Source organism: Streptosporangium sp. NPDC049248, assembly GCF_040678965.1.
GTDB lineage: Bacteria > Actinomycetota > Actinomycetes > Streptosporangiales > Streptosporangiaceae > Streptosporangium > Streptosporangium fukuiense.
On record NZ_JBFAQY010000008.1, the window covers coordinates 170,901 to 226,338 of the forward strand.

Below are 55,438 nucleotides of genomic sequence, written 5' to 3' on the forward strand. Positions count from 1 at the left end.
TCGCGGTCGTCCTGCACATGTGGTCGGCGATCTCCCTGGCCCGGCGGGCCAGCAAGGCCCGCCCGGTCAAGTACGCGGCCAAGCGCAAGTCCAGGGCGAACGGCTACGCGGTGCACACCATGCGCTACGGCGGCGTCATCATCGTGCTGTTCGTGATCTACCACCTGCTGGACCTGACGTTCGGCACGGCCAACCCGGCCGGTGGCGGCGCCACCCCCTACGACCGCCTGGTCGAGGGCTTCGCGCTGTCGCGCTGGTGGGTCACCCTGTTCTACGTGCTCGCCCTCGTCATGGTCGGCCTGCACCTGCGCCACGGCCTGTGGAGCGCCTTCCAGACGCTCGGCCTGGCGAGCAGCCGTAGCTACCGCCCGCTGAAGGCCGTCGCCGCGGGCCTGTCGGCGCTGCTGGTCATCGGCTTCCTGGTGGTCCCGGTGGCGGTCGCGATCGGAGTGATCAAGTGAGCGAGAACGCGAACCCGGCGGGCCTGCCGCACGGAGAACAAGGAGCGAGGACCGCGATGAGCACGGGGTACACCGAAGGTGAGCCGATCCGTGACACCAAGGCTCCCGACGGCCCGATCGAGGAGCGCTGGGAGAAGCGCAAGTTCTCCGCGAAGCTGGTCAACCCGGCCAACAAGCGCAAGCTTCACGTCATCGTCGTGGGCACCGGTTTGGCGGGCGGCTCGGCCGCCGCGACCCTCGGCGAGCTCGGCTACAACGTCACCTCGTTCTGCTACCAGGACACGCCCCGCCGCGCGCACTCCATCGCGGCCCAGGGCGGTATCAACGCCGCCAAGAACTACCGCGGCGACGGCGACTCGATCTACCGGCTCTTCTACGACACGGTCAAGGGCGGCGACTTCCGCGCCCGCGAGTCCAACGTCTACCGGCTCGCCCAGGTCAGTGTGAACATCATCGACCAGGCCGTGGCCCAGGGGGTGCCGTTCGCCCGCGAGTACGGCGGTCTGCTCGACACCCGCTCCTTCGGCGGCGCGCAGGTCTCCCGTACCTTCTACGCCCGAGGCCAGACGGGCCAGCAGCTCCTGCTCGGCGCGTACCAGGCGCTGGAGCGCCAGATCGCGGCCGGCACCGTCAAGATGCACACCCGCCACGAGATGCTCGACCTGATCGTCTCCGACGGCCGGGCGCGCGGCGTCATCGTCCGTGACATGGTCACCGGCGAGATCGAGCGGCACGTCGCCGACGCGGTGGTGCTGGCCAGCGGCGGGTACGGCAACGTGTTCTTCCTGTCGACGAACGCCAAGGGCTGCAACACCACGGCGATCTGGCGGGCGCACCGGCGCGGCGCGATGTTCGCCAACCCCTGCTACACCCAGATCCACCCGACCTGCATCCCGGTCAGCGGCGACCACCAGTCGAAGCTGACCCTGATGTCGGAGTCGCTGCGCAACGACGGCCGCGTGTGGGTGCCGCTGAAGGCGGGCGACACCCGTCCGGCCTCGGCGATCCCCGAGGAGGAGCGCGACTACTACCTGGAGCGGATCTACCCGGCGTTCGGCAACCTGGTCCCGCGTGACATCGCCTCCCGCGCGGCCAAGAACGTCTGCGACGAGGGCCGCGGTGTCGGCCCCGGCGGCCTGGGCGTCTACCTCGACTTCGCCGACGCGATCCGCCGTCTGGGCCGCGAGGCGGTGGAGAAGAAGTACGGCAACCTCTTCGAGATGTACGAGCGCATCACCGGCGAGGACCCGTACTCCCAGCCGATGCGCATCTACCCGGCGGTCCACTACACGATGGGCGGCCTGTGGGTGGACTACGACCTGCAGTCCACGATCCCGGGCCTGTTCGTGATCGGCGAGGCCAACTTCTCCGACCACGGCGCCAACCGCCTCGGCGCGTCCGCGCTGATGCAGGGGCTGTCCGACGGCTACTTCGTGCTGCCGACCACGATCGGCGACTACCTGGCGAACGGCCCCTACGGTGAGGTCGACGAGGAGGACGTGACCGAGGCCGAGGCCGAGGTACGCCAGAAGATCGAAAAGCTGCTGACGAACAACGGCACCCGCACCGCCGACTCCTACCACCGTGAACTCGGCAAGATCATGTGGGAGTACTGCGGCATGGAACGTACCGAGGAGTCGCTCCGCAAGGCGCTGGAGCGGATCCCCGAGCTGCGCGAGGAGTTCTGGCAGAACGTGAAGGTGTCCGGCGAGGCCGACGAGCTGAACCAGGCGCTGGAGCGGGCCGGACGGGTCGGGGACTTCTTCGACCTGGCCGAGCTGATGTGCATCGACGCGCTGCACCGTACCGAGTCGTGCGGCGGCCACTTCCGCGCCGAGTCCCAGGACGCCGACGGCGAGGCCCTGCGCGACGACGAGAACTTCTCCTACGTCGCGGCCTGGGAGTACGGCGAGCAGGGTCCGATCCTGCACAAGGAAGACCTCGACTACGAGTACGTCAAGATGAGCCAGCGGAGCTACAAGTGAGTGCACCCGACGCGGTGAGCGGACCGGTTCGCGTGGAACGAGCGATCCGCGCAGCGAATGAGGAGAGGTAAGCGAACCGTGAGTATGAACCTCACTCTCAAGGTCTGGCGTCAGAAGGGCCCCAAGGACGAGGGCCGGATGGTCAACTACCGGGTCGAGGACGTGTCACCGGACATGTCCTTCCTGGAGATGCTCGACGTCCTCAACGAGCGGCTCATCCTGGAGGGCGACGACCCGATCGCCTTCGACCACGACTGTCGCGAGGGCATCTGCGGCATGTGCGGCATGGTCATCAACGGCGTGGCGCACGGCGAGCAGGTGGCCACCACCACCTGTCAGCTGCACATGCGCCACTTCGAGGACAACGCGGTCATCACCATCGAGCCGTGGCGTGCCGCGCCCTTCCCGGTGGTGAAGGACCTGGTCGTGGACCGCTCGGCGTTCGACCGGATCATCCAGGCGGGCGGCTTCATCTCCGTCCCGGCCGGCTCGGCCCCCGACGCGCACAGCGTCCCGGTGAAGAAGGTCGACGCCGACGCGGCGTTCGACGCGGCCACCTGTATCGGCTGTGGCGCCTGCGTCGCCGCCTGCCCGAACGGCTCGGCCTCGCTCTTCACCGCGGCCAAGATCACCCATCTGAGCCTGCTGCCGCAGGGCCAGCCCGAGCGCGACTCCCGTGCCGTCGCGATGGTCGAGCAGATGGACGCCGAGGGCTTCGGCGGCTGCACCAACACCGGCGAGTGCACGGCGGTCTGCCCCAAGGGCATCCCGCTGGACACCATCGCCCAGATGAACCACGACTACCTGCGGGCCGCCAAGTAGGCCAGGCGGTCGCCGGGCGTCCGGTCCCGTCCCACGGGGCCGGGTGCCCGATCGATCCTCCGGGCCTTCCCGGGTTCACCGAGCCGTACATCCGAGGTGATGTACGGCTCGCGCCGTCCCGGGATCCATCCGGCCGGTGGCGGCCGATGACCGTGTTCGGCCGGGAACGCGCTCAGGGCGACGACGCCCGAGGTTCGAACGTCCTTCGGATCAGTGCCGATCCGGCCGGCCGAGGTGGCGGGCGATCTCGCGGCGGACGTCGTCGGCGGTGAGGCCCGCCTGGGTGATGACCCGCATCCCGGGCCCCGTGCCGTCGCGGACCAGGCCGAGCAGCAGGTGTTCGGTACCGATGTGTTTGTTCTTCAGCCGCAGGGCCTCCCGCAGGGACAGCTCCAGGACCTTCTTGGCGCCGGGGGTGAAGGGAATGTGGCCCCGGGGCGCCTTGCGGTCGCGGGGGCGATCCAGAGCGCCGGGTCCGAAGGCGGCCTCGACCTTCTCCCGGATCGCGTCGAGGTCGATGCCGATGGTCTCCAGGGCCTCCGCGTCGAGGTCTCCGGCGCGGGGAGTGCGGCCGACCGCCTCGTCGGCTCGTTCGTGGGTGAGGCCGAGGCCGGTCAGCACCTGGGCGCCGACGCCGTCACCCTGGCGCAGCAGGGCGAGCAGCAGGTGCTCGGTGCCGATGTGACCGTGACGCAGGCGCCGTGCCTCCTCCTGGGCGAGGACCGTCACCCGCCGGGCCTTGTCGGTGAACCTTTCGAACATGGTTGGTCAGTCCTTCCGTCTCAGCAGACCTCGGCCGCCCGCGTACTTCTTGTGCACCGCCTGCCGGCTCACCTCAAGGCAGTGCGCGATCTCCTGCCAGGACCAGCCCTGGTCCCTGGCGTTCTCCACCTGGAGGGCCTCCAGCCGGTCGACCAGCGTCCGCAGCGCCCGCACGGCCCGCAGGCCGACGGCCGGATCGCGGCTACCGGCGTCGGATGCCAGTTGCGCCGTATCACTCATGTCTGTCAATTTAGGTTGACGCGCTCCATCTGTCAACCCTGATTGACGGCGACACGCCGGGGAGGCCGAAAACCGTTTGCCGGGCCAGGTCGAAGTTTGTGACCCTTGCTGTGAGATGCGCTCCTTACCAGCCGCCGACCCCGGCGTTCCCGATGCCCGCAGCCCGATCGGTTACCTGCTGTGGGTGGCCCGTATGCAGCGGGGCCCGCTGCTACTCGGCATCGGCTACGCCGTCCTGTGGTGGCTGGCGATGGCGCTCGTGCCGGCCGCGATGGGCAACGGCATCGACGCGATCACGGCCAAGGACCTGCCGGCCCTGGTCACCTGGGGCGCCGTGGTGCTCGCCCTGGGAATCACCCAGGCCGTCATGGGCATCCTGCGGCACCGGATGGCCGTCTACAACTGGCTGAGCGCCGCCTACCGGACCGTCCAGGTCACCGCGAGGCAGTCGACCCGGCTGGGCGCGACCCTGCCCAAGCGCATGTCCACCGGTGAGGTGGTCAGCGTCGGCAACTCCGACATCGCCCACATCGGCAACGCGATGGACATCCTGCTCCGCGGCAGCGGCGCCGTCGTCGCCATCGCCGTCGTGACCGTCATCCTGATCGGCGCCTCGCCGCAACTGGGACTGATGGTGCTGGTCGGGCTGCCCCTCGTGGCGGTCGCCGTCGCCCCCCTGCTCAAGCCGCTGCACCGCCGCCAGAACGACCACCGCGACCTGCAGGGCGACCTCGCCACCCGCGCCGCCGACATCGTCACGGGCCTGCGGGTGCTCCGCGGCATCGGCGGTGAGCGGGTCTTCGCCGACCGCTACGGCGCCGAGTCGCAGCGAGTGCGCCACGCCGGCGTGCGGGTGGCCTCCGTCGAGTCGATGCTGGAGGGCGCGCAGGTCCTGCTGCCCGGATTGCTGATCGCCGGGGTGACCTGGCTCGGTGCGACGTTCGCGATGCGCGGCGAGATCACCGCCGGCCAGCTCGTCGCCTTCTACGGCTACGCGGTCTTCCTGATCGCCCCGGTGCGCACCCTCACCGAGGCGGCCGACAAGCTGACCAAGGGGCACGTCGCCGCCCGCAGGGTGGTGCGCATCCTGGCGCTGAATCCCGAGGTGGAGGGCGGCACCGGCCGCTCGGAGGGGGGCCTGCTGCGCGACGTGACCTCCGGGGTCGCGGTGCGTCCCGGCGTGCTCACCGCCATCGCGGCGGCCGTCCCCGAGGAGGCCGTGACCATCGCCGACCGGCTCGGCCGCTACAGCGACGGCGACGTCGACTTCGGCGACGTGGCGCTCGACACCCTGCCGATCTCCGAGGTCCGCCGCCGTATCCTCGTCGCCGACAACGAGGCCCAGCTGTTCGCCGGGGTGCTCAGGGACGAACTGGACGTCACCGGCCGGGCCTCCGACGAGGAGATCAACTCGGCGTTGCAGGCCGCGTGCGCCACCGACATCGTCGAGGCGCTGCCCGGCGGTCTGGAGGGGCGCGTCGCCGAGGCCGGCCGGGAGTTCTCCGGCGGCCAGCAGCAGCGGCTCAGGCTCGCCAGGGCGCTGACCCTCGACCCGGAGGTGCTCATCCTCATCGAGCCCACCAGCGCGGTCGACGCGCACAGCGAGGCCCGCATCGCCGACCGGCTGGCCAAGGCCCGCGCGGGCAAGACCACGCTGGTCTGCACGACCAGCCCGCTGGTGCTCGACCGCACCGACCACGTCATCTACGTCGAGGGAGGCGTCGTGCGCGCCCAGGGCACGCACCGGGAGCTGCTGGCCGCCCACCCGGGCTACACCGCCGTCGTGACCAGGGGTGAGGAGTCATGAGCAGGCAGATCCTGCCCGTCGCCGACACCGCGCAGGTTCGGGCGTACGCCCGCAGGCTCACCCTGAAATATCCCGGAGAGCTCACCGTGGCGCTGGGGCTGCACGGCCTGGCCGCCGTCGCGGGCCTGGCGGTGCCGTGGCTGCTCGGCGGCCTCGTCCAGGGCGTCCAGGACGGCACCGGGATCGACGTCACCACGGTGTCGCTGGCCATCGGCGGCTTCCTGGTCGCCCAGGCGGTGCTGGTCAGGTTCGCCGTCTACGCCTCGGCCAGGCTCGGTGAGAAGGTCCTCGCCGAGCTGCGCGAGGAGTTCGTCGGGCGGGTGCTCGGCCTGCCGCTGTCCGTCGTCGAGCGGGCCGGATCCGGCGACCTGATCTCGCGGACCTCGCGGGACGTCGACTCGCTGTCGCGCACCGTACGGCACGCCGTGCCCGAGACGCTGATCGCGCTGGTCACCTGCCTGATCACCGTCGGCGCGCTGGTACTGGTCGGGCCGCTGCTCGCGCTGCCCTCGCTGCTGGCCGTCCCCATCCTGTGGATCTCCACCCGCTGGTATCTCAACCGGGCCAGGGAGGGCTACCTGCGGGAGAGCGCCGCGTACGCCGACATGACCGACGGGCTGGCCGAGACGGTCGGCGGCGCCCGTGCGGTGGAGGCCCTGGGCCTGCAGGAGCGGCGGCACCGCCGCACCGACACCGACATCGCCCGCTCGTGGGCGGCAGAGCGCTACACGCTGGGGCTGCGCACCGTGTGGTTCCCCTCGGTCGAGCTCGGCTACGTGATCCCGATCGTGGCGACGCTGGTCGTCGGCGGCCTGTTCCACATCCAGGGCTGGGTCTCGCTGGCCCAGGTCACCGCGGCCACGCTCTACGTCCAGCAGCTCATCGACCCGCTCGACCGGCTACTGATGTGGATCGACGAGCTCCAGGTCGGTGGCGCCTCCATGGCCCGGCTGCTCGGCGTCGCCGAGGTGCCCGACGACCGCGAGGCCACCTCCGCCGCTCCCGAGGGCAGCGAACTGGCGGCCGACGACGTCCGCTACGCCTACCGCGAGGGCCACGACGTGCTGCACGGCATCGACCTGCTGGTCAAGCCGGGCGAGCGGCTGGCCATGGTCGGGCCGTCGGGGGCGGGCAAGTCCACGCTGGGCCGCCTGCTCGCCGGCATCCACGGCCCCCGCACCGGATCGGTCACCGTGGGCGGCGTCTCCCTGGTCGAGCTACCCCTGAACGACCTGCGCGGCCAGGTCGCCCTGGTGACCCAGGAGCACCACGTCTTCCGGGGCACGGTGCGCGACAACGTGCTGATCGCCAGGCCCGACGCCGACGACGCGCGGGTCCGCGAGGTGCTGGAGGCCGTGGACGCCTGGGACTGGGTCGAGGCCCTGCCCGACGGGCTCGACACGGCGGTCGGCTCCGGCGGCGAGCACGTTCCCCCAGCCCAGGCCCAGCAGCTGGCCCTGGCCCGGCTGGTGCTGGCCGATCCGCACACCCTGGTCCTCGACGAGGCCACCTCGCTGATCGATCCCCGCGCGGCCCGCCGCCTGGAACGCTCGCTGGCCGCCGTACTCGAAGGCCGTACGGTGATCGCCATCGCCCACCGCCTCTACACGGCCCACGACGCCGACCGCGTCGCGGTCGTGGAGGACGGCCGCATCGGCGAACTCGGCTCCCACGAGGAACTGGTCGCCGCGGGGGGCTCCTACGCGGCCCTGTGGCGCAGCTGGCACGGCACCTCCGGTTGAGGACCGGCGCGGGTCAGCCTCGCCGGGCCGCGGCCTGTTTCGGCGGCTCGGCAGGGGCCGGGCGGCGGACGTACACCGGCGTGCCGGTCGGGGTCATGTCGAACAGCGGCTTGGCGTTGTGCAGCGGGACGCGGATGCAGCCGTGGGACGCGGGGTGGAGCGGGACCCTTTCCGAGCCGTGGAAGCCGATGCCCCCGTTGAAGTAGATGGTGTAGAACTGGTCGCCCAGCGGCCCGTGGGTCCAGCCGGTGGTCCGCCACCAGGCGCGGAAGTCCCCGGTGGGCGTGACGGCGACCCCGCAGTGGCCGTTCTTGCAGTAGTGCTTGTCGTTGCCGGTCGAGATATGGGAGACCAGCGCCGGCTTGCCGTCCTGCCAGGCCGTGAGCAACTGGCGACGCAGGTCGATCTCCACCCTGGTGGGAGCCCCGTAGGACACCAGCGGCCTGACCCGCGCCGGATGGGCGAGTGCCTTCCAGGTCGCCGGGTCGATCTCGTCGTCGGCGGGCAGCCCGTTGGCCTTCTGGAAGGCCCACACGGCCGCGCGCAGCGCGGGGTCGTACTCCTGGCCGGTGGATCCCGTGCGGAACCCCAGCCGGTCGAGACGTTTTTTGATCTCCTGGACCTGGGTTCCCCGGTCACCGGGGCGAAGGACGGGGAAACGCGACAGCGGGGTGTGCCCGGAACGGGGCGGGCGGTCGTCGGCGACGGCGGGTCCGGAGCGTCTCGGTGACGCGACGCCGGTGTTCGCGGTGCCGGTGTTCGCGATGCCCAACGGCAGGCACGAGGTGAGCGCGAGGGCCGTGTTCGAGATCAGCAGGCATTTGACGATTCTCTGCATTTCAGTGAGCCTCTTTGGTCTGTCGTCGCGACCGAGCAGGGTGACATACGGCGCCGGGCGACCTCGCCGTGTTCAGGCCGTCTCGCGTCGACTCCGGGAAGAAAGGAGAACGCTCAGCAGGAGTAGGAGTACGTGCGGTCCGCCACGGCCGCACGCACCAGGCCGACGGCCTCCTGGGCGCAGCCCCAGGAAAAGCTGAATCCGGCCCCGCCGTGTGCGAAGTTGTAGACGACCCGTCCTTCCCCGTCCCACTCAAGGCAGACGTTCTCCTTCCGGAACGGCCGCAGTCCGGCCCGTACCGGTTCATCGGGATCCAGCTCGAAACTTCGCAGCGCGGGCATGAAGGCCAGGCAGCGCTCATACATGTCCCGCACCGGGGCGTGATTCTCCAGGTTGATTCCGGTGTCCCACTCGTCTTTTTCCGCCAGCCCGCCGAGAACAAGGATCTGCGGACTGCGCGGCACGATGAAGACGATGTCCTGCTCGCCGTCGTTCGTCTCGTCGTGGGAGACGCAGTGGGCCTCGTCGATCCCGTCGTTGCGGACCCGCACCAGCGCACCGCGGAGTGGATACATGCCGACACCGCGGAGCTCGGCGGTGCCGAGCCCCGCGCAGCAGACGATCACCTCGGCGTCGAACCGGTCGAGGAGCTCGGCCTTCCTCTCGGTCAGCGACCCCTCGATCCGATGCCGTCCGACCCGCACCCCGTGCATTCTGACCTGCCGCATCAGCCACAGCATGTACCGGTCTGTGTCGATCATGGGCGCCAGGTGGGAGTAGGCGTCGACCACGCCGTAGCCGGGGCCGACGCCGTTCCGCTCGGCGAGCGATCGGTCGTGGACGAAACCGCGCACCTTCCCCGCGAGCTCCCGCATCTTGTGGAGATCGTGGGGGTTCTCCTCGACGGGGTGCTTGAAATAGAAGTTGGACCTTCGCATGGCCACCCCGGGGACTCCGGACCGGGCCAGCTCATCGAATATCCGGTACGAGGTGACGCACCAGCTCTTGGAGCGGGCGAGCGAGACCTGGTCGTGGTGGTAACCGCAGACCGCGGGCGGCCACTCCCACAGCGCGCCCGCGACGACCGAGACGATGTCGGGTGCGAACCTGTCCGCGATGACGGTGACCCGGAATCCCTCCCTGGCCAGACAGAGCGCGGTCGTCAACCCGCTCACACCGGCTCCGACGACGAGCACCTTCGCTGAATTCGCGCGCACCTGGGAACGCCTTCTTTCTGGATCCGTCCAGCTCGATCGATTTTCGGCGTGGCCGACCGAGGAAGGTCGTCACAACGAGCGCTGAAACTTCTCCAGGGTAAATCGAGGCACCGGTGAACCCCGGAATGGCGGCGAATCCGAGATGGGGGACGGATGGCCGCCGAGGAATGGAAAAAACGTACTGAACGGGGAAAAGCCATACCCGTCCCAAATCCCATGATGACGAGTGTTTGGCGGCGTGCCGGATTTTCATCGCCAATCAATGGATCGGCTCGGGAGAACAGCGGCACATTTTTGGCCGTTCCCCGGCGGGTGTGGCGGGCTGGATTGCCTACGTTGTCCTGGGGACTCGCCTATATATCCTCGGTGGGACTGTTGAGGGTAGCTGGCCGGTCGAGTCGTACTTGTTCCGGAACGTGGCGACCGGAGGAATTCAGCCGCGCGTCCGATGGGAAACGCCGTGCCGGTGAGCGGTTCTGTGCCGCACCGGCACGGCGTCGTATCTTCTGACGGGAACGGCCCCGGCTCAGGTCAGGGCTTTCTTCAGGAAGTCGACCTGGAGCAGGAGCAGGTTCTCCGCCACGACCTCCTGCGGGGTCATGTGGGTGACCCCGGACAGCGGCAGCACGTTGTGCGGGCGACCGGCGGCCAGCAGAGCCGAGGAGAGGCGGAGGGTGTGGGCGGCGACCACGTTGTCGTCGGCCAGGCCGTGGATCAGCAGGAGGGGGCGGTCCAGCTTCTCGGCGTCGGCGAACAGGGACGAGGAGTCGTAGTGCCCCTCGTCGGGCCGGCCGAGGTAGCGCTCGGTGTAGCAGGTGTCGTACAGGCGCCAGTCGGTCACCGGGGCTCCCGCGACGGCCGCGTGGAAGGTGTCGGGGCGGCGGAGCACGGCCAGGGCGGCCAGGTAGCCGCCGAAGGACCAGCCACGGATGCCGACCCGGGTCAGGTCCAGGTCGTCGGGGAACCGCGCGGCGGCGCCGTGCAGGGCGTCGATCTGGTCATCCAGGACCGGGCCGGCCAGGTCGTGCAGGACGGCCCGCTCGAACTCGGGGCCCCGCCCCGGGGTGCCGCGGCCGTCGGCCACGACCACCGCGAAGCCCTGGTCGGCGAACCACTGGCTGGTCAGGTGCGCCCCGGCCGCGGCCAGGACACGCTGGGCGTGCGGTCCGCCGTACGGGTCCATGAGGACCGGCAGTCTCGCGGAGCCCGGCACGTGCCCGGAGGGCAGCAGCACCGCGGTGGCCAGGTCGCGCTCGCCCGCCCTGATCAGGGAGACCCGCAGGTCCAGGCCGGGACGCTCGGCGTGCGAGGTGATGTGGCCGCGAGGCGTGCCGTTGTGCAGGACGCGGGTGACCGAACCCTCGCTCTCGAGGGTCTGACCGGTGATCACCAGGGTGCCGCCCGCGGTGTGGCCGCTGTAGACACCGCCCTCGGTCGGGCTGACGAGCGTGATCTGACCCCTCCGGTACGCCCATACCGCGATCTCGGTGGGTTCCCCGCTCGCCCGGAAGAGCACGGTCTCGCCGTCGATGTCGAGGATCTCGCGGACCTGGAGGGTGGGCGGTGTGACGGGGCCGTCGCCGACGATCAGGCGGTGGCCGCCCTCGGAGACGGCGGCCCAGACGAGGCTGCCGTCGGCCAGGTGGCCCGGAACGCCGGTGACGACGTCGACCCAGGCGGGGTCGGTGTCCTCGCGCACCAGGGTGGAGGCGCCGGTGGCCGGGTCGACGGCGAGCAGCCGCATGGTCCGCTGGTCGCGCGTCATGGTGACGATCGACAGGCCGTGGGCGTCCCAGGCGGCGTTGACCAGGTACTCGTCGTCGAAGGGCACGGGGACGCGGGCCCCGGTGAGGGTCAGCACGAAGAGTTCGACCCCGGCGTTGGCGGTTCCCGCGGAGGGGTAGCGCTGCTCGGCGGCGGGCCGGGCCGGGTTGGCCGGGTCGGCGATGTGCCACCGCTGGACCGGCGACTCGTCGGCCCGCTCGACCAGGATCGCGTCCCCCGACGGGGACCACCAGTAGCCCCGCATGCGGTCCATCTCCTCGGAGGCGATGAACTCGGCCAGGCCGTAGGTCACCTCCGGGGCCTCGGGGCGGGCCAGCGCGTGGTCGACCTCGTCCGCCAGGTCCTGGATGTGGAAGGCGCCGCCGGTCACGTAGCCGACGTGTTCTCCGGTGGGGGACATCCGGGGGTCGATCACCGGTCCGGGGGTCTGCAGATTCCTTACGTACCCGGTCTTCAGGTCGACGACGTAGAGGCCGCCGGAGAGCGCGAACGCGGCGGTGGCCACCGCGGCGTCGGTGCTGTATCCGACGATGCCGCCGGCCTGCTCTCTGCTCCGCTCGCGGCGCGCCCGCTCCTCGGGGGGCAGGTTCTCGTCGTCCGCGGCCAGGGCGCGCGGGTCGACGACGAGCCGTTCCGCGCCGCTGAGGACGTCGTACTCCCACAGGCAGGTCACCGGATCGGAGCCGCCCCTGGTCCGCAGGAAGACGATGCGATCACCGCTTGGAGCGATCGTGAAGCCGCGGGGCACTCCGAGGGTGAATCGGCGGGTTCTGGCGTGCAGGCGAGGAAAGCTCTCACTCATACGAGCCATCTTGCCAGTTCCGCGTCGGCTGTCCTGTTCTCCAGAAGTGGTGAATTCGGAGGTTCTGGGCGATCCCTGGCATCGATACCCTCAAACCTATGACTGACCGGCGCCTGATGCTCGTGCATGCCCATCCGGACGACGAGACGATCGGCAGCGGGGCCACCATGGCCAGGTACGCGGCCCAGGGCGCGCACGTCACACTGGTGACCTGCACCCTGGGGGAGGAGGGCGAGGTCATCCCGCCTGAGCTGGCCCACCTGACCGCCGATCGCGACGACACCCTGGGAGAGCACCGCGTCTCCGAGCTCGCCGCGGCCTGCGCCGCGCTCGGCGTCACCGACCACCGCTTCCTGGGCGGCCGGGGCCGCTGGCGCGACTCCGGCATGATGGGCGTCGTCTCCAACCACGCCGCGAACGCCTTCTGGCAGGCCGATCTGGACGAGGCGGCCGGGGAGCTCGTCAGGATCATCCGCGAGGTGCGGCCCCAGGTTCTCGTCACCTACGACGAGAACGGCTTCTACGGCCATCCCGACCACATCCAGGCCCACCGGGTCACCTGGCGGGCCTTTGAGCTGGCGGCGGACCCGGCGTACGGCGAGGACGGTCCGTGGCGCGTTTCGAAGTTCTACCACACCGCCATGCCCAGGTCGGTGATGATCAGGGGGGAGGAGGCGATGCGTGAGAACGGCACCCCCTTCCTCGTCGAGTCGGTCGCCGACCTGCCGTTCGGTTGCGCGGACGACGACGTCACCACCGAGATCGACGCCCGTGCCCACATCGAACGGAAGGTAGCCGCGATGCGGGCGCACGCCACCCAGATCAGCGTGAGCCCGCCCTGGTTCGCGCTGTCCAACGACGTCGGCCAGGAGTTGCTCGGGATCGAGCACTTCGTTCTCCGCTCCGGCGCGCGGGGTCCCGCGAGGCCGGGAGCGCCGATCGAGGTGGGAGGTCTCGGCGAGCCTTACGGCCGCGAGGACGACCTCTTCGCTGGGATCGACTAGCCTCGATGTTTGTGATGGAGCAGGTCCCCGCGACACGCGAACCCTCGGAGACGGTTGTCACCGTGGCGGTCAACGCGGTGCTCGTCATGCTCGGACTGCTGATGGGCGTCCTCGGCGGGTTCGAGCACTCCTGGTACATCAGGCCCGTCCCGGTCTCCGCCCTCGTCTGCGTCGCCCTGCTGTTCGCGATCACCTACGGAGCGGGCCGGATGACCCGCGGCAAGGCGGCGGCCCTGTCGTTCGCGATGGGCTGGGCGCTGATCACCATGATCTGGATCACCGGGCGGCCGGAGGGCGACCTGGTCATCGCCAACGACCTGTCCGGCTACGTCTACCTCTACGGGGGCCTCGCGGCGGTCGCGGTGGGGGTCCTGCTCGCGCCACCGGCCGCGCAGGGCGGCTCGTGGCCGCTCACCCAGCACGGGTACGGTCCCCGCCCGCAGCCCTCACCCGCCTCGCCGGGCCCGCAGGCACCACCCGGTCAGGGGCCGCCGGGACCGCAGCCCCCGCCCGGCACCTGAGGGCTCGCCCGGTCGGGTTCTGCCCGGACCCCGCGCGGTGGGGGCCGCTACCGTGAGCCGTCCGGATGACGGACAATCCCGGTATGCGGCGGCTGCATCGGGTACGACGGACTGTCAACTACATCAACCTGGCCACGCCTCTGGGGCTGCTGCTGGCGCGCCTCGGGCGGGCCAGGGTGGCCACCGGGCCCGACGGGCTGGTCCTGGCGTACGGCTACCGTTTCCGGTTCCCGATCGCCTCGGCGTTCACCGTGGGCAACGTGGTGCTGACCAAGCACGAGGAGGGCTTCCTCACCGGAGCCCTGCTCAGGCACGAGGACCGGCACGCCTCCCAGTACATGCTCTGCGTGGGCCTGCCGATGCTGCCGCTCTACGTCGTGGCGGTGGCGGTCTCCATGCTGATCTGCGGCGACCACGCCTCCTGGAACCTCTTCGAGCGACTGGCGAACCTGGAGGACGGCAACTACGCCCGCAGATCCCCGTGGTGGTTTCGTACTAAATCCCCTTAAAAGGGAATGAATCTCTCTGTGGGGGGATCAACAGGGGGTGAGCCGACGATGACAGAAGGGGACCGCCCATGTCGCAGACGTCCCACCCCGAAGCCGCCGCAGCAGAACCCATGGGCCCTGTCGAGCAGCCGCCCCGCCGTTCCGGGTGGTCGGCCCGGTTCGCCACACGGCCGGCGCGCGCGCTGAGACAGCTGGGCCGGGCCTCCAGGCGGATGGCCGTGGTCGAGGCGGCGGCCGGCTCCGCCACGCTCCCGGAACCCCCCACCCGGCCGGAGCCGCCGGTACGGCCGGCGCCCCGACCGGCGCCTCCGCCGGGCCGCCTGGCACCCGCGCCCCGGCGGTCGTGGCCGGGCGGCTTCAGGGACCGGCTGACCTCGCCGGTCCCGACCTTCCAGGAGCTGCTGGCGATCGCGTGGCACGGCAGGCTCCGCCCAGGGGTCGGGGACGCGGACCGCATCCCGGTCCACCGGGACGGGCTGCCCCGCCCGGCGGGGACCGACGCGGTCCTCACCTGGGTGGGCCACGCGACGTACGTGGTGCAGATCGGCGGGCTGACCATCCTCACCGACCCGGTCTGGGCCAGGAAGATCCCCGGCACCCGGCCCCGTCTGACCCCGCCCGGCGTCGCCTGGGCGGACCTGCCCCGGATCGACGCCGTGGTGATCAGCCACAACCACTACGACCACCTGGACGCGCCGACCGTGCGGCGGCTGCCGCGGAGCACGCCGGTCCTCGTCCCGGCCGGGCTCAGGTCCTGGTTCACCAGACGCGGGTTCCGCCACGTCACCGAGCTCGACTGGTGGGAGAGCACCTGGGTGGGCGGTGTCCGCTTCGACTTCGTACCCGCCCACCACTGGAGCCGCCGCACGGTCTGGGACACCTGCAGGACCCTCTGGGGCGGCTGGGTGATCGCCTCCGACGACCAGACGATCTACTTCGCCGGGGACACCGGTTACGGCGAGCGCTTCGCCCAGATCGGGGCACGCTATCCGGGCGGCATCGACCTGGCCCTGATGCCGGTGGGCGCGTTCGAGCCCCGCTGGTTCATGAAGGCCGCGCACGTCGATCCCGCGCAGGCCGTACGGGCCTGCCAGGACGTCGGGGCGCGCCGGATGGCGACCATGCACTGGGGCACGTTCGTACTGTCCGGAGAGTCGCTCCTCGCGCCGGTGGAGGAGGCCAGGGCGGCCTGGGCGGAGGCGGGACGGGACCGCGCCGACCTGTGGGACCTCGCCGTCGGCGAGTCCCGCGTGCTGACCACCTGACGACCCGCGACCCTGCGTCCCGGCGGGCGGGCGCCTCCCGGCGCCCGCCCCGGGTCATCAGGGGCTGAGCGTCAGGACGTCGGTGGCCGCCTTCTTGATCGACTCCTCGCGGGCGAGCATGGGGACGGTCTTCCCGCTCGCCCAGAGCGGCGCCTGGTCCCAGTAGTTGTCGTGGAACGCGTGGCCGGAGGCGCCGGTCAGGTTGATCCACTGGGATTCGTCCAGGTTCCCCAGGTCGACCACCATTCGCATGGACGGCAGCCAGCCCACCGTGTAGTCGGACTGGACGTCCCAGCCGGCGGCGTTGACCGCGTCGTCGCTGCCGGCCACCGGGAACGGGCCCCGGTTGAACAGCCACTCGATCGGGCCGATCCCCGAGGTTCCGAAGGTCTGGTGGACGAGTTTCAGCGAGTGCAGGTCTCCCCAGCGCCAGTCCTTGGCGTCCGGGCCGAGCCGGACGTTCAGCTCGTCGTAGGCCCGGGCCATCGCCCGTCGCAGCATGTCGTCCCGGGTCTCGGTACGCGGGGTGCCGCTGTCGTCCCAGAACGCGTCGTTCGGCTTGTCGAGCATGACCCGGACGACCTCGAACCAGCGGTCGCCGCCGCCGGGCCAGGCCCCCTCGGGCAGGTCGTCGTTGAAGGTCTCGATGAGCAGGTGCCGCCAGACGGCGTTGAAGTACATCGCGGGGGCCGAGTCCTCGCCCTGCGAGCGGTCCCACTTCTGCAGCAGCTCGCGGGCGCCCTCGGCGGGGCCGGCTATCTCGACGTCCATCAGCTTGGGCACCAGGAAGTCGGCGAAGCCGTTGTCGCTGTCCTGTTGCAGCGCGCTCATCGTCGCCACGTCCACCTTGCCGTCCTTCACCGCGTCGCGGAGGCGGTCCAGGATGCGCTGGGAGCGGTATCCGTACGCCCAGTCCTTGGTGAGGTTGTACGGATAGCGGGTGGGGTCGATGACCGCGTTGTTGGCGGTCACGATGTAGCCCTCCGGCGGGTTGTAGACGCTGGGCAGCTCGTTGAAGGGGATCGTCGACTGCCAGGCGTACTCGCCGGTCCAGCCCGGCACCGGCCAGGTGCCGTCGCCGCGGCTCCGCACCGGGATCCGCCCGGGGGCCTGGTACCCGATATTGCCCGCGGTGTCGGCGTAGATCAGGTTCTGCGCGGGCACCTCGAACCTGCTCGCCGCCGCCCGGAACTGCTCCCAGTCCTGCGCGGTGTTCAGCTCGAAGATCGCGTCAGCGGTCCTGCCCGGTTCCAGGGCCGTCCACTTGAGCGCGACCGCGTCGGCCTTCTCCTCGAAGACCGCGTCCATACCGGGCAGCGTGTCCTCCGTGCTCTGCAGGACGTCGGAGATGATCGGCCCGTGCATGGTGTCGCGCACCTTGAGCTGTACGTCGGCGCCTCCGGCCACCTTGATCGTCTCAGTCCTGGTGGTCAGCGGCTTCCAGTCGCCCATGAACAGGTACGAATCATCCTTGATCCGTTCCAGGTAGAGGTCGGCGACGTCCGGGCCGAGGTTGGTGAAGCCCCAGGAGATCCTGTCGTTGTGGCCGATGATCACGCCGGGCACGCCGGAGAAGCTGAACCCGGTGAGGTCGAAGGGGCACTCGGGACTCTTGGCGCGGCAGTGCAGTCCGGTCTGGTACCAGACCGAGGGCATGCTCGCGGACAGGTGGGGGTCGTTGGAGAGCAGAGGTTTGCCCGACTTGGTGTGCTTGCCGCCGACCACCCACGAGTTCGAGCCGATGCCGCTGCCGCCCGCCGGGTCGCCCATCAGGCTCGGCACCGCGCGGATGGCCGCCGCCGCCCGGACCAGTGCCCCGGTGGCCGGTGTCCCCGGCGGCTCCGCGACGCTCTTCTTCGGCTCCTCGTCCTGGTCGAACCCGCGTTCGCCGACCGAGCCCCGGGTGACGATCGGCTGGTGGGTGTCGTACGGGTAGGAGGGCCAGAGCTGCTCCACCCGCCCGCGGGGCAGCCTGCTCGCCGCGAGGGCCCGGCCGATCTCGTCGGTCATGTTGGAGCGCAGGTCCCAGGCCATGGCCTTGAGCCAGGCCAGTGAGTCGACCGGGGTCCACGGCTCGGGACTGTAGCCGGGGCTGGTCGCCCGCAGCAGCACGTACTCCAGGCTCCGGGCGGCGAAGCCGTCGTGCCGCTCCATCCAGGCGTTCACCCCGTCGGCGTAGACGTCCAGGTAGCGCCGGGTCTGCTCGCCGAGCAGGGAGAGCTCCTTCTCCGCCACCTTTCGCCAGCCCATGGTCCGGATGACCTTGTCCTCGGTCAGCGTCGCCGGGCCGAACATCTCCGACAGCCGGCCGGCGGTCACGTGGCGGCGGAAGTCCATCTCGAAGAAGCGGTCCTGCGCGTGCACGTAGCCCTGGGCGAGGAACAGGTCGTCGGGGGAGTCGGCATAGATATGCGGGATACCCGTTTTGTCGCGATATACAGTGACTTTCCCGGTGAGGCCACGCACCTTGAGCTCGCCTTCGAGCTGGGGGAAGGACGCCCGTACGCTCCACACGCCGGCCCCGGCGAACAGCAGACCGAGCACCACGAGGACGGAAAGTACACGGGCCAGCCACTTGAGCGGACGGGGCATCCAGGCGTATGGGCGGAACCTCACAAAGACCTCCTAGGCGACATGCTCCAGCAAGTGTGGCACCACCCCGGAGGTCCCGGCATTGTGATCATTAGCGAAGATGCGGGTATGACACTTTCCACGGCCGATCTGGTCGACGCCCACGGCGCCGCGGTCGCGAGCTGCCTGACCCAGTTCCGCTCCTACGGCCTGCGCACCCGATTCGCGGGCCCGATCGCGACGGTCCGCTGTCTGGAGGACAACGCCCTCGTCAAGCGGGTCCTGGCCACCCCCGGTGCGGGCCGGGTGCTGGTGGTGGACGGTGCGGGCTCGCTGCGCACCGCGCTGATGGGCGACCTCATCGCCGCCTCGGCCGTCTCCTCCGGCTGGTCAGGCGTGGTCGTCAACGGCGCCGTCCGCGACACCGTCGCCCTCGCCGGCCTGGACCTGGGTATCAAGGCCCTCGGGTCGAACCCGGCCAAGAGCGCCAAGGAGGGCACCGGCGAGCTCGACGTCCCCGTCACCTTCGGCGAGGTCGTCTTCACCCCCGGCGCCTGGCTCTACAGCGACGAGGACGGCATCCTGGTCAGCCCCGTCGAGCTCTCCTGACGTGCCGTTCCCGGTCGCTGAGGAGTCCCGGCCCGAAGTGCCGCCCCGCGGCCAGGACCGGGAGCGACCGGGGGAGAAGGCGGTCCCGGTCCCCTGGCGGCAGGTCAGATCGGGCCGATTCCCCAGTGGTGGACGGCGCGCTCTCCGGGAGCGAGCCGGATGACGTCCTCACCGCTGCGGAAGGCGTTCGGCGGGCAGCTCATCGGCTCCACGGCCAGTCCCCGGCGGCGGTGCTCCTCGGGAAGGGTGTCACCGGTGTAGAGCTGGAGCCACTCGATCCCCTCGCCCGCCCACAGCTGGACCCCGCGGGTCCCGTCCGCGGCGCTCAGCCGCACCCGTACCAGCCCGTCGGCGCCGCGCTCCAGGTCGGTGAACGCGGTGTCGAGCACCGTCCGGCCGATCGGGCGGGCGGTCCTGAAGTCGTACTCGGTCTCCTTGACGTCCCGGCGGTCGGTGGGGATCTTCCGGTCGTCCACCGCGAGCCACTGGGCGGCGGGGAGCTCCAGGATCGCGTCGTCGAGGGTGCCCAGGGTCAGGTAGGGATGGGCCCCGAAGCCGTACGGCGCGTCGGTGGTGCCGACGTTCTCCGCGGCCACCTCGACCTCCAGGCCGGACGCGCCCAGCGCGTACCGGAGGTGGAGATCCAGGATGTGCGGATAGCCGAGCTGGGGGAAGAGCCGCAGCCCCAGCAGGATCGAGGCGTCGTCACGGGAGAGGACGCGCCAGGGGAAGGACCGGGAGAAGCCGTGGATCGCGTTGCCGGTCTGCGGCTCGCTCAGCGCGAGTTGCCTTTCCGTACCGTCGAACGTGTAGCGGCCGTCCTCGATCCTGTTCGGCCAGGGGAGCAGCGGCAGCCCCGCGCCGCCGATCGGGGGCAGGTCCTCGGGGAAGTCGACGACGAGCGGCCGGCCGTCCAGGGTGAGGCTCCGCAGGCCGGCCCCGACCTCGGTGATGACCGCCTGGAAACCGCCGGCCGCGATGGTGTACTGAGTCCCGGTGGGCGCGATGTTTGTCACCTGGTAATTCAACACCCATGAGACAGGTCTGTGGCGGGTCGTGTCAGTGGCTGTTCCCGATGCGGGCCGCTCCGTGGCCAGGTCAGAGGCAGGGTCTCTGACCTGGACCGCGCCAAGGGCCGGTCAGGGGATGTCAGGACCAGATCTGGCCCTCCGGGGTGTCGGCGACCTGTAGGCCGAGGGCGGCCAGCTCGTCGCGGAGGCGGTCGGAGACGGCCCAGTCCTGGGCGTCGCGGGCTCGGGCACGCTGTTCGAGAAGCTCCGCGGCACCCCCGGGCAGGCTCCTCGACCTGCCGATGTCGAGGGAGAGGTCCAGGGCGAGGATCTGGTCGAGGTGCAGGAACGCCTCGAAGCGGGAGCCGGGGGCGACCGAGCCGTCGCGCTCCAGCTCGCGCAGCAGCCGGAGCGCCAGCGGGGTGTCGAGATCGTCGTCGAAGGCCGCCTCGATCCGGGAGACCTGATCGGCGGGCATCGGCCCGCTCGGCGACTCCGACCACCGGGCCACCTGGCTCCGCCAGCGCCGCAGGGTCCGGTCGGCGGCCCGCAGGGTGTCCCAGGTGAGGTTCATCTGCTGGCGGTGGCGGTGCTCCAGCAGTGCCAGCCGCACGGCCAGCGGGTCCAGGCCCGCGTCCGCCACGTCCTTGAGCAGGACCACGTTGCCGGTGGACTTCGACATCTTGCGCCCGTCGAAGAGCAGGTGCTCGCCGTGGACCCAGTGCCGCACCACCTCGTGTCCGGCGGTGGCGTCGGACTGGGCGCGCTCGTCCTCGTGGTGCGGGAAACGCAGGTCGATCCCGCCGGTGTGCACGTCGATGCGCTCACCGAGGAAGCGCAGCGACATGGCCGAGCACTCGATGTGCCAGCCGGGGAAGCCCCGGCCCCACGGTGTCTCCCAGGTCAGCTCCCGGTCCGAGGGCTTCCACAGCGCCCAGTCGGCGTGGAAGCGCTTGCGCGGATCGACACCCTCGACCCGGTGGCCCGGCCTCAGCTGGTCGAGCCGGTTGCCGGAGATCTCGCCGTATGTCGGGAAGGAGGCCGCGTCGAAGAAGACCGACCCGCCGGGCACCGCGTACGCGTGCCCCTTCTCGATCAGCTTGGCGATCATCTCGATCATCAGGTCGATCGTCTCGCTCGCCCGGGGCGAGTGCTCGGGCGGCCGGATGTTCAGCGCGGCCGTGTCGGCGAGGAAGGCGTCCTCGTAGAACCGCGAGATCTCCAGGGCGCTGCGCCCCTCGGCCCTCGCCTGGGCGAGCACCTTGTCCTCGCCGACAGGATCGGTCTCGGCGTCGTCGACCAGGTGACCGACGTCGGTGATGTTGCGGCAGACCACCACCCGGACCCGCTGCCGCTCGCTGACCCGCCTGATCAGGTCGGACAGCAGGTACGACCGGAGATTGCCCACGTGGGCCGACCTGTAGACGGTCGGCCCGCAGGTGTACATCCGCAGTGAGCGGCTCCCTTCGGGGACGATCCGCTCAACCCGCCGATTCCGCGTGTCATACAGGCGCAACATACGCCGAGCCTACGCAATCACCCACCATTTTCCAGGAAGGCGAGGATCTCGCGGTCTCCTCGGTCGCGCAGGCGGGCGATCACCTCCTCGCGGGTGCAGCCGTCCGAGAGGCCGATGCGGGCGCCGATCAGGCGGATGCCCTCGGCCTCCGAGGCCACCGGCGCCGTGTAGCCGATCAGGTGCAGCGCCCGGTTCAGGGCGGGCAGTGCCGGTGAGGCGGCGGGCAGGTAGCGGGTCAGCAGTTCGCCGCCGTCGGAGACGGTCAGGAAGATGTGGTCACCCTCGGAGGCGTTGGTGGCGATCAGGACGGGGCGGATGGAGCCCATGGTCGGCTGGTTGTGCCAGCTGATCACCACGTCGCCGGAGGGGGTGGAGGCGGTCAGCTGGCCGCCGGGGGCCATGCCGAGATGCGCGGCGAAGCCGGTCGGCAGCGGGGAGCCTGAGCCGCGCAGATGCTCGGCGTTGACGTCCACCCGGTGCCACCAGCGCCCGTCGCGGCTGCGGAAGCAGCGCCGGGTCTCCGAGACGTCGCGGCGCGGCTGGTAGTCGGACTGCTCGGCTCCGGCCACCCGGATCCACCCGCGCTGCGTGCGCTCGAAGCCGGGGCCGCCGGCGTACGCGCGGACCGAACTCTCGCTCACGTCGTAGCGCCCGGTGAGGTTGGTGACGATCGTGTTGACGGACGCCTCGCCGTTGGAGCGTTCGATCTCCCTGACGATCATTTCCCGGATGCCCAGGTACTGCTCGCCACCCCAGCGCGACAGCCCGTACTTGTTCCGGTCGACCCGCAGGAACCGGTCGTCGGCGGTGAGCTGGTTGCGGATGCCGACGAGGCTGTAGTCCTCGCCGATGCGTTCCTGGATCTCCTCGGGCGTCAGCGGGTTGCCGGCCACCGCGAGCACCGCCTCGGCCTTGTCGTTGACGCTGCGCGGCCAGGGCACCACGTGGTTCTCCAGCACCCGCAGCTGGGGCACCGCGATGAGCCAGCGTTCGGCCACGTCCTCGCGGATGCCGAGCTGGCTGACCAGCGTGACGGCCTCGTCCAGCGGGCGCGGCCCGTCGGTGAACAGCTGCCTGGTCTTCTCCCTGAGCTCGTCCGCGCCGCCCGCGACCAGCCAGCCGTCCACCTGCTCGTAGCCGCTCAGCAGCGTCCTCACGAACCGCCAGGAGGGGATGCCCAGCGTGGCCAGGTCGGTGCGGTGCCAGGGCACCGCCGCGGCCAGGTCGTCGGCGGGCACGGCGGAGCCCAGCCGGCCCCGCAACCAGGACACGTGGCCGATCAGCGGGGCCGCGTCGTCCTTGGCGAGCCAGGTCTCGACATGGTCGCGCAGGTCACGCTCGATCTGCCGGATGCGCTCCCTGGTGACGGAGAATCGCTGGGCCAGGTCGTCGAGCGTGGCCCGCTGGGAGGCGTAGAGCCGGTCCCTGGCGATGGCCCGCTGTCGCTCGTCCAGCGTGGCGAAGACCTCGTCGATCAGCTCGGGCAGCGGCCGGTCGGGCCTTGCGGGGCGGGTCTGGGCGATGCTCTCCTCGGTGACCGGTTCGAGCAGCCGCTCCAGCACCCCGGTGAACAGCTTGTGCACCGTCTCACGGCCGAGCCCCTCGGGCGTGCGCACGCTTGAGGCGGGGTCGGCGAACCTGAGCAGGGGGAGGACGTCGCCGAGCATCAGGTGACCCCAGCATGCCAGGGCGAGGTCGGTCAGGCGTCCGGCTACCTCGGACGTCCCGATGGTGGAGCAGGCCCTGTCGAGCGGAAGCGCCTGCCACCACGCCTCTGGGAGGCGCGGATCGGTTGCGATCGGCGCTACCTGGCCGGGAGAGGTCCAGCGCAAAGGTGGCGCGATGTCGCTCAGGCTGAGGTTCATTGAGGTCCAACCGGCAAAGGGGATTACATCCGCAATTCAGACTATGTGGTCAGTTGGGAAGGAAGGGACTTGCCCGTCCGGAATGGGATACGTAAAGGAGTTCTCGTGCCCGGGTGCAGGCGACATAGAGCAGGCCGCGCTCCCGCTGGAGATCGTGGGCCCTGGCTGCCGGATCCTCGCCGACGGGGGTCAGCGAGTCGGGGTCGGGCACGATTCCCTCGCCCACGCCGATCACCGCGACCCGTCGGAACTCGAGTCCCTTCATGCCGTGCAGCGTCGTCACTCGCACCCCCAGCTCGCGCAGAGCGGTCCGCGCGTCACGCACGAGGCCGGCGGTCCTGGCGGCCACCGCTATCTCCTCGGGCGTCACGCCCTCATCCACCCACTGTCCCACCTGTGCCACCAGCCCCGTCAGCTCATCCTGCGGTGAATCGTAGGCTCGGACCATCGGCCTGGCCCCGTGCCGGGTGCTCCGGAAGCCGTAAAGCTCCTGCACACCGTTGACGAGCCCGTCGGCGGGACCGCCCCCGCGCAGCCGGACCCCCCAGGACAGGATCTCCTGCGGGAGCCGGTGCGACACCTGCAGGCGCTGCTGGATCGCGTCGATCCCGACGGCGCTGAGCGTCACCCTGGTGTCGAAGATGCGCTGGTGCGGGTCGCCCACGATGAACAGGTCGTCGCGGGCGTGCGGCACCGCCGCCCGCAGCAGCCGCCACTGCGCGGGGTGCAGGTCCTGCGCCTCGTCCACCACGATGTGCCGGTACGGCTCCCGCATGGGCTCCGTCTCCTCCAGCAGGTCTCCCGTGGTCTGGCCGAGCAGCACCGACGCCTCGGAGGCCAGCTGCAGCAGGGTCCGCTTGCCGCGTTCCCGCAGCCGTCCGGTGACGTGCCCGATCGCGTCCCAGACGGCGCCGCGCTCCTCGGCCGACAGCTCGACGCCGCGGCCCGAGCGGGGGGTGGCCAGGTACTCCTCCAGGGTTCGCAGGTTCTGCGCCAGCACCACCTGCTCCCACTCGCGCAGCAGGAACGCCGGGCTGTGGCCGGTCGCGGTCTCCTCCCAGAGCGCCGTCAGCTCGGCGGCGCCGACCAGCGAGGGCGGACGGCCCTCGGCCTCCGCGACGATGCGATGGGCCAGCCGGTCCACGTTGCCGACCTCGATCCGCTTGCGGATCGTCTCGTCCTCGATCAGCAGGTCGAGCCTGGCCGCGAGTTCGGCGCTCAGCCCCTGGGAGAAGGTGACGAGCAGGATCTGGCCGCTCGCGCGCCTGGCCAGGTGGGCCGCCCTGTGCAGGGCGACCAGCGTCTTGCCGGTGCCCGCGCCACCGGTGACCAGCGTCGGCTGCTGGTAGGACTCCCAGTACGCCAGCCGGTGCTGCGGCGGCCGCAGGAACACGCACCAGCCGGGCGCGTCGAGCACGCGGTTCAGCTCGCGCGGGTGGTCCGTGAAGACGGCCCGGTCCGGGCTGCGCAGCAGCGCGGCGCCGAAGTCCTCGGGGTTGATCGGCTCGGGTCCCGCGGCGACGGCGCGGCAGTTCTCCAGTTCCCGCCAGGCTCCGGCCATCGATTCGCCCCTGGCGAGCGCCGCCAGCGGCTCGTACTGCGTGGGGGGCAGCAGCGGTTCGAGCGCCTCCAGGGTGAGCTGGTCGGTGATCTGCCTGATCAGCGGCAGGAACCGGCCGTCCACCCCCAGTTCGGCCAGGTCGCTGTCACAGATCTCGGAGAACAGCCGCGTCGCGGACGCCTCGGCCGCCCTGCGCACCGCGGGCCGCACCTGGTCCAGCGCCTCGGCGTCCCACATCTCGACCACGCCCAGCGCGGTGTTGACGCCGAACCGGTAGCGCTGGGCGTACGCCCACGCCTCCGCGTCCGGCAGCACGGTCAGCAGCCAGTAGACGTCCCGCTGCTTGACCACGACGCCCCGGTACCGGTCGGCCAGCCTCAGGGTGGCGACCCGGGGATCCCTGGCCCCCCTGACCCGCTCGGGGTGCGGAGCACCCGCCACGTTCTGCAGGAACCTGCGCGCCGAGACCACGACGTCCCGGCGCACCGGCTGGGCCAGGGCGCCGAGTTCGACGGGGAAGTCCGGGGAGATGGCGAGGCGGGGCATGAGCTAGGCCAACAGTGACAGGAGATCGCGGTCCCCGCGTTCTCGCAGCCGGATGAGAAGGTCGGGTATGCCCACGGGGCCCGTCATGCCGACCCGGGTGGCGATGACCCGCCCGGCCTGTTCCGGGGTGCCGCCCGAGGCGGTGTAGCCGACGAGTCTCAGCGCCTGGGCCGTCGCCTCCCCCTCGCCCCCGGCGGAGGGCAGGTGCCTGGCCCGCAGGACGCCCTCGTCGGAGAGGGTGAGGAACAGGTGACTGCCCTCCTTGGCCCCCACGTCCTCCAGGAGCGTTCTGAGCGACTCGAGTACGGGCCTGTCATGCCAGCTGAGGACCAGATCGCCGACCGCGCTGCTGACCGTGCGGCCCTCACCGGGTGACATCCCGAGGTAGGCGGCGAACCCGCTGGGCAACGGGCACTCGGCGCCCCGCAGGTGGTCGGAGGTGACGTCGATCCGGAGCCACCAGCGGCCGTCGGGCTGGCGGAAGCAGCGCCTGGTCAGCGAGACGTCCTTCAGCGGGCGGAAGGGGGCCTTCGCCGGCTCCCCGTTCTCCCGAGGCGCGCCGGGCGGCTTCTCCGCGATCAGGGCCGGGGCGCCGCTCGGGCGATGGGGAGGCCGTTCGCCCGCGCCGAGGATGCGGAGCTGCGGAACGTTCTCCAGCCACTCCTTGGACACCTCGGGGTGGATGCCCAGCGAGGAGACCATGTCGAGGGCCTTGTTGATGGTCAGCGGCGGCTGGGCGTCGCTGAGCATGTCGCGGGTGCGATGGCGGAGTTCGGTGATGTCGCCCTCCACCAGCCACTCGTCGACCAGGTGGTAACCGGGGAGTGTGGCCAGCACGAACTGCCAGGCCGGGATGTCGAGAGAGTGCAGCTCCAGGGTGTGCCACTCGGCGGCGTTGATCAGCCGCTCCTTGGGCGCCGCCCTGCCGAGCACCCTTCTCATCTCCTCCAGGTGCTCCCGGTACGGGGCGGCCTCGTCGGAGGCGATCCACTCCCCGAGTTCCCGGCGCAGGTCGACCTCGATGCCGAAGATGACCTCCGGCCGTACCGCGAAGAGCTTGGCCAGCGCCTCGGCGCTCGCCGGGGTGTCGCTGAACAGCCTGTTCTGCGCCACCGCCCAGCGCTTGTCCTCCGCGTTGGCGAAGACACCGTCCACCAGTGCGTGCAGGCTCTCCGCGGGCTGCCCGGCCCGCGGGCTCCGCGCGGCCTCCTCCGGCTCGGAGGCGCTCGCCGCATCCGGGGCGGCGGCGGGTACGGGGTCGTCGCCGGTCTCGGCGATCGCCCCGACCGGGGCGGCGGCCGCCTCGGCCTCGGGCACGCTCTCGGCGGAGGACTCCCGGACCTCTTCGGACACGGCGCCGGGCGCGGCGGCCTGAGCCTCCGGCTCGGTCACGGGCGGATCGTTCCTCGCCGGAGCCGGCTGGAAGAGCGACCCGGGGACGGCGGCGGGCTCAGCCTCAGCCTCAGCCTCCGCCGCACGACGTGCCTCGGGCACCGGCAGGGCTTCCGGCACGGAGCTCTCCGCGCTCTCGGCAGCGCTTTCGGCAGTGGGCCCCGAAGCGGGCTCCGAAGCGGGTTCGGCGGCGGGTTCCGCGGGGGACTCCGCCACGACGCCCGGCCCGGTCTCCGGCGCGGGGTCGGCTCCAGACTCATTCGGTATGGCATCGGACTCGTCCGGGGCCGGTTCGCTCCGCGCGCCGGGCGCCTGGACCGGAGCCACCGGAACCGGAGCCGCCTGGACGGAAGCGGCCGGAGACATCGGAGCCGAAGTCGCCGGGAGCGGGGTCGCCAGGCGTGCGAAGACCGCGGTGAAGAGGGCGTGCAGCAGCGGGACCGGCTGGATGAACGGCTGGTCGCGCAGGTCGTGGCCGGTCAGCGCGAGGAGGCCCGGCCAGGATCCCGCGCGGTCGAGGGCTATGGCCGTACAGGGCTCGTCGGCCTCGTCCGGGTCCAGGACGTGCAGTGCGGGCAGCACGTCGCCCACGGTAGCGGCAGGCCAGTGGTTCAGGGCGAGCACGGTGAGGATCTCCGCCAGCCGCTCAGGAGGCAGCACGGCGAGCACGCGGGCCATCGGCAGGCTCCGCCACCAGGCGTCCGGCAGATCCGGCTGGTCGCGCAGAAGTGGGACCGTGGCCGCGTCGCTCCAGCGTAGCGGCGGCACGAGGTCACTCAGACAGAAGTTCATCCGTTCCCTTCACCAGCCCCTTAAGCCGCCCGAGACACTCCGTGTGGCCGGGGAACGAGACTCATGGAACAGACCATAGTCTGGCAAATCGCTACGGCGCATCGGGTCGGTTCAGCGGCGTACAGCCGCGAACCGCAGTCGCACGTAGTCGGCCATCCAGCCGGTCTCCCGCCGGAGGGCGGGGGCGGCCAGCTCGTTCACCCGGTGCAGCAGCGAGTCGACCATCTCCACCGGCACTTCCTGGAGCAGCGAACCGGCGAACATCCGCACCCAGTCGGCCGCCCCGTTGGGGCACTCGTCGAGCGGGGTCGGCCGATCGAAGTATTCCAGTAAGCGGACCGTGAAGCCGCCCTTCTCCAGCCTTGTGGCGTATTCGGCGGGGGTGGGGAAGTACCACGGCAGGCCGGGCTCACGGAGCCCGTACTCCCGCCAGGCGGTGGACAGCGCCGCCGTCAGCGCGGCGCAGTTGCCCGCGCCGCCCATCTCGGCCACGAACCGTCCGCCGGGTGCGAGGGCCTCGCGGACACTGGTGATCACCGCGTCCGGCTCCTGGCCCATCCAGTGCAGGGCCGCGTTGGAGAAGACCGCGTCGTAGGGCTGGGCCACCGTGAAGTCGCGGCCGTCGGCGACTATGAAGTCCAGCCCCGGGTACTGCGCCAGGGCTTTTTCGATCATCGCCTGCGATCCGTCGATCCCCAGGACGTGCGCGCCCCTGGAGGTGATCTCGGCGGTCAGCGTCCCCGTGCCGCAGCCGAGATCCACGATGCGCTCGCCCGGCTGCGGGTCGAGTAGCTCGACCAGGGGGGCGCCATGTGCTGAAACGTACCCAAAGCTGCTGTCATAGGCGCGAGCATTCCACCTCGTCAAGCTAGGCGCGTCGTATCGCAAGACGATCAGCTCACATTCTGAGACGCCAGGGTCTCTTATCGGTACTCTCCAGACACTTTAGAGCCTCTGGGAAGTCACGACATATCAGTCTCATCAGCCCCACCCTCATCTCACCTTTCTGGCCCACTCGCGCTGAAGGTAGGCTCTGGCCCTGTCGATCTCCGAGACGGTGAGGATCACGGGTTTGCCGCTGGTGGCGGGGAGCTTGGCCGCGAGTTCGTCGTCCAGGGTGCCGCGCATCTGGAGGGCCTCCATCCTGACCGGGCGGGCGTAGCCCTTCAGGAAGAGGTTCTGGCCCCTGTCCGAGAACAGGAACTCCTGCCAGAGCCGGGCGGCGGCGGGGTGCGGGGCCTGCTTGTTGATGGCCTGGACGTAGTACGAGCCGAGCACGGCGTCGCCGGGAATCGCGACCTTCCAGTCCTTGCCGCCGGCCGCCCGCTCGGCGTTGTGGTAGTCCCAGTCGACGATGACCGAGGCCGCCTTGGGGGTCGCCGCGAGGTTGCCCGCGCCCTTGAGGCGGTGGAAGAACTCGACGCCCCGCTCCGCCCTCGCCTCGCCGCCCCTGAGCGAGACGGCCATCACCCCGTTGAAGGCCGCCGAGACCTCCCGGGGGTCGCCGGGCAGCGAGACGCTGTGACCGGGCTTCAGCAGGTCGGAGAAGGAGGCGGGGGCCGCGACCTTGCTCGGGTCGTAGCCGATGGACATGTAGCCGCCGTACCCGGCGTACCAGGTGCCCCGGTGATCCTTGAGATGGTCGGGGATGTCCTGCCAGCCCTGGACCCGGTACGGGGCGAAGAGGTCGGACTTGGACACGGCGACGTCCACGCTCAGGTCGAACACGTCGGGTTTGAGCGCGGGAATGGCCGCGATCTCCCTGGCGCTGTTCGCGTCGGGCTCCAACTGGTCGACCTTGATCCCGTACTCCTCGGCGAAGGTGTCGATGATCTCGCCGTAGTTCACCCAGTCGCGCGGTAGCGCGATCACCGTGAGGGTCCCCTCCTTCTTGGCCGCCTCGACGAGGCGTTCCATCGTGGAGAAGCCCTCCTTCATGGAGGCGGCCTGGGTGTTGACCGGCGGAAGTTGGATGTTCTGAGGAGCCGGGGCGCCACATCCGGCGATCGTGGCCGTGAGGATCACGGCGGCTGCGGCGCTGGTACGTACGGTCACGGAGAGAATGCTCTCCGCTGTCGTTCCTCCGGTCGAGCAGGCGCGGCCCTTCCCACCGGACGGTTTATACGTGTCTTGGCGAGCGGCTTACCCGAACGCCCCGGCGGGCGCCTCACGCGCGCGGGGGACGCGACTCCTGGACCACCTTCGCCGCGGCGAGTGTCTCCTCGCCGATCTCGACCAGCGTGCCGTCCCGTTTGCGCACGCCGAGCACGCCGTCCCGCCAGAACTCCAACTCGCCCACCGCGTCCCGGAATCCCTCGGGAACCCGTCTCCGCGTGGTGACTCTTTTGCCCACGTCAGAGGGGGTTATGGTGATATTCAGGTGAGCACCGAAACCAAGGGCCATCGACTTTTGCCCCCTCCCGTTTCAGACACGTGGCGGGCCCGGCAATACTAGGGCTAAGCAACCCGCGGTCGAAGTCGTGCCTAGGTGCGTAAAGAAGAAGGAGCCCGAGGTGACCTACGTCATCGCGCAGCCTTGCGTGGACGTCCTGGACAAGGCATGCATCGAGGAGTGCCCTGTCGATTGCATCTACGAGGGGGGACGGATGCTCTACATCCACCCCGACGAATGCGTCGACTGCGGCGCGTGCGAACCCGTCTGTCCGGTGGAGGCCATCTTCTACGAGGACGACCTTCCCGAGCAGTGGAAGGAATTCTACAAGGCGAACGTGGACTTCTTCGAGGACCTGGGGTCGCCCGGCGGCGCCTCCAAGGTCGGCAAGATCGAGAAGGACCACCCGGTCGTCGAGGCTCTGCCCCCGCAGGCCGAGAGCCACTAGGTCCTGTCCGGCGGATCTTGCCGTGGCGAGGATCGGCCGGCCGCCGCCTCGCGGAGCGAAGGAGGTCGCCGCGGCGTGCCGCGGCGACCGACGACGACACGGCGAGGTGCCGTCTGACCGGCCGCGGTGGGTGAAAGATCCAAAGGACGGGGTCCGGTGCCGGAGGGGTGCGAGATCGCTCCTCCGGTGCGTGCCACCGGCAGATCCGACAGAGCGAGAGACGACGGCTGAATCAAGTGAGCGCCACTTCCAACCGGTCAGAGAACCCGAACGTGTCCGCGAGGCTCCGATGATCGGCCTGCCGGACTTTCCGTGGGACCGGCTCACGCCGCTGAAGGAACTGGCGGCGTCGCACCCCGACGGGATCGTCGACCTTTCGGTGGGCACCCCCGTCGATCCGGTGCCCGCCATCGTGCGCCAGGCGCTCGCGGACGCCTCGGACAGCCCCGGATACCCGCAGACCTACGGTTCCGAGCGCCTTCGCTCGGCCGCGGCCGGATGGCTGCGGCGCAGGCACGGAGTGGTCCTCGACCAGGCGAACGTGCTGCCGCTGATCGGTTCCAAGGAACTGGTGGCCTGGCTGCCGACACTGCTCGGCGTCGGGCCGGGACAACGAGTGATCTTCCCCGAGCTGGCCTACCCCACCTACGACGTGGGAGCCCGCCTCGCGGGCGCCGAGCCGTACGCCGCCGACGGGCTGCTCGCGCTCGGGCCCGAGCGGGTGCCGCTGGTCTGGGTCAACTCCCCGTCCAATCCGACGGGTAGGGTCCTGCCCGCCGAGCACCTGCGCAAGGTCGTCTCGTGGGCGCGCGAGCACGGCGCGGTCGTGGCCTCCGACGAGTGCTACATCGAGCTGGGCTGGGAGGAGCAGCCGGTCTCGATCCTGCACCCGGACGTCTGCGGCGGCTCGCACGAGGGCCTGCTGGCGGTGCACTCGCTGTCCAAGCGCTCCAACCTGGCCGGCTACCGCGCCGGGTTCGTCGCCGGCGACCCCGCGCTGATCAAGCGGCTGCTGGAGATACGCAAGCACGCCGGCATGATGATGCCCGCGCCGGTCCAGGCGGCGATGGCCGTCGCCCTGGACGACGACGAGCACGCCGAGGAGCAACGGGCCCGCTACGCCGCCCGCCGCGCGGCGCTCCGGCCCGCCCTGGAGGCGGCCGGCTGGAAGATCGAGCACTCCACGGCGGGTCTGTACCTGTGGGCGTCCAACGGGACGGGCTGCTGGGAGCAGGTTCGCGCGCTGGCCGACAACGGGATCCTGGTCGCTCCGGGCGACTTCTACGGGACCGCGGGCGAGAGGCACATCAGGGTCGCCGTGACGGCCGGTGACGAACGCATCAGTGCGGCTGTGCGCCGCCTCCAGTAGGATCGCGCGGCATGACCCCCGAGGTCGCCGTGATACTCGGTCTGAGTGTGGTCACCCTTGTCCTGTTGCTCGGCGCGTTCTTCGCGACGACGCGTCAGGACAGGGGGGCCGACGACCCCGAGCCTCCCGGCGAGACACCCCTCTCCTCCTCGGTTGGGGCCGCGCAGCCGCCCCAACCGGCCATGGGCCATGTCGGCATCGACTATCCCGACCCCCGTACGATCAAGGTCGGCGACACGATCGAATGCCAGGGGGTGCGCAGCCGCGTTCTCGGCGCCCTGTACCTGTCGTGGCAGGGCACCCAGTGGACCGAGTACCTCCTCGACGACGGCACCCGCCGCTACCAGTGGCTCTCGATCCAGATGCACGACGGCCTGGCGACCGGCGAGCCGCCGCACCTGGAGGTGCTGCTGTGGACGCAGGTGCCCACCGAGGGCATGATCCCCGCCAAGACCACCCTGAGCGTCGAGGGGGTCGACTTCCTTCCCATCGACCGTGGCACCGCGGCCTTCCGCGGTGAGGGCGTCACCTCGATGCCCGAGCGGGGCCTGCTCGACTTCGCCGACTACCGGGCGGCCGACGGCCGCCTGCTCAGCTTCGAACGCCTGCAGGGCCGGCGCTGGAGAGCCTCGCACGCCCAGCACCTGGCCCCCGGCACGATCAGGATCGAGAAGAAGGGCTGAGACCCAGGGGGCGGGCTCGACCTCCAGGGCGGCGGGCTGAGGAAGCACCCGCCGGTGGGTCCGCGACCTCGTGTATCACAACGCTGATGGCCAGGGCCGGTCGACGCGGGGCTGGTCAAGCGCGTTACCGCGCCTCAAGCCCCCTCCTTCAGGAAGGGGTCGTTGACTGCGATATCTCGACCTTCCCCGCGGGCACCTTGGGGTCGGCCCGCCAGCCGTCGTGGCCGTTCGCGGAGACCCACGACTGGCCGTCGTAGCGGATCCTGGTCAGCCCGAACTCCTTGGCGTGGGCGATCGACCAGCCGGCCACCAGCCAGCCGCGCCTGCGCGACGGGGCCTCGAACGCGGCCCCGAGTGCCCTGGTGAGCTCGCGCTTCGCCGCACCCGTGTCGGGGCTCGGGCTCTTGCCCGAGGGACCCGAGGGAACGGGGAACCAGCAGTGCACGGCCCTGGGGACGCGTCCGGTGAACGCCGCGGCGAGGATCTTCCCGTCCTCCTCGTGCTGGGCGTACGCCGACCCGTCGGCCGAGCGCTGCACCGCCTGGGCCGCCTCGTGGAGCGGCAGCTTCCGGTATCCCTTCACCTTCACCAGCGCGGCGAAGAACTTCTCCGAGGCGTAGACGGGATCGATGAGCTGGCTGGGCTTTCCCCACCCCTGGGAGGGCCGCTGCTGGAACACGCCGACCGAGTCGCGGTCGCCGCCCCTCAGGTTCTCCAGCTTCGACTCCTGGATGGCGGTGGCGTAGGCGATCACGGCGGCCCGCTCGGGCAGCTTCCTGCGGGCCGCCACGGCCGCGATGGACGCCGCCACCTGGGCCTGCGCGATGTCCAGGTCCAGCGAGCCCTCCGGAGTCGTGATCCTGCACCCCTCGCCGAGGTCGACGAACGGTTTCGCCCGTTTGAGCAGGGTGAACAGACCCGCGGTGATGGCCACCACGAGCACGACCACGATCGCGATGATCGCGATAACCCCTTTTGAGAAGCGCCCTCGCACGGTCAAGAACCTACCGGTCCCCGCGATTGCTCAGCCTGTGATAACGCTGTGAACACTAGGCTCCAGGCCATGATCCAGAGCGATGCCAGCCCGTTGCCCGCGGCCGTCGACGAGCTGTGGCGGCGCCGGGCCGAGCTGAGCCCCGCGGACACCGAGGCCCGCGCCGTCGTGGTGAGCGCGGTGGACATGCTCGACGGCGGAAAGGCCCGGGTGGCGGAGGTCTCCCCCAGCGGCGAGGTGGTCGTGGACGAGCGCGCCCGGCGGGCCGTCAAGCTCGCCTTCCGGGTGCTCGGCATGGCCAGGTCCCAGGTGGGTGACTTCCATCACCATGATCGCCTTCCGCTGAAGACCTCCGTCGACGGGGTACGCGTCGTGCCGGGGGCGATCGCCCGCTGGGGCGCCTACCTGGCGCGAGGCGTGGTGCTGATGCCCTCGTTCGTCGACATCGGCGCCCACCTGGACGAGGGCAGCACCGTGGACACCTGGGTCTCGGTCGGTTCGTGCGCCCAGATCGGCAAGAACGTCCACCTGGCCGGCGGGGCCGGCGTCGGAGCGGCGGGCGGCCAGGACGGCGAGGAGGGCTCCGGCGCCGGGGGAGAGCCGCCGGGGACCGCACCCGCGGTCGTCGAGGACGGCGCGCTGATCGGCCACCGTGCGGTGATCGCCGAGGGGGCCCGGGTGGGCCGGGGCGCCGTGGTCGGCGCCGGGACGATCCTGTCGGGCTCGACCCCTGTGATCGATGTGCGGACGGGGGAGGAACTCGGCCGCGGCCGCGTCCCGGACTGGTGTGTGGTGGCAGGGGGGACCCGGCGGCGCGAGTTTCCCGGTGGCACCTTCGGCCTGCGCTGCGTACTGGTGCTAGAGCGCCTGGAGGAGGGCCGCAGGCCCGGCGAGGTCGAACTCGACCGGATGCTGCACGGACACGGATAGGCGGCCTGCTCGACAGGGGGGCGCCCGGCCCCACGCCGGACTCGACCGGATGCCGTACGGACGCGGACGGGGCGGCGGGGGCGGGCTCGTCCGGTTCCCGCGCGGGCACTAGGGTCGCGGGCATGAGTACGCGTCTGGATCTCACCCAGGATGTCGGGGAGCTCACCGCCCGGATCGTGGACGTCGAGTCGGTCAGCGGTGACGAGAAGGCACTGGCCGACGCCGTGGAGGAGGCCCTCCGGCTTCTCCCGCATCTGACGGTCGAGCGCGACGGCGAGTCGGTCGTGGCCCGTACCCGGCTGGGCCGCGGTGAGCGGGTGGTGATCGCCGGGCACCTGGACACCGTCCCCGTCGCCGGCAACCTGCCCAGCCGGGTCGAGGGCGACCTGCTCTACGGCTGCGGCACCTCGGACATGAAGTCCGGCGTCGCGGTCGCCCTGAAGCTGGCAGCGGCCCTCCCGGAACCCAGCAGGGACGTGACCTACGTCTTCTACGACTGCGAGGAGATCGAGGCCGAGCGCAACGGCCTGCTCAGGCTCAGCCGCAGGCACCCCGACTGGCTCGCGGGGGACTTCGCGGTGCTCATGGAACCCACCGACGGCGCGATCGAGGGCGGCTGCCAGGGCACGCTCAGGGCCCAGATCGTCACCCGGGGCAAGCGGGCGCACAGCGCCAGGTCCTGGTTCGGGGTCAACGCGATCCACGCCGCCCAGCCGGTGCTCGCGATCCTGAACGCCTACGAGGCGAGGCTGCCCGTCGTCGACGGGCTGGAGTACCACGAGGGCCTGAACGCGGTGGGCATCGGCGGTGGCGTCGCGGGCAACGTGATCCCGGACGAGTGCGTGGTGACGGTGAACTACCGTTTCGCCCCCGACCTGTCGCTGGAGGAGGCGCAGGCCCACGTGAGCGAGGTGTTCGAGGGGTACGAGGTCCGCTTCACCGACGGCGCGGCCGCCGCGCGGCCCGGCCTGACCCATCCGGTGGCGGCGGCCTTCGTCGACGCCGTGGGCGGAACGCCGAGGGCCAAGCTCGGCTGGACCGACGTCTCGCTCTTCGCCGGTCTCGGGGTGCCCGCCGTCAACTACGGCCCCGGAGACCCGAATATGGCGCACCAGCAGGGGGAGTTCGTCTCACTGAAGAAGATCGCCGACTGCGAGCGCGGAATGCTCGGCTGGCTGTCGTGAAAGGCCGGGCCCACCCGGCCGGGCGTGCCGTTCACGGTGGGGTGGGGCATCCGGCGAGTGTGATCCACTCCACCCTGACGTGGGCGGTTACCCCGTGAGGGGCCGGAGCGATGTGCGGCGCAAATGAAAGTGGCTTTCCTCGCCGGCCATTTGGCGGGGAAAGCCACTTTCAGTCCCGAGCAGCACCCTCGGCAGTTAGACGCGCTCCCGTCAAAATTCGGTTCCATGTTTTCATGGAGATTTTTCAAGATTTTTCCGGGGCGGCACTACGGTGTCCCGCATGAGGAAAACACGTCCTGAACGCCGCCAGGGAGCCGCGGTGGTCCGCGGTGACCTCGTCTCCGACTCCACCTACGATCAGCGGCTTCTCGACAGGAGAGGGCCGGCCGACTGGCTGCACATGGACCCCTGGCGGGTGATGCGGATCCAGGCCGAGTTCGTGGAGGGCTTCGGCCAGCTCGCCGAGCTGCCCCAGGCGGTGACCGTGTTCGGATCCGCGCGTACCCCCGCGGGCAGCCCCGAGTACGAGATGGGGATCGAGCTGGGCAAGAGGCTCTCCGAGGCGGGCTACGCCGTGATCACCGGTGGCGGCCCCGGCTGCATGGAGGCCGCCAACAAGGGGGCGGCGGAGTCCGGCGGTGTCTCGGTCGGCCTGGGCATCGAGCTGCCCTTCGAGCAGAGCATGAACGAGTACGTCGACCTCGGCATCGAGTTCCGCTACTTCTTCGTGCGCAAGACCATGTTCGTGAAGTACTCCTGCGGCTTCATCACGCTGCCCGGCGGGTTCGGCACCCTGGACGAGCTGTTCGAGGCGCTCACCCTGGTCCAGACGGGGAAGGTCACCTCCTTCCCCGTGGTGCTGATGGGCACCGAGTTCTGGGGCGACCTGATCGGCTGGATCAGGAACACCCTCGCGCGGACCGGCAAGATCTCCGCCCGGGACGCGGATCTCATCCACGTCACCGACGACGTGGACGAGGCGGTCCGGATCATCGTGGAGGCCGACCGCACCAGGGCCGACCGCACCAGGGACGGGCGGAGAAGCCCATGACCCCGGTCGGCGAAGCCGAATAAGGTCGGGGCGTGTTCATATGTGTATTCCTCGCGTCTAGTCAGAGAATCGACAAGAAGTACCAGGAGCTGGCCGAGGAGGTCGGCGCGGAGCTCGCCAGGCGCGGGCACGACCTGGTGAGCGGAGGGGCCAGGGTCTCCTGCATGGGCGCGATCGCCCGAGCGGCCCGTGCGGGGGGCGCCCGCACCGTGGGCGTGATCCCCCAGTCACTGGTGGACATCGAGCTCGCGGACGAGCACGCCGACGAGTTGGTGATCACCGGCGACATGCGCGAGCGCAAGGGGGTCATGGACGCCCGCTCCGACGCCTTCCTGGTGTTGCCGGGCGGCATCGGAACGCTGGAGGAGCTGTTCGAGATCTGGACGTCCCGCACGCTGGGCCTGCACGACAAGCCCCTGGTGGTCCTCGACCCGTGGGGCATCTACCGGCCGCTGCGGGACCTGGTCGAGGGCATGCAGGAGGCGGGCTTCACCCGGCCGAACGTCTTCGACGCCATCTCCTGGACCGCCACGGTCGACGAGGCGTTCCGGCTGCTGGAGAAGTCGACCAGGCACCTGGAACCGAGTGCCGAGGAACTAGGCGAGGCCACGGCGGGTTAGCGCGGGTGGACGTCGCCCGGCGAGGGAGTCGGTCATCTCGACCGCGAGCCGCACCTGTTCCCGGCGATCCGTACGGAACACGCGGGCACCCGCCCAGGCGCAGATCGAGGCCGCGGTGAGTTCCGCGGCCTCGGCGTCCCTCTCGTCTCCGGCCTTCCCGGCCTGCCCGCCGGCGGCCAGCCTGGCGGGGGTGACGACCACGGTGTGCCCGGCGCGGACGAGCTCCTCGACCTCCCCGATCGAGTGGGCCTCGACCCAGCCGGGTTCGCCAGGATCGCCGGGGCCGAGCACGAGGGGGACCGTCCCGGTCCGCCCGCTCGGAGAGGCCGGGGCCCGGTCGTCGCCCGCCTCGGCGGAGGCGGGCGGGAGGCTGCTCTCTTCAGGGAGCGGAGGAGTCACGACCCGATCCTAGGTCAGCGGAGTTGTGGCACGATTCGTATGTGCTGGTCGTATTAGCCCTCGCTGCCGTAGCCGTCGTCGCCAGTGTCACGGTGGTCGCCATGGGCCGAGGGGGTGAGCTGAGCGAGTTCGCCCCCGACGTGCCTCCGCTGGACCTGCCCAAGGGCGGCCAGCTCGGTGCCGTCGACTTCATGGCGCTCCAGCTCCCGGTGAGCCTCGTCGGCTATCACACCCAGAGCGTGGACGAGGCGCTGAACCGGGTCGCCGGAGCCCTGAGCGAGCGTGACACCAGGATCGCCGTGCTGGAGCAGCGGGTGGCCGAGCTGCTCGCCGGCCGGCTCCAGGCCCGCCACGAGCTCAAAGGCGGCCTGCCCGCCACCCTGCGCGAGCTTGAGGCGCCGTACGAGCTCTCCGGCCACGGCAGGCCCGCGGCGGACAAGGAGCGTGCCGACGGCTCGTCCGCCGTTTCGCTCACCGAGCGCGAGGTGCCGCCCCGGCTTCCCGACCCGGCCGAGCCCGTGCCGGACCTCGTGCCGGACCTCGTGCACGACGAGGGGGATTCCGGCGGGTCACCGGCCGTTCCACGGGGCGGGCACGGGCCGCAGGAGGCCGGCGGGCCCTCCGTGGCGGATGGGAGTTCCGTGGCGGAGGAGCCGCCTGGCGCGTCGCGGGTCTCCTCGCCGTCCGAGCCGTCCCGGGTGCCGGACTCCTCGTCCCCTTCCGGGGTTTCGCCGGAGCCGTCCTCCGACGCCGTCGGCGTCCACCTCGGTGAGCGGCCGGGGACGGACAAGAAGGAGGAGTCCCGTTGACCGAGACCTCGCGACCCGTGGTGCCCGCGGCACCCGTGGAGCTCGTGCGCTGCGGGTGGGTGAGCGCGGCCCCCGACTACATCGCCTACCACGACGAGGAGTGGGGCCGCCCGGTCACCGGCGACGACCGGGTGTTCGAGCGGATCACGCTGGAGGCGTTCCAGTCCGGCCTGTCCTGGATCACCATCCTGCGCAAGCGGGAGAACTTCCGTGCCGCCTTCGAGGGGTTCTCCATCCCGGCCGTGGCCGCCTTCGGCGAGCAGGACGTCGAACGCCTGCTCGCCGACGCGGGCATCGTCAGGAACCGGGCCAAGATCGAGGCGACGATCGCCAACGCGAGGGCCGCGCTCGGCATCGGCCTGTCCGACCTTGTCTGGAGTCACGCGGACCCCGGCTCGCCGGTCCCGAAGACCCCGGCGGACCTGCCCGCCCAGACCCCCGGCTCCAAGGCGCTGGCCAAGGAGCTCAAGTCACACGGTTTCCGTTTCGTCGGCCCGACCACCGCCTACGCGCTGATGCAGGCCATCGGCCTCGTCAACGACCACCTGGCCGACTGCTGGACACGCCGGGCCTGACGGTCTCCCTCCCGCGGGCGAGGGGGAGCCGTGCGCGGACGCCCCGCCGCCCGCGCGGCAGGGAGCGGGTACGCGGCGGCCGGGCCGGGTTCCCGGCGGAAACCGCCGGCAGGCCGTCAGCGGCCCTGGAAGACCGGGCGCTCCTTGGCGAGGAAGGCGCGGGTCGCGTTCAGGTGGTCGTCGGTCCCGGCGCAGGCGTCCTGGAGGTCGGCTTCCAGCTCCAGGGCCTCGGCCAGCGAACTGGTCGAGGCGAACCGCAGGGCGCGCTTGGTGGCCGTGTAGGCGCTCGTGGGCCCCTGTGCCAGCCGTACTGCCAGTGCGTGGGCGGCGGTGTCCAGTTCGTCGGCGGGGACGACCTGGGAGACGATCCCGAGTTCGAGCGCGCGGGCCGAGCCGACGGGCTCGCCGAGCAGTAGCAGCTCCGCAGCGCGGCCCGCTCCGACCAGGCGCTGCAGGGTCCAGGAGGCACCCGAGTCCGGGGCCAGGGCGATGCCGGAGAAGGCCATCGCGAATCTGGCCTTCTCCGAGGCGATTCGCAGGTCGCAGGCGAAGGCCAGTGCGGCGCCCGCGCCCGCGGCGACGCCGTTCACCGCCGCGACGACCGGCTTGTCCATCTCGGTGATCGTGCGGACGATCGGGTTGTACTGCGTACGTACCGTGTTGTCCAGGCCCCGGCCGGCCTCCAGGTTCGCGGCGTGCTCGCCCAGGTCCTGGCCGGCACAGAACGCCCGCCCCGTCCCGGTCAGCAGCACCGCCCGCACGGCACGCTCCTGCGACGCCGCGGTCACCGCCTCAAGCAGGGCGGTCTTCGCCCGGGAGGTCAGCGAGTTCATCGCCTCCGGCCGGTTGATGACGATGGTGGCGACGGCGTCGTCGACGGAGTAGAGAACGTCGTTCAACAAGGGCTCCTTCGGGCTTCTCGGCTCCGCGTGCTACGGCTCGCCGAGGTGGCGGTCGACGAAGGCGGCGGCGGCTGGGAGCAGCCGTCCGGCCTCGTGTTCGAAGTAGATTCTGGCCTGCTCCCCCGGCCAGCCTTCCGGCAGGAGCTCGGCCGGGAGCCCGGGGTCGTGGAACAGGAAGTTGCGCCAGCCGTGCAGCAGCCTGCTGCGGACGGCGAACACCCGGGCGTCGCTCGCGTCGCCGGGCAGCTCGCCGATCAGGTCCGTCGCCTGGGCCAGCCATCTCCGGTAGGCGGCGCCGATGCCGTCCAGGTCCCATGTCCTGGCGGCCAGTGCCGCGGGGTCGCCGTCGAGCACCGCGTCGAACCGTTCGGCGCCGACGCCCTCGCGGCTGAGGATCGCCTCCAGCTCGGAGGAGGGCCGGAGCCCGATCCAGGTGGTCTCGGACAGGGGCGCGTACCCGATGAAGGAGAGCTCGGCCCGGAGGCGCTCCCTTCTGGACCGCTCGCGCACGGGCTCCAGCACCAGGATGTGCCATCGGCCGTCCCAGGTGATCGTCCCAACTCGGTAAATTCTCAGCGCGGCTTCGTCGAGGCGGTGCACGCACTTGGGGGTGACCTCGTAGCCGGGGCCTCCGGGCAACCGGGCGGGCGCCAGCCAGCCTTGCCGTACCATCCGCGAGATGGCGGTGCGCACGGCCGGAGCGGCGATGTCCAGCGGGGCGAGCAGGCGGACGAGGGCGGCCACGGACGCATGGCCGCCTCGGGATCCGAGGTGGTCCCCGTACAGATCGAAGAGCGCGGCGCGGGCGTTCACGAGGACAAGTTTGGCCGTCCGGGGGGTCTCGGACAACGGTCTTGATCGCCGGATGAGCCGACGCTGAGACTGATCGTTCCCATTCTCCGTGCGGAGGCGGGATAATAGGACATCACAGAAGACGTGAATGCGTCGGCCACCCTCGGGTCAGTCGGAGATCCGGAGCCCGAAGCAGGAAGGGATACACGCATGGCGGCTATGAAGCCGAGGACCGGTGATGGTCCGCTGGAGGTCGTCAAGGAAGGCAGGGGGATCGTCATGCGGGTTCCTCTGGAGGGGGGCGGCCGTCTCGTCGTTGAGCTCTCCGCGGACGAGGCAAGTGCTCTTGGTGAGGAACTGAAGAAGATCGTCGGTTGATACCGATCTAAGACAAAGTGGCGGAGCCGGGCCCTATTTGAGCTTGCTCGGGGAGCATGACACCTGCGATGGCCCGCGCGACCGACGATGAACACGGCCCTGGCCGTCGGACCGCCTTGCGGCGGCTCGCGCCAGGGCCGCGGTGTTCTCCCCGGCTTCTCTCTCCTGCCGGGCCTGACGACTGGAGTCATCCATGCCCATCTCCCCCTGTCTGCTCCTACCCCGCGTGCCCTATGCCCAAGGGCTGATCGTCGGGGAGGACGCCGAGTTGCTCGCCGTCCCCTTCGCCGAGGATCTCGCGCCCGAGATCGAGTTGCCGGTGCCCGTGGCCGCGTTGCTCGCCCACTACCAGGCCAAGGGCGAGGCGGGTGAGATCGTCGAGGTCCCCGTCGCGAACGGCGACGCCGTGGGCCGGGTGCTCCTCTACGGAGTCGGGGACGGGTCGGCGACGGCCCTGCGCAAGGCCGGTGCGGCGGTGGCGCGGCGCGGTAAGGGCAAGGACGCCGTCAGGATCGTGCTGCCCGGCGGGCCGGTGGCGGCCTTCGTGGAGGGCGCGCTGCTGGCCACGTACACCTTCAGGGTCGGCGAGGCGAAGTCCCCCGTGACGACGCTCGAATTCGTCGGAGACGAGGTCGAGGCGGAGGTCGCAGGCGCGGAGGTGATCGCCGGGGCCGTCGCGCTCGCCAGGGACCTGGCCAACACCCCGTCCTCGGTGAAGTCACCGGCCTGGCTCGCCGAGCGCGCCGCCGAGCAGGGCGTCGCCGTGCGGGTGTGGGACGAGCGGGAGCTGCGCGCCGGCGGCTTCGGCGGCATCCTCGCCGTCGGGAAGGGGTCGGTGAACCCGCCCCGGCTGATCCAGCTCTCCTACCGGCCCGAGGGCGCGACGCGCCACGTGGTCCTGGTCGGCAAGGGCATCACGTACGACACCGGCGGCCTGTCGCTCAAGCCGACCGCCGGCATGGTGTTCATGAAGACCGACATGGCCGGCGGAGCGGTGGTCATCGCGGTCCTGGGCGCGCTGGCCTCGCTCGGCGTGCCGATCCGGGTCACCGGCCTGGTCGCCGCCGCCGAGAACTCCTTCTCCGGTTCGGCCCAGCGCCCCTCGGACGTGATCACACAGTACGGCGGCCGGACCGTGGAGGTGCTCAACACCGACGCCGAGGGCCGCCTGGTGCTGGCCGACGCGCTGGCCTACGCCGACGCGGAGCTGGACCCGGACGTCGTGGTCGACGTCGCCACGCTGACCGGGGCGATCAGTGTGGCCCTGGGCAAGAATCTCGGCGCGGTCTTCACCTCCGAGGACGCGCTGGCCGGCGCGCTGGTCGAGGCGGGGGAGGCCAGTGGGGAGCGGCTCTGGCGGATGCCGCTGATCGAGGACTACCTTCCCGCGCTCGACTCGTCGGTGGCCGACCTGACCAACATCGAGGCCGGATCGACCTACGGCGCGGGTTCCGTCACCGCGGCGCTGTTCCTGCGCGAGTTCACCGGCGGGCGGCCCTGGGCACACCTGGACATCGCCGGCGTCGGCCGTAGCGGCGCGGACGAGGGGCTCTTCAGCAAGGGAGCCACCGGATACGGCGTGCGCCTGCTGCTCGAATGGCTGGCGGGGCTCCAGGAGCGGTGATCGCGCGGCGGGCGGGACGGTGTCGTCGTCCCGCCCCCGGCCGGGTGGCGGCCGTCAGTCGGAGAGCTTGACGGCCGCCAGGATGCCGTCTCCGAGAGGCATCATCAGCGGGCGGAGCCGCTCGTCGGAGCGGACGAGCTTGCCGAGCTCCCTGATGGAGACCGTGTCGGGGTCCCGCTGTACGGGGTCGGCCACCCGGTTGCCCCAGAGGGCGTTGTCGAAGACGACGATGCCGCCGATCCGGAGCAACCGGACGGACTCGGCCAGGTAGTCGGCGTACTCGTGCATGGCGCCGTCGCAGAAGACCAGGTCGTAGCCGCCGTCGGACAGCCGGGGGAGCACGTCGAGGGCGCGGCCGGTGATCAGGCGGGTCCGGCCCCCGGAGAATCCGGCCTGGGCGAAGCTCTGCCTGGCCAGTCGCTGGTGCTCCGGTTCCACGTCCACGCTGGTGAGCGTGCCGTCCTGGCGCATGCCGCGGAGCAGCCACAGGCCTGACACCCCGCAGCCGGTGCCGATCTCCACGACGGCACGGGCGTTGATGGCGGTGGCGAGGAAGCAGAGAGCGGCGCCGCCGCCGGGCCGGATCGGGGGCGCTCCCACCTCGGCTCCGCGCATGCGCGCGGCCAGCAGGATGTCGTCCTCCCTGTGGAAGTCATCGGCATAGGCCAGAGTGGCCTCCAACGGACTTGTCGGCGTCTCTGCCATCGGCCTCTCCTCCCGCTTTCTCCGTACACAGTCATATAGGCGCTGGGTCGCAGCCTAAGGGAGGCAGGCCCGATCGGGAACTCATGTCGTCCCCGGTGCGTTGCACGGTTTAAGCGGCCTTTGCCGGTCCTGAAGGTAGTCAGTGCGCACGAAGGGACGAAACCAGGCACTATGGCGATAGCGGTGGTCCCGGAGAGAGGAGTGCTGGTGGACGAGCCTGACCACCAGGCAGAAGCTCCAGTGTCTGATTGGACGCCTCCTACCTGGGAGGAGGTGGTCCGGGCGCACTCGGCACGAGTGTATCGGCTGGCCTATCGGCTGACCGGCAACGTGCACGATGCGGAAGATCTCACACAGGAGGTCTTCGTCCGGGTCTTCAGGTCCTTGTCGAACTACACGCCAGGCACTTTCGAGGGCTGGCTGCACCGCATCACCACCAACCTGTTCCTCGACATGGCGCGGCGCAAGCAGCGCATCAGGTTCGAGGGGCTCGCCGACGACGCCGCCGAGCGGCTGCGCGGGCGCGAGCCTTCTCCCGCACAGGTGTACGACGACACCCATCTGGAGCCCGACATCCAGGCGGCACTCGACGCGCTCGCGCCCGAGTTCCGCGCGGCCGTCGTTCTGTGTGACATCGAGGGGCTGTCCTACGAGGAGATCGCGGCGACGCTGGGTGTGAAGCTCGGCACGGTTCGGAGCCGGATCCACCGTGGACGGGCGCAGTTGCGTGAGGCGCTTGAGCATCGCGCGCCGCGGAACGATCTATTCCCCCCGAGCGTTACTCACGGGGAGGAATTCGCATGAGAAATCACAGTCATGACGAATGTCACGACGAGCCACTTGGCAAGGAGTGCGCATGAGTCATCTAGGAGAGCGTGTTTCCGCACTGGTGGACGGTGAGCTGAATCACCACGAGCGCGACCGGGCCCTGTCGCATCTGGCCTTCTGCGCCGACTGCCGGGCCGAGGTCGACGCCGTGCGAGCGCTGAAGAGCCGGTTGCGGTCCCTCGACGGGCCCGCGATGCCGACCGACCTGACGATGTCCCTGCTGCGGATGGCGGAGCCCGGCGGCCCGTTGCCCCCGCGTGAGCGCCCCTTTCCGGCCTCGCGCACCTTCGGCGGAGCACCTATTCCGAGCATGTACAGCGTCGCTCCCCCGGACAACCGTCCCAGGAGCCGGGCCCAAGGACCTCGCCGCACCCGGAGAGCGGGTTACGTCGCGGTGGGTGTCGCCTCGGCGGCCGTGGCGATCGGCACACTGTTCGTGGTAGGCGGGGCCGACCCCAATCCGCGTGTCGTGCCGCCGGTCGACATGTTCGCCAACCAGCACAGGAACACGGCACCCTACGGCGGATCGGCGACGCCCACCTTCTCACCCACTCCGTGATCCGGCTGCCCGCCACGATCATCCTGGTGGCTGTCATGTTGCTGGGGCTGGTGACGGGCGGTACGGCACACGCGGTCAGGACCTCGCACGCCATACCGCCGGACGAGGCGGAGAACGAGGACACCGGCCTGCACCTGCTCCGTGAGGCGGCGGTCGCGGGCCGGGCCCGTGGATACTCAGGCACCCAGTACGTCACGGTATGGGGGGCCTCCGGCTCCACCTCCGCGGTGCTGGAGGTGCGCAACGTCCCCGGAAAGGGGATGACGGTGCATGCCGAGCCCTCGGGCTCCGTGCGGAGCGCCGATCCAGGCACCCCCGCCGGGGGCATGTCCAGCCCGTCGGAGACGATGCTCGAGGTGCTGGCCCGGAACTACCGGGTGGTGGCCGCCGGGGAGGGGCACGCCTGCGGGCGCCCCGCCCGTCTGGTGAACGTGCTGCGCGGGGACGGCACGGTCGCCGCCCGCTACTGGATCGACAAGGCCGCCGGGCCGGTGCTGCGCCGCGAGCTCATGGACGCGAGGGGCCGGGTCGTCAACGTCGGAGCCTTCGTCGATCTGGCCCTCGACCCGGTGGCCAAGGGGGCGGTGCCCACGGTGCCGCCGCTGGCCACCGGGGGCCTCGACCTCGTGGAGATGCCCCGCCTGCTGGCCGCGGGCTGGCGTATTCCCCGTGCCCTGCCGGGCCGCCTGGAGTTGTTCGCCGCGCGAAGAGCCCCCGCTGGATACTTATATTTGGGGTATTCAGATGGGTTATCAGTTGTGTCGGTTTTTGTGCAGCCCGGAGTGCTTGATGAGGATCATCTCCAGGGTTGGCATGCGGAACGGCGCAGCGGGCATACGATCTGGATTCGAGGCCCGGTTGGGCAGGAGATGATCTGGGCGAGTGGGGGGCATGTCTATACAGTCTTCGCGGACGCGCCGGCCGACATGGTCGACACGGCTGTCGCGGCCCTACCGCACGAGCATGTTCCGGATCTCTGGACGAGGCTCGGCCGAGGTGCGAGTCGCCTGCTCTCGTGGGTCAATCCCTTCGGTTGACGCGTGTTTTACACATCTCGTATGCCACTCGGGGGAAGATTGCCGGGTTGACCCGGTGAGTGGGCATCTGCGAGGCAAGGAGTAGTGAGTATTCGATGACCGACGAGGCCCGTACCGGCCACGGGGCGCACGATGCTGCGGGGCGTACGCCGTCGGACTTCACCGACGGTGGTCACGGCGCTCCGGAGTCCCGCCACGCAGACTCCTCCGGCCCCGAGTTCTCGCGCCCCGAGTTCCTGCCCGCCGGAGAGGGGGCGCCGTCCCAGGCCGAGCAGCCGGACAACGACGGCTGGAGCCAGTTGGGCGCCCCGCCAGGTCGTGGCCGGTGGGGTGGCCGGCAGGGGCAACCCGAGCTGTTCCGTCACGACGACGGGGAGCCGCCGGCGGGCGAGGGCGTCCAGGGACAGGGCTACGCGGAGAGCTGGGGCGACCCCTCCGGCCGGCCCAGGTACGACACGGCGGTCTTCGCCGCCCACCAGGCTCCGCCGCCACCGCCGCCCACCCAGGCGTTCGGCCTGGGGCCCGGCTGGGCGCCGCCTCCCGGCGGCCCGGGGCTGGCGGGGAGCTTCGGCGGCCCGGCGTCCGCGGCGGTCCGCGGGCCGCGCACGGCCACGCTGGTCGTCCTCGCCGTGGTGATCGCGTTGCTCGCCTCGCTGCTCGGCAGCGTCGGCACCTATCTCCTCACCAAGCCGACCGGCTCGGGACGCGACCCCTCCTACAGCCTGGGGAACGCGCCGACCGGTTCCAACGCCCGGCCCCCGGACTCGGTGGCGGGCGTGGCCTCGAAGGTGCTGCCCAGCGTGGTCTCGCTGGCGGTCGAGGGCGGGACGAGTTCCAACACCGGTTCCGGCTTCCTGATCAAGGGCGGCTATGTGGTGACCAACAACCACGTGGTCGCCGGCGCCGATCCGAGCGGCCGGATCCAGATCCAGTTCAACAACCGCAAGTCCACCTCCGCCGTCGTCGTCGGCCGCGACCCCGAGTCCGACCTGGCAGTGGTCAAGCCGGCGGAGACCTTCGGCGCCCCGGAGATCACCCTCGGCAACTCCGACAACGTGGTCGTGGGCGACCCGGTCATCGCCATCGGCTCCCCGCTGGGCCTGACCGGCACCGTCACCTCCGGCATCGTCAGCTCGCTCAACCGCCCCGTTCAGGCGGGTGAGGAGAACAACTCCGAGACCACCTGGCTCAGCGCGGTCCAGACCGACGCGGCCATCAACCCGGGCAACTCCGGGGGACCGCTGGTCAACGGCAACGGCGAGGTGATCGGCGTCAACTCGGCGATCGCCACTCTCGGCAGGTCGGTCGGCGGCCAGAGCGGCAGCATCGGCCTCGGTTTCGCCATCCCGGTGAACCACGCCCGCCGCGTCGCCCAGGAGCTGATCACCACGGGCAAGGCCAAGAAGTCGCGGATCGGTGTCGCCATCGACCCGACCTACCAGGGCGTCGGGGTGCGCATCGCGACCGAGGCCAAGCAGGGTGGCCAGCCGATCGAGCCGAACGGCCCCGCCGCCCAGGCGGGCCTCAAGCCGGGCGACGTCATCCTGGAGGTCGACGGCATCGTGCTGCAGGACGGCAACGAGCTGATCGCGCTGGTCCGCAACAGGGCTCCCGGTGAGAAACTCTCGGTCAAGTACCAGCGCGGCGGTCAGGAGAACACCGCGACCGTGACCGTCGGCACCGCGCCGGACCAGCCCGCACCCGAGCCGTCCTGAGCCGCCGGGCGGGGGCGCGTGCTCACGCTCGGCGGTATTAGTCTGGAACCTCTCCGGTATGTGGCCGGAGAGGTGCCCATGGCCTCTTCCCGGTAGGAGATCACCGTGTTCGGACTCGGCTGGCCTGAGATCGTGGCGCTGGTGGTCATCGCCCTCCTGGTGTTCGGTCCGGAGAAACTGCCCCAGGCCGCCGCCCAGGCGGGCAAGACGTTGCGCAACCTGCGCAGGATGGCCAACAACGCGAGAGACGACCTGCGGACCGGGCTGGGGCCGGAGTTCGCCGACTTCGACCCGTCCGACCTGAATCCGAAGAACTTCGTCCGCAAGCACCTCACCGCTGATCTTGAGGACGACTGGAACTCCACCCCGGCCACCGCCACCGCCGAACCCGCCTCCTCCTACCCGGCGGGCGGCGAGCTGGGTTACGGCGAGATCCCTCCGTACGACTCCGAGGCGACCTGAGTCCCTCCCGGGACGGACGACGGCGGCGCCCCCCACAGGGGGACGCCGCCGTCGTCGTGTCGGAGCGGGTGCCGTTCAGCCGCGCCGGGTGGGCGAGATGCCGAGCTGGAGGCCCTTGAGGCTGGTCGACTTCTTGCTGAGGGAGCCGGCGATGCGGATCAGCTCGGCCGCGGCCGGGGCGTCCGGGTCGGTCAGCACGAGCGGCTTGCCCTCGTCGCCGCCCTCGCGCAGGCGCATGTCGATCGGCACCTGGCCGAGGAGCGGCACGCGGGCGCCGAGGGTGCGGGTGAGCGCGTCGGCCACGGTCTGGCCGCCGCCCTCGCCGAAGACCGAGACCCGCTCGTCGCAGTGCGGGCAGGGCAGCCACGACATGTTCTCGATGACACCGGCGATCTGCTGGTGGGTCTGGACGGCGATCGATCCGGCCCGCTCGGCGACCTCGGCGGCGGCCTGCTGCGGGGTGGTCACCACCAGGAGCTCCGCGGAGGGCATCCGCTGCGCCACGGAGATCGCGATGTCACCGGTGCCCGGGGGCAGGTCCATCAGCAGCACGTCCAGGTCGCCCCAGTAGACGTCGGCGAGGAACTGGTGCAGGGCCCGGTCGAGCATGGGACCGCGCCACACGACGGGGGTGTTGCCCTCCGGCTTGAACATGCCGACCGAGATGACCTTGATGTCATGCGCCACCGGCGGCATGATCATGTCCTCGACCTTGGTGGGGCGCTCGGAGGTGCCCAGCATGCGAGGGATGCTGTGGCCGTAGATGTCGGCGTCGACGACGCCGACCTTGAGACCGCTCGCGGCCATCGCGGCGGCCAGGTTGACGGTGACCGACGACTTGCCGACACCGCCCTTGCCGGAGGCGACGGCGAAGACCCGGGTCAGCGAGCCGGGCTGGGCGAAGGGGATCTCCTTCTCGGGGCCCTTGTTGCCGCGCAGCTTGCTCTGCAGCGCCTTGCGCTGCTCGGGGCTCATGACGTCCATCTCGACGGAGACGCCGGTCACTCCGTCGATCTTGGAGACCGCGGCGGTGACGTCTCGGGTGATGGTGTCCTTCATGGGGCAGCCGGACACGGTGAGGAAGATCGCGACACGTACCGCCCCCTGGGGGGAGATGTCGACGCTCTTGACCATTTCCAGCTCGGTGATCGGCCGACGGATCTCAGGGTCGTTGACGGTCGCGAGAGCGGCCATCACCAGTTCCGGGGTAGGTGCCATCGAAGTGTCGGCAGCGCGGCGTCACCCGGGGGTGACGGAGGATGCCGTCCCTCCTTGTCTGTTATCGATGAGGCGTCTCAAGGGCAGGAGTTGCCCGTCGCGGCGCTCGTATGGCTTGGCGAGAGGCCCGATCCCGTCAGGGAACGGTCGGCGTCGTGAGTCCAATGGTATGAACCACGGAACGTCGGCAGGAATTCCGGCTCCGGTTCTGGTCGCCGGATTCGGACAATTCGCTGTGTAGATGCGCGTGCAACGTTCTAAGGTTACTGGGTGACCCTCACGGCGGGCGAGTCCACGGAGAGCTTCAGCTCGGAGGAGCTGATGCTCTGGCGCATGCTCCAGCGAGCACAGGTCCGCATCGCCCGAGTGCTGGAAGCCGACCTGCTGGTCGAGCACGATCTGTCCCTGGCCTCCTACGAGGTCCTCCTGCAGCTCTTCGAGGCGCCCGAGCGGCGGCTGAGGATGAACGACCTGGCGGACCGGGTGCTGCTCTCGCGCAGCGGCCTGACCCGGCTCATCGACCGCCTCCAGCGTGACGGCCTGGTCGAGCGCGAGGCGTGCACCAGTGACGCGCGCGGCCTGTTCGCGGTGCTCACCGACGCGGGCGCCGCGCTCCTGGCCGAGGCCGGCCCCACCTATCTGCGCGGTGTCCGCGCCCAGTTCCTGGACATGCTCGACGCCGACGAGCTGCGCCGGTGCGCGGTCATGCTGAACAAGCTCCTGCCCGTCTCCGGCACCGAACCCTGCTGAGGTCCCGCGGCGGGTAGCCGCCGCACCCGGCCGCCCCCCGCTTCCGCCTGCCCGGGCCCGTGCCGGGCACTCCTGACCGGACGGCCGGACAGGGCTGTCGAGCGCCATGTCACATACCAGCCCCAGGGTGATGTCGAACACATAAAGGATCTTGCGGACTATACGGACAAAGATTGATATTGCGGATGTTTCCCTAGTTGTTCTGGAGGCTCCGCTTGCCGAAGTTACGGGCAGCCCTCATCGTCCTCGCGGTTCTCGCGACGGGCGTCACCCCAGCCCACGCGGCCACCCGGCCATCCCTCACCGTCGAGCAGGGGCGGACCCAGCCGGTCTTCTCCTACGCCGACGCCGTCCGCGAGCACGTCTACGTCGAGTCGAGTGTCGACAGCGACTCCGATGGGAGGCCGGACCGGGTCCGTGTCGACATCATCAGGCCGAAGGAATCGGGCCCCGGGCTCAAGGTACCGGTGATCATCGATGAGAGTCCGTACTACGACAACTCCGGCCGGGGCAACGAGGCCGAGCGGAAGGTCTACGACGCCGCCGGGAACGTAGTGAAATTCCCGCTGTTCTACGACAACTACTTCGTGCCGCGCGGTTACGCCGTCCTGAATGTCGACATGATCGGCACCACCAGGTCCGACGGCTGTCCCGACGTCGGCGGGCAGGCCGACGTGCTGGGCGGCAAGGCCGTGATCGACTGGCTGAACGGCCGCGCCACCGCCTACCGTCCCGACGGCACGCCCGCGGTCGCGGACTGGACCACCGGCAAGGCCGCGATGATCGGCAAGTCGTACGACGGCACGCTGGCCAACGCCGTGGCGGCGACCGGCGTGCGGGGGCTGGAGACCATCGTGCCGATCTCGGCGATCAGCTCCTGGTACAGGTACCAGCGCTCCAACGGGGTGGTCTACAACTACGACTACATGTCGTGGCTGGGGAACTACGTCGACACCGACCCCGAGGCCAAGTGCGCCGCGGTGCGGGCGCGGCTGGACGCCGAGGACGGCGACGACACCGGCGACTACAACGGCTTCTGGGCCGAGCGCGACTACATCGCGGGCTCGATGGCCGATGTCTCCAAGGTGCGTGCCAGCGTCTTCGCCGTGCACACGGTCAACGACCTCAACGTCAGGCCCGACAACTTCTCCAAGTGGTGGCAGGCGCTGGCCGGCCGGAACGTGCCCCGCAAGATCTGGGTCGGGCAGTACCAGCACGTCGACCCCTTCGACTTCGAGGGCCGTCGTGACCTCTGGGTCGACACGTTGCACCGCTGGTTCGACCACTGGCTGCTCGGCGTGCAGAACGGCGTCATGCGCGAGCCCCGCGCCGACGTGCAGACCAGCCTCGACCGCTGGATCACCCAGCGCGACTGGCCCGCCCCGCTCTCCCTGAAGGTTCCCTTCCGCCCCGCGGCCGACGGCTCGTTCGGCCTGGTCCCGGCCAGGAGAGGGCAGACCGCCACGTTCACCGACATCCGCCAGTCCGAGGACGCGATGGTGGCCGACGTCGGCACCGTCAAGCCGGGGCGGGTGGCCTTCACCACCGGCGAGCTGCCGCTGGATCTGCGGCTGTCCGGCACGCCCGTGGTGGACCTGCGCGTCGCGCTCGACAAGCCCACCTCGAACCTGACCGCGCTCCTCGTCGACTTCGGCGAGGACACCCGGATCGACTGGCGGCGGGGTCAGGGCATCACCACGGTCGCCGAGGAGAGTTGCCACGGCGAGAGCACGGCCTCCGACGACGCCTGTTACCGGCAGGTCGTCACCAACCGGGCCACCCGGCCACTGGAGATCGTCGCCCGTGGCTGGATCGACGTGCAGAACCGCGACTCGCTCAGCGAGCCCTCGCCGCTGCCCCCGGGCACGTACGGCAAGGTCAGCTGGGAGACGCTGCCGCAGGAGTACGTCTTCAAGAAGGGACACAGGCTGGCCCTCGTGATCGCCGGCACCGACTCGACCTACAGCGCCGAGCGGGCCACCGGCGCGAACGTCACCGTCGACCTGGCGGAGAGCAAGGTCGTGATCCCGCTGGTGGTCAGCACCCTCGGCGGCGCCGACGTGCCGAAGGACACGTCCAGGTGGCAGGGGCCGGCACGACTGGACCTGCCGGTGCCGGAGAACCGGTTCTTCTAGACCGCGGAGGTTCGCGCGGGCCGCGCGCCGGGGACACCCGGCGCGCGGCCCGTCTTTCACGCCTCCGTGGACGTTCGCGGCTCCTGGAGATCCTCCTGGAGCCGCTGCAGTTCCGAGCGGATGTAGTCGCGGGTGGCCACCTCGCCGACCGCCATGCGCAGCGCGGCGACCTCCCGGGCGAGGTACTCCAGATCGGCCTGGTTCCGTTCCGCGGCCCTGCGGTCGTGCTCGTTCTGGACCCGGTCACGGTCGGCCTGCCGGTTCTGGGCGAGCAGGATCAGCGGCGCCGCGTACGAGGCCTGCAGGGACAGGATCAGTGTCAGGAAGATGAACGGGTAGGGGTCGAACCGCAGGGACGGGGGGCCGAAGGCATTCCACAGGCCCCAGACGGTGACGAAGACCGTCATGTAGACCAGGAACCTCGCGGTGCCGAGGAAACGGGCGATCTGCTCGGAGAGCCGCCCGAACGCCTCCGGGTCGTAGTGCGGGCGGAGCCGCAGGCCGGGCTGTCTTGGCTGGTCGAGGCGGTCAGCCATGTCTGTCCTCCTGCTCGCGCCAGTCCTCGGGCAGCAGGTGGTCGAGCACGTCGTCCACGGTGACGGCCCCGACCAGGCGCCCGGCCTCGTTCACCACGGGAACCGCCACCAGGTTGTAGTTGGCCAGGTAGAAGGTCACCTGGTTCAGGGTGAACTCCGGCCTGATCGGGTCGAGGGAGGTGTCCAGGATGCTGCCGAGCAGTGTCGACGGCGGCTCGCGCAGCAGCCGCTGGAAGTGGGCCAGGCCGAGGAAGCGGCCGGTGGGCGTCTCGATGGGCGGCCTGGCCACGTAGACCTGCGCGGCCACCGCGGGAGTGAGCTCACGCTGGCGGATGTTGGCCAGCGCCTCGGCGACCGTCGCGTTCGGCGGCAGGACCACCGGCTCGCTCGTCATCATCCCGCCCGCGGTGTTCTCCGGGTAGATCAGCAGCCGTCTGATCGGCGCGGCCTCCTCGGGTTCCATCAGCGCCATCAGCGCCTCGGCCTGCTCTGCGGGAAGGTCCTGCAGCAGGTCGGCCGCGTCGTCGGGGTTCATCTCCTCCAGCACGTCCGCGGCCCGTTCGGGGGAGAGCCTGCTCAGAATGCTGATCTGGTCCCGTTCGGGAAGCTCCTCCAGCACGTCGGCGAGCCGTACGTCGTCAAGGGCCGCCGCCACCTCCACCCGCCGCTTGTCCGGCAACTCGTGCAGTGCCCCCGCCAGGTCGGCGGCGCGCATCGACTCGAAGGCGACCAGCAGGTTGGCGGCGCCCTGGTCCTTCTGGACGGCGCCGAAGCCGTGGACCTCGGCCCAGTCGACGACTCTGGTCGCGCCGCGCCGCCGCAGTCCGATGCCGGGTGTGCTCGGGACCACCGCCACCTTGGTGACCAGCCACTCGGCACGCCTGGTCTGCTCCATGGCCAGGTCAAGGACCGTCATCCGCTCGCCGCCGACCTCCACGCCGAGGTCGAGCAACTCGGCGACGGCCAGGGTCTCGGTCGCCCGCTGCTCGAACCTGCGCATGTTGAGCCGGCCGCTGAAGACCACCGAACCCGTCTGGGCGGACCGGATCCGGGTGATCGGCAGGAAGACCCGGCGCCGGGGCTGCACCTCGACGACCAGCCCGTGCACGTGCGGCGGCGCGCTGCCGGCGATGGCCACCACCACATCACGGACCCGGCCGATCTGGTCCCCGGCGGGGTCGAAGACCGGGGTGCCGGCGAGACGCGCGATGAAGATCCTCACATTTGAAGCGTAGGCCGCGTCTCGGGCCTACCGGCTGCTGCCACGCTCCCCGGCTCACATGCCGGACTCGATTTGCTGGCCGGTATCCCAACATGACAGCATCAAAGTCGCATAACGGTAATTACGGGAATGGTGTTTCATGAGACGTGCAGGACTGCTGATCGCGCTCGCGTCGTCCCTCTGTTTCGCCTTCTCGGGCCCCATGGCCAAATACGTGGGCGCGGCCGGGCTGGCCCCGCTGGAGGCGGTCTGGGTACGCATGGCGGGCGCCGGGCTGCTGCTCGTCGGCGTCCTCGCGGTGGCCCGGCCCTCGGCCCTGCGCATCCCGCGCTCGCGGCTGCCGTTCTTCGCGGCGTACGCGGTGATCGCGGTCGCCGGCGTGCAGGCGCTCTTCTTCGCGGCGATCACCCGGCTGCCGGTCGGCGTCACCCTGCTGATCGAGTACACCTCACCGGTGCTGGTGGTGCTCTGGGTAAGGTTCGTCCGGCGGGTACGGCTGCCGCGGGCGGCCTTCGCCGGAGCCGCCGTCGCCGTGCTCGGCCTCGGCATCGTGGTGGAGGTCTGGTCGGGTCTCGCCCTCGACCCGGTGGGGCTGCTCCTCGCCTTCGCCGCGGCGGCGTGCTGCACCGGATACTTCCTGCTCAACGACAGCTTCGGCGACGAGATCGATCCGCTCGGGCTGGTCGCCTGGGGGCTGCTCGGCGCCGCGGTGGCGCTCGTCCCGATCTCCCAGCCCTGGAACATCCCCTGGGAGGCGTTCGGCGGGACGGCCACACCCGTGGGCGGCTATTCGCTGCCGGTGGCCGCGGCGCTGGCCTGCCTGATCGTGGTCGCCACGGTCATCGCCTACATCCTCGGCGTGCTGGCGGTACGCCGCCTGTCGGCCGCGATCGGCTCCACCGTCGCCTCGCTCGAGGTCATCGCCGGGGCGGTGGTCGCCTGGATCCTGCTGGGCGAGGCGCTCGGACCCTTCCAGATCGCGGGTGGCGTGATCGTCCTGATCGGCGCCTACCTGGCCCAGCGGGCCACGGTCGTGCCGCCCGTGGCCGTGCCGGAGGTCAGGAAGCCGGCTCCCGTGGGGTGAGCCGGATCACCTGGGAACCGGTGGCCCAGCGCGCCACCAGGCTCGCGCCGTCGGGGGCGTTGAGCCGCTCCTTGGCGAGCGCGGCCACCGCGTCGGCGGCCTTCGTCTGGTCCATCACCTCCACGCTGGCGTCGAAGGCCACCAGGCGTCCGCCGTTGTCCTTGCTGCGCAGTGTCACCCGGACCTCACCGGCCTCGGCCAGCCCCGGCAGCGGCTGCTCGCCCCCGCCGGTGACCAAGTAGATCGCGCCGTCGTGCCAGGTGTGCCAGGCCAGCCGGGGCCGGTCCAGCGACAGCCACAGAACGCCCGACTTCTTGGCGCCCTCCTCGATCACACCCATAGGACGAATGTACGGCCTGTTCCTCCCTATGGGGCGGTACCGGCCGTACGTGCCGTGAGGTCAGTGCCGGGA

At 70.7% G+C, this 55,438-nt stretch carries 53 protein-coding genes and 1 pseudogene (2 of these 54 only partly in view); 29 read left to right on the top strand and 25 right to left on the bottom strand.

Annotated elements, in window-relative coordinates:
- The 3 genes from AB0K21_RS17620 to AB0K21_RS17630 all read left to right on the top strand — a co-directional run.
- Positions 1-461 carry the 3' portion of a succinate dehydrogenase cytochrome b subunit gene (locus AB0K21_RS17620; protein ID WP_364151231.1) on the top strand. Its footprint begins 262 nt before the window's first position, so the window shows 461 of its 723 coding nt (coding positions 263-723); its start codon lies beyond the left edge, outside the window; the stop codon is at positions 459-461.
- Positions 462-517: 56 nt separating this feature from the next.
- Entirely contained in the window at positions 518-2,446 is a 1,929-nt protein-coding gene (locus AB0K21_RS17625; RefSeq protein ID WP_343976192.1) for a fumarate reductase/succinate dehydrogenase flavoprotein subunit, read from the top strand.
- An 84-nt stretch (positions 2,447-2,530) separates the two neighbouring features.
- Positions 2,531-3,268 carry a succinate dehydrogenase/fumarate reductase iron-sulfur subunit gene (locus AB0K21_RS17630; RefSeq protein ID WP_343976320.1) on the top strand — a complete coding sequence of 246 codons (738 nt, stop codon included), beginning with the start codon at positions 2,531-2,533 and terminating at the stop codon, positions 3,266-3,268.
- A 210-nt stretch (positions 3,269-3,478) separates the two neighbouring features.
- Here AB0K21_RS17630 and AB0K21_RS17635 read toward each other — a convergent pair whose 3' ends face one another.
- The 3 genes and pseudogenes from AB0K21_RS17635 to AB0K21_RS17645 form a co-directional block, all read right to left on the bottom strand.
- Complete coding sequence (locus AB0K21_RS17635; RefSeq protein ID WP_343976323.1) at positions 3,479-3,772, bottom strand: Clp protease N-terminal domain-containing protein; 294 nt, start codon at positions 3,770-3,772, stop codon at positions 3,479-3,481.
- Positions 3,755-4,030: pseudogene (locus AB0K21_RS17640) on the bottom strand (Clp protease N-terminal domain-containing protein); the annotation flags it as partial. The pseudogene AB0K21_RS17640 and the gene AB0K21_RS17635, both read right to left, overlap by 18 nt.
- A gap of 6 nt (positions 4,031-4,036) precedes the next feature.
- Positions 4,037-4,270 (bottom strand): RNA polymerase subunit sigma-70, encoded by a 234-nt coding sequence (locus AB0K21_RS17645; RefSeq protein ID WP_343976195.1) that lies wholly within the window; start codon positions 4,268-4,270, stop codon positions 4,037-4,039.
- Between the two features lie 115 nt (positions 4,271-4,385).
- Here AB0K21_RS17645 and AB0K21_RS17650 point away from each other — a divergent pair, with 115 nt between their 5' ends.
- Both AB0K21_RS17650 and AB0K21_RS17655 read left to right on the top strand, forming a co-directional pair.
- The gene (locus AB0K21_RS17650; protein WP_364151041.1) at positions 4,386-6,077 is read left to right on the top strand and encodes an ABC transporter ATP-binding protein; all 1,692 of its coding nucleotides are present in this window, start codon (positions 4,386-4,388) and stop codon (positions 6,075-6,077) included.
- The gene (locus AB0K21_RS17655) at positions 6,074-7,819 is read left to right on the top strand and encodes an ABC transporter ATP-binding protein (protein WP_364151044.1); all 1,746 of its coding nucleotides are present in this window, start codon (positions 6,074-6,076) and stop codon (positions 7,817-7,819) included. The genes AB0K21_RS17650 and AB0K21_RS17655 overlap by 4 nt, the downstream gene beginning before the upstream one ends.
- 13 nt (positions 7,820-7,832) lie before the next feature.
- Here AB0K21_RS17655 and AB0K21_RS17660 read toward each other — a convergent pair whose 3' ends face one another.
- The 3 genes from AB0K21_RS17660 to AB0K21_RS17670 all read right to left on the bottom strand — a co-directional run bounded on the left by AB0K21_RS17660 (position 7,833) and on the right by AB0K21_RS17670 (position 12,461).
- A complete protein-coding gene (locus tag AB0K21_RS17660; protein ID WP_364151047.1) occupies positions 7,833-8,657 on the bottom strand; it encodes a L,D-transpeptidase family protein in 825 nt (274 codons plus the stop codon).
- 113 nt (positions 8,658-8,770) lie between these two features.
- Entirely contained in the window at positions 8,771-9,874 is a 1,104-nt protein-coding gene (locus AB0K21_RS17665) for an FAD-dependent oxidoreductase (RefSeq protein ID WP_343976208.1), read from the bottom strand.
- A 526-nt stretch (positions 9,875-10,400) separates the two neighbouring features.
- Positions 10,401-12,461, bottom strand: a complete 2,061-nt coding sequence (locus AB0K21_RS17670; RefSeq protein WP_343976211.1) for a prolyl oligopeptidase family serine peptidase — start codon at positions 12,459-12,461, stop codon at positions 10,401-10,403.
- Between the two features lie 98 nt (positions 12,462-12,559).
- Between AB0K21_RS17670 and mshB the strand changes: the two genes are divergently transcribed.
- The 4 genes from mshB to AB0K21_RS17690 all read left to right on the top strand — a co-directional run bounded on the left by mshB (position 12,560) and on the right by AB0K21_RS17690 (position 15,760).
- On the top strand, positions 12,560-13,465 hold the full coding sequence (mshB, locus tag AB0K21_RS17675) for an N-acetyl-1-D-myo-inositol-2-amino-2-deoxy-alpha-D-glucopyranoside deacetylase (protein WP_343976214.1): 906 nt from the start codon (positions 12,560-12,562) through the stop codon (positions 13,463-13,465).
- A 5-nt stretch (positions 13,466-13,470) separates the two neighbouring features.
- Entirely contained in the window at positions 13,471-13,986 is a 516-nt protein-coding gene (locus AB0K21_RS17680) for a DUF6113 family protein (protein WP_343976217.1), read from the top strand.
- An 83-nt stretch (positions 13,987-14,069) separates the two neighbouring features.
- A complete protein-coding gene (locus AB0K21_RS17685; protein ID WP_343976220.1) occupies positions 14,070-14,495 on the top strand; it encodes a hypothetical protein in 426 nt (141 codons plus the stop codon).
- Between the two features lie 68 nt (positions 14,496-14,563).
- Positions 14,564-15,760: an MBL fold metallo-hydrolase gene (locus tag AB0K21_RS17690; protein WP_364151053.1), complete on the top strand. Its 1,197-nt coding sequence runs from the start codon at positions 14,564-14,566 to the stop codon at positions 15,758-15,760.
- A gap of 57 nt (positions 15,761-15,817) precedes the next feature.
- On the opposite strand, the gene AB0K21_RS17695 is transcribed toward AB0K21_RS17690, so the two are convergent.
- Positions 15,818-18,352 carry a penicillin acylase family protein gene (locus AB0K21_RS17695; RefSeq protein ID WP_343976326.1) on the bottom strand — a complete coding sequence of 845 codons (2,535 nt, stop codon included), beginning with the start codon at positions 18,350-18,352 and terminating at the stop codon, positions 15,818-15,820.
- Positions 18,353-18,460: 108 nt separating this feature from the next.
- On the opposite strand from AB0K21_RS17695, the gene rraA reads away from it, so the two are divergent.
- Positions 18,461-18,940, top strand: a complete 480-nt coding sequence (gene rraA / locus AB0K21_RS17700) for a ribonuclease E activity regulator RraA (RefSeq protein ID WP_343976229.1) — start codon at positions 18,461-18,463, stop codon at positions 18,938-18,940.
- Positions 18,941-19,044: 104 nt separating this feature from the next.
- On the opposite strand, the gene AB0K21_RS17705 is transcribed toward rraA, so the two are convergent.
- From AB0K21_RS17705 to AB0K21_RS17740, 8 genes are all read right to left on the bottom strand, one after another.
- Positions 19,045-19,956 carry an aldose 1-epimerase family protein gene (locus tag AB0K21_RS17705; RefSeq protein WP_364151057.1) on the bottom strand — a complete coding sequence of 304 codons (912 nt, stop codon included), beginning with the start codon at positions 19,954-19,956 and terminating at the stop codon, positions 19,045-19,047.
- A 133-nt stretch (positions 19,957-20,089) separates the two neighbouring features.
- Positions 20,090-21,469 carry a cysteine--tRNA ligase gene (gene cysS, locus AB0K21_RS17710; RefSeq protein ID WP_364151060.1) on the bottom strand — a complete coding sequence of 460 codons (1,380 nt, stop codon included), beginning with the start codon at positions 21,467-21,469 and terminating at the stop codon, positions 20,090-20,092.
- A 17-nt stretch (positions 21,470-21,486) separates the two neighbouring features.
- Entirely contained in the window at positions 21,487-23,334 is a 1,848-nt protein-coding gene (locus AB0K21_RS17715) for a sigma factor-like helix-turn-helix DNA-binding protein (protein WP_343976238.1), read from the bottom strand.
- Positions 23,335-23,383: 49 nt separating this feature from the next.
- Positions 23,384-25,441 carry a UvrD-helicase domain-containing protein gene (locus AB0K21_RS17720; RefSeq protein WP_343976241.1) on the bottom strand — a complete coding sequence of 686 codons (2,058 nt, stop codon included), beginning with the start codon at positions 25,439-25,441 and terminating at the stop codon, positions 23,384-23,386.
- Between the two features lie 3 nt (positions 25,442-25,444).
- On the bottom strand, positions 25,445-27,625 hold the full coding sequence (locus tag AB0K21_RS17725; RefSeq protein WP_364151064.1) for a hypothetical protein: 2,181 nt from the start codon (positions 27,623-27,625) through the stop codon (positions 25,445-25,447).
- A gap of 111 nt (positions 27,626-27,736) precedes the next feature.
- Positions 27,737-28,492: a methyltransferase domain-containing protein gene (locus AB0K21_RS17730; RefSeq protein ID WP_364151067.1), complete on the bottom strand. Its 756-nt coding sequence runs from the start codon at positions 28,490-28,492 to the stop codon at positions 27,737-27,739.
- A 126-nt stretch (positions 28,493-28,618) separates the two neighbouring features.
- Positions 28,619-29,680 carry an extracellular solute-binding protein gene (locus AB0K21_RS17735; RefSeq protein WP_343976250.1) on the bottom strand — a complete coding sequence of 354 codons (1,062 nt, stop codon included), beginning with the start codon at positions 29,678-29,680 and terminating at the stop codon, positions 28,619-28,621.
- A gap of 112 nt (positions 29,681-29,792) precedes the next feature.
- Positions 29,793-29,978 (bottom strand): hypothetical protein, encoded by a 186-nt coding sequence (locus AB0K21_RS17740; RefSeq protein WP_343976253.1) that lies wholly within the window; start codon positions 29,976-29,978, stop codon positions 29,793-29,795.
- Positions 29,979-30,138: 160 nt separating this feature from the next.
- On the opposite strand from AB0K21_RS17740, the gene fdxA reads away from it, so the two are divergent.
- The 3 genes from fdxA (at position 30,139) to AB0K21_RS17755 (ending at position 32,517) form a co-directional block, all read left to right on the top strand.
- A complete protein-coding gene (gene fdxA, locus AB0K21_RS17745) occupies positions 30,139-30,465 on the top strand; it encodes a ferredoxin (protein WP_030910647.1) in 327 nt (108 codons plus the stop codon).
- Positions 30,466-30,754: 289 nt separating this feature from the next.
- Positions 30,755-31,834 carry a succinyldiaminopimelate transaminase gene (gene dapC, locus AB0K21_RS17750; protein ID WP_343976260.1) on the top strand — a complete coding sequence of 360 codons (1,080 nt, stop codon included), beginning with the start codon at positions 30,755-30,757 and terminating at the stop codon, positions 31,832-31,834.
- An 11-nt stretch (positions 31,835-31,845) separates the two neighbouring features.
- Complete coding sequence (locus AB0K21_RS17755) at positions 31,846-32,517, top strand: DUF4178 domain-containing protein (protein ID WP_343976263.1); 672 nt, start codon at positions 31,846-31,848, stop codon at positions 32,515-32,517.
- A gap of 148 nt (positions 32,518-32,665) precedes the next feature.
- Here the strand turns inward: AB0K21_RS17755 and AB0K21_RS17760 are convergent, their stop codons facing one another.
- Positions 32,666-33,466 carry a hypothetical protein gene (locus AB0K21_RS17760; RefSeq protein WP_343976266.1) on the bottom strand — a complete coding sequence of 267 codons (801 nt, stop codon included), beginning with the start codon at positions 33,464-33,466 and terminating at the stop codon, positions 32,666-32,668.
- A gap of 114 nt (positions 33,467-33,580) precedes the next feature.
- Between AB0K21_RS17760 and AB0K21_RS17765 the strand changes: the two genes are divergently transcribed.
- The 4 genes from AB0K21_RS17765 (at position 33,581) to AB0K21_RS17780 (ending at position 37,296) form a co-directional block, all read left to right on the top strand.
- Positions 33,581-34,441: a 2,3,4,5-tetrahydropyridine-2,6-dicarboxylate N-succinyltransferase gene (locus AB0K21_RS17765; protein ID WP_364151073.1), complete on the top strand. Its 861-nt coding sequence runs from the start codon at positions 33,581-33,583 to the stop codon at positions 34,439-34,441.
- Positions 34,442-34,563: 122 nt separating this feature from the next.
- Positions 34,564-35,625: a succinyl-diaminopimelate desuccinylase gene (gene dapE / locus AB0K21_RS17770; RefSeq protein WP_364151076.1), complete on the top strand. Its 1,062-nt coding sequence runs from the start codon at positions 34,564-34,566 to the stop codon at positions 35,623-35,625.
- 280 nt (positions 35,626-35,905) lie between these two features.
- A complete protein-coding gene (locus AB0K21_RS17775; protein WP_343976275.1) occupies positions 35,906-36,676 on the top strand; it encodes a TIGR00730 family Rossman fold protein in 771 nt (256 codons plus the stop codon).
- A 32-nt stretch (positions 36,677-36,708) separates the two neighbouring features.
- Positions 36,709-37,296, top strand: coding sequence for a TIGR00730 family Rossman fold protein (locus AB0K21_RS17780; protein ID WP_343976278.1), 588 nt, complete (start codon positions 36,709-36,711; stop codon positions 37,294-37,296).
- Here AB0K21_RS17780 and AB0K21_RS17785 read toward each other — a convergent pair.
- On the bottom strand, positions 37,273-37,695 hold the full coding sequence (locus AB0K21_RS17785) for a hypothetical protein (protein ID WP_343976281.1): 423 nt from the start codon (positions 37,693-37,695) through the stop codon (positions 37,273-37,275). The genes AB0K21_RS17780 and AB0K21_RS17785 overlap by 24 nt on opposite strands.
- 41 nt (positions 37,696-37,736) lie before the next feature.
- Between AB0K21_RS17785 and AB0K21_RS17790 the strand changes: the two genes are divergently transcribed.
- The gene (locus AB0K21_RS17790; protein ID WP_364151081.1) at positions 37,737-38,504 is read left to right on the top strand and encodes a hypothetical protein; all 768 of its coding nucleotides are present in this window, start codon (positions 37,737-37,739) and stop codon (positions 38,502-38,504) included.
- A complete protein-coding gene (locus AB0K21_RS17795) occupies positions 38,501-39,079 on the top strand; it encodes a DNA-3-methyladenine glycosylase I (RefSeq protein ID WP_364151084.1) in 579 nt (192 codons plus the stop codon). The genes AB0K21_RS17790 and AB0K21_RS17795 overlap by 4 nt, the downstream gene beginning before the upstream one ends.
- Before the next feature lie 116 nt (positions 39,080-39,195).
- Here the strand turns inward: AB0K21_RS17795 and AB0K21_RS17800 are convergent, their stop codons facing one another.
- Positions 39,196-39,978, bottom strand: coding sequence for an enoyl-CoA hydratase-related protein (locus AB0K21_RS17800; protein ID WP_343976290.1), 783 nt, complete (start codon positions 39,976-39,978; stop codon positions 39,196-39,198).
- Between the two features lie 33 nt (positions 39,979-40,011).
- Entirely contained in the window at positions 40,012-40,794 is a 783-nt protein-coding gene (locus AB0K21_RS17805) for a PaaX family transcriptional regulator C-terminal domain-containing protein (protein WP_343976293.1), read from the bottom strand.
- 189 nt (positions 40,795-40,983) lie between these two features.
- Between AB0K21_RS17805 and AB0K21_RS17810 the strand changes: the two genes are divergently transcribed.
- Both AB0K21_RS17810 and AB0K21_RS17815 read left to right on the top strand, forming a co-directional pair.
- Positions 40,984-41,151, top strand: a complete 168-nt coding sequence (locus tag AB0K21_RS17810; protein WP_084195322.1) for a DUF3117 domain-containing protein — start codon at positions 40,984-40,986, stop codon at positions 41,149-41,151.
- Positions 41,152-41,344: 193 nt separating this feature from the next.
- Positions 41,345-42,775 carry a leucyl aminopeptidase gene (locus tag AB0K21_RS17815; RefSeq protein ID WP_343976302.1) on the top strand — a complete coding sequence of 477 codons (1,431 nt, stop codon included), beginning with the start codon at positions 41,345-41,347 and terminating at the stop codon, positions 42,773-42,775.
- A 54-nt stretch (positions 42,776-42,829) separates the two neighbouring features.
- Here AB0K21_RS17815 and AB0K21_RS17820 read toward each other — a convergent pair whose 3' ends face one another.
- On the bottom strand, positions 42,830-43,480 hold the full coding sequence (locus AB0K21_RS17820) for an O-methyltransferase (RefSeq protein ID WP_343976304.1): 651 nt from the start codon (positions 43,478-43,480) through the stop codon (positions 42,830-42,832).
- Positions 43,481-43,651: 171 nt separating this feature from the next.
- Here AB0K21_RS17820 and sigE point away from each other — a divergent pair, with 171 nt between their 5' ends.
- From sigE to AB0K21_RS17845, 5 genes are all read left to right on the top strand, one after another.
- The gene (sigE, locus tag AB0K21_RS17825; RefSeq protein WP_364151089.1) at positions 43,652-44,284 is read left to right on the top strand and encodes an RNA polymerase sigma factor SigE; all 633 of its coding nucleotides are present in this window, start codon (positions 43,652-43,654) and stop codon (positions 44,282-44,284) included.
- Positions 44,285-44,336: 52 nt separating this feature from the next.
- On the top strand, positions 44,337-44,867 hold the full coding sequence (locus AB0K21_RS17830; protein ID WP_343976310.1) for a zf-HC2 domain-containing protein: 531 nt from the start codon (positions 44,337-44,339) through the stop codon (positions 44,865-44,867).
- 35 nt (positions 44,868-44,902) lie between these two features.
- Entirely contained in the window at positions 44,903-45,904 is a 1,002-nt protein-coding gene (locus AB0K21_RS17835; protein ID WP_364151236.1) for a sigma-E factor regulatory protein RseB domain-containing protein, read from the top strand.
- Between the two features lie 95 nt (positions 45,905-45,999).
- Positions 46,000-47,619 (top strand): trypsin-like peptidase domain-containing protein, encoded by a 1,620-nt coding sequence (locus tag AB0K21_RS17840; protein ID WP_364151093.1) that lies wholly within the window; start codon positions 46,000-46,002, stop codon positions 47,617-47,619.
- A gap of 105 nt (positions 47,620-47,724) precedes the next feature.
- A complete protein-coding gene (locus tag AB0K21_RS17845) occupies positions 47,725-48,081 on the top strand; it encodes a sec-independent translocase (RefSeq protein ID WP_343977496.1) in 357 nt (118 codons plus the stop codon).
- Between the two features lie 75 nt (positions 48,082-48,156).
- Here the strand turns inward: AB0K21_RS17845 and AB0K21_RS17850 are convergent, their stop codons facing one another.
- Positions 48,157-49,299 carry a P-loop NTPase gene (locus tag AB0K21_RS17850; protein ID WP_343977494.1) on the bottom strand — a complete coding sequence of 381 codons (1,143 nt, stop codon included), beginning with the start codon at positions 49,297-49,299 and terminating at the stop codon, positions 48,157-48,159.
- Between the two features lie 270 nt (positions 49,300-49,569).
- Between AB0K21_RS17850 and AB0K21_RS17855 the strand changes: the two genes are divergently transcribed.
- Together AB0K21_RS17855 and AB0K21_RS17860 are read left to right on the top strand one after the other, a co-directional pair.
- Entirely contained in the window at positions 49,570-50,049 is a 480-nt protein-coding gene (locus AB0K21_RS17855; protein WP_343977491.1) for a MarR family transcriptional regulator, read from the top strand.
- Between the two features lie 215 nt (positions 50,050-50,264).
- Positions 50,265-52,184, top strand: coding sequence for a Xaa-Pro dipeptidyl-peptidase (locus AB0K21_RS17860; protein ID WP_343977488.1), 1,920 nt, complete (start codon positions 50,265-50,267; stop codon positions 52,182-52,184).
- 56 nt (positions 52,185-52,240) lie between these two features.
- On the opposite strand, the gene AB0K21_RS17865 is transcribed toward AB0K21_RS17860, so the two are convergent.
- Positions 52,241-52,720, bottom strand: coding sequence for a DUF1003 domain-containing protein (locus AB0K21_RS17865; RefSeq protein WP_343977485.1), 480 nt, complete (start codon positions 52,718-52,720; stop codon positions 52,241-52,243).
- Positions 52,713-53,936, bottom strand: coding sequence for a CBS domain-containing protein (locus tag AB0K21_RS17870; protein WP_364151239.1), 1,224 nt, complete (start codon positions 53,934-53,936; stop codon positions 52,713-52,715). The genes AB0K21_RS17865 and AB0K21_RS17870 overlap by 8 nt, the downstream gene beginning before the upstream one ends.
- Positions 53,937-54,081: 145 nt before the next feature.
- Here AB0K21_RS17870 and AB0K21_RS17875 point away from each other — a divergent pair, with 145 nt between their 5' ends.
- Positions 54,082-55,026: a DMT family transporter gene (locus tag AB0K21_RS17875; protein ID WP_343977482.1), complete on the top strand. Its 945-nt coding sequence runs from the start codon at positions 54,082-54,084 to the stop codon at positions 55,024-55,026.
- Here AB0K21_RS17875 and AB0K21_RS17880 read toward each other — a convergent pair.
- Together AB0K21_RS17880 and AB0K21_RS17885 are read right to left on the bottom strand one after the other, a co-directional pair.
- The gene (locus AB0K21_RS17880) at positions 55,001-55,366 is read right to left on the bottom strand and encodes a hypothetical protein (protein WP_364151100.1); all 366 of its coding nucleotides are present in this window, start codon (positions 55,364-55,366) and stop codon (positions 55,001-55,003) included. The genes AB0K21_RS17875 and AB0K21_RS17880 overlap by 26 nt on opposite strands.
- Positions 55,367-55,426: 60 nt before the next feature.
- On the bottom strand, positions 55,427-55,438 hold the end of the coding sequence (locus AB0K21_RS17885; protein ID WP_343977476.1) for a biotin transporter BioY. The gene runs 561 nt beyond the window's last position; only the last 12 of its 573 coding nucleotides appear in the window; its start codon lies off the right edge, out of view; it ends in the stop codon at positions 55,427-55,429.

What these genes read in the sequence shown, in the direction of transcription:
- AB0K21_RS17625 (WP_343976192.1), top strand. Translation starts at nt 518, where the DNA reads ATGAGCACGGGGTACACCGAAGGTGAGCCGATCCGTGACACCAAGGCT.
- AB0K21_RS17630 (WP_343976320.1), top strand. Translation starts at nt 2,531, where the DNA reads ATGAACCTCACTCTCAAGGTCTGGCGTCAGAAGGGCCCCAAGGACGAG.
- AB0K21_RS17645 (WP_343976195.1), bottom strand. Translation starts at nt 4,270, where the DNA reads ATGAGTGATACGGCGCAACTGGCATCCGACGCCGGTAGCCGCGATCCG.
- AB0K21_RS17650 (WP_364151041.1), top strand. Translation starts at nt 4,386, where the DNA reads ATGCGCTCCTTACCAGCCGCCGACCCCGGCGTTCCCGATGCCCGCAGC.
- AB0K21_RS17655 (WP_364151044.1), top strand. Translation starts at nt 6,074, where the DNA reads ATGAGCAGGCAGATCCTGCCCGTCGCCGACACCGCGCAGGTTCGGGCG.
- AB0K21_RS17660 (WP_364151047.1), bottom strand. Translation starts at nt 8,657, where the DNA reads ATGCAGAGAATCGTCAAATGCCTGCTGATCTCGAACACGGCCCTCGCG.
- AB0K21_RS17670 (WP_343976211.1), bottom strand. Translation starts at nt 12,461, where the DNA reads ATGAGTGAGAGCTTTCCTCGCCTGCACGCCAGAACCCGCCGATTCACC.
- mshB (WP_343976214.1), top strand. Translation starts at nt 12,560, where the DNA reads ATGACTGACCGGCGCCTGATGCTCGTGCATGCCCATCCGGACGACGAG.
- AB0K21_RS17680 (WP_343976217.1), top strand. Translation starts at nt 13,471, where the DNA reads ATGTTTGTGATGGAGCAGGTCCCCGCGACACGCGAACCCTCGGAGACG.
- AB0K21_RS17685 (WP_343976220.1), top strand. Translation starts at nt 14,070, where the DNA reads ATGCGGCGGCTGCATCGGGTACGACGGACTGTCAACTACATCAACCTG.
- AB0K21_RS17690 (WP_364151053.1), top strand. Translation starts at nt 14,564, where the DNA reads ATGTCGCAGACGTCCCACCCCGAAGCCGCCGCAGCAGAACCCATGGGC.
- AB0K21_RS17695 (WP_343976326.1), bottom strand. Translation starts at nt 18,352, where the DNA reads ATGCCCCGTCCGCTCAAGTGGCTGGCCCGTGTACTTTCCGTCCTCGTG.
- rraA (WP_343976229.1), top strand. Translation starts at nt 18,461, where the DNA reads ATGACACTTTCCACGGCCGATCTGGTCGACGCCCACGGCGCCGCGGTC.
- cysS (WP_364151060.1), bottom strand. Translation starts at nt 21,469, where the DNA reads ATGTTGCGCCTGTATGACACGCGGAATCGGCGGGTTGAGCGGATCGTC.
- AB0K21_RS17715 (WP_343976238.1), bottom strand. Translation starts at nt 23,334, where the DNA reads ATGAACCTCAGCCTGAGCGACATCGCGCCACCTTTGCGCTGGACCTCT.
- AB0K21_RS17720 (WP_343976241.1), bottom strand. Translation starts at nt 25,441, where the DNA reads ATGCCCCGCCTCGCCATCTCCCCGGACTTCCCCGTCGAACTCGGCGCC.
- AB0K21_RS17725 (WP_364151064.1), bottom strand. Translation starts at nt 27,625, where the DNA reads ATGAACTTCTGTCTGAGTGACCTCGTGCCGCCGCTACGCTGGAGCGAC.
- dapC (WP_343976260.1), top strand. Translation starts at nt 30,755, where the DNA reads ATGATCGGCCTGCCGGACTTTCCGTGGGACCGGCTCACGCCGCTGAAG.
- AB0K21_RS17755 (WP_343976263.1), top strand. Translation starts at nt 31,846, where the DNA reads ATGACCCCCGAGGTCGCCGTGATACTCGGTCTGAGTGTGGTCACCCTT.
- AB0K21_RS17765 (WP_364151073.1), top strand. Translation starts at nt 33,581, where the DNA reads ATGATCCAGAGCGATGCCAGCCCGTTGCCCGCGGCCGTCGACGAGCTG.
- dapE (WP_364151076.1), top strand. Translation starts at nt 34,564, where the DNA reads ATGAGTACGCGTCTGGATCTCACCCAGGATGTCGGGGAGCTCACCGCC.
- AB0K21_RS17775 (WP_343976275.1), top strand. Translation starts at nt 35,906, where the DNA reads ATGAGGAAAACACGTCCTGAACGCCGCCAGGGAGCCGCGGTGGTCCGC.
- AB0K21_RS17810 (WP_084195322.1), top strand. Translation starts at nt 40,984, where the DNA reads ATGGCGGCTATGAAGCCGAGGACCGGTGATGGTCCGCTGGAGGTCGTC.
- AB0K21_RS17815 (WP_343976302.1), top strand. Translation starts at nt 41,345, where the DNA reads ATGCCCATCTCCCCCTGTCTGCTCCTACCCCGCGTGCCCTATGCCCAA.
- AB0K21_RS17820 (WP_343976304.1), bottom strand. Translation starts at nt 43,480, where the DNA reads ATGGCAGAGACGCCGACAAGTCCGTTGGAGGCCACTCTGGCCTATGCC.
- sigE (WP_364151089.1), top strand. Translation starts at nt 43,652, where the DNA reads ATGGCGATAGCGGTGGTCCCGGAGAGAGGAGTGCTGGTGGACGAGCCT.
- AB0K21_RS17830 (WP_343976310.1), top strand. Translation starts at nt 44,337, where the DNA reads ATGAGTCATCTAGGAGAGCGTGTTTCCGCACTGGTGGACGGTGAGCTG.
- AB0K21_RS17835 (WP_364151236.1), top strand. Translation starts at nt 44,903, where the DNA reads ATGTTGCTGGGGCTGGTGACGGGCGGTACGGCACACGCGGTCAGGACC.
- AB0K21_RS17840 (WP_364151093.1), top strand. Translation starts at nt 46,000, where the DNA reads ATGACCGACGAGGCCCGTACCGGCCACGGGGCGCACGATGCTGCGGGG.
- AB0K21_RS17850 (WP_343977494.1), bottom strand. Translation starts at nt 49,299, where the DNA reads ATGGCACCTACCCCGGAACTGGTGATGGCCGCTCTCGCGACCGTCAAC.
- AB0K21_RS17865 (WP_343977485.1), bottom strand. Translation starts at nt 52,720, where the DNA reads ATGGCTGACCGCCTCGACCAGCCAAGACAGCCCGGCCTGCGGCTCCGC.
- AB0K21_RS17875 (WP_343977482.1), top strand. Translation starts at nt 54,082, where the DNA reads ATGAGACGTGCAGGACTGCTGATCGCGCTCGCGTCGTCCCTCTGTTTC.
- AB0K21_RS17880 (WP_364151100.1), bottom strand. Translation starts at nt 55,366, where the DNA reads ATGGGTGTGATCGAGGAGGGCGCCAAGAAGTCGGGCGTTCTGTGGCTG.